Origin of the sequence: Methanobrevibacter sp. UBA412 (assembly GCA_002495685.1) — an archaeon.
Taxonomy (GTDB): Archaea; Methanobacteriota; Methanobacteria; order Methanobacteriales; family Methanobacteriaceae; genus Methanobrevibacter_A; species Methanobrevibacter_A acididurans.
In genome coordinates this window covers 1-43,836 of record DAGJ01000017.1, presented here as the reverse complement: position 1 = coordinate 43,836, position 43,836 = coordinate 1, and the positions used below count along the sequence as shown (strand labels likewise).

The following is a 43,836-nucleotide window of genomic DNA, read 5'->3' as shown; positions in this document are numbered from 1 at the left end:
AATGAAAACAAAAACCGGATTAATCAACAGATTCACACTAAAACTAGAATCCTGGAACATAAAAAATAAAAAACAAAATCATCAACTAAATTTTTGACAGAGCCTCAAACTTTAAAAAAATTATTTAATAAAGTAAAAATAAATAATATATCATTATATTAAAATATTAAGGGGTAAAAAATGAAAAAATTAGTACTGCTCAATGAGGATAATACTAAGATAGGTGAAATCAAAGTTAATCCAAACATTAAGGTAAAGAAGAAACCTTTAACAAAATTAGAAAAATTACCTTTCCAACCATTATTAGATAATAACATTTTAGGGGGGAGGAGTTTTAACACCATATAATGATGATTACATAATACGGAACTTAAGTAAAATAATACCTTTAGTAACTACAGCAGAAGATAACATTAATGGACAATTATACTTCGAAACACTATTTCTAAAACCTTATGATGACTTTAAAAACATCTTTGATAGAGTTTACAATACCGGAAAAACAGAAAAAGTAAATTTAATGTATTATGATGATGATAAATTACTTATAACATTTATAGATACAATATTCAAATATCAGAATAGTATAATTATTAGTATTAATTACGAAAATGAATTCGAAACACTATTTCAAAATGAAAATAATTTATTAAATAATTCTAATAAAGCAATGGCATTTATTATAGATAATCAGATATATAAATGCAACCAAAGCTTTGCTGATTTATTTCAAACTCCTAAAGAAAAATTAATAAATTCCCCATACCCTAAAGATAAAGTAATACTTCAATCAACTAAACCAGATAAATTCATGGAATTAACAAATAAAATCAAAAATAGGGAAAAGTATAATTTTACTGATGAAGTAAAAATTTTACAAAAAGATGGAGAAAGATGGGCTATATTGAATATAATTCCAAAAACAATACATAACCAATTAGGATTACATTTTACATTCATTGATATTACAAACTTAAAAGAAAAAGAATTAAAGGCAATAAAACTTCAAGATGATTTAGAATTTATACAAGAAAATATTTTAATAGCTATAGGAAGTTGTGAAGAAAATAAAATTACTTGGACATCTGAAATATATAAAATATTAGATATACCTCCAAATAAATTCCCTAAAAACACATTTTTAATAAAACAATTTTTAATACCTAAAGACAAAATATTATGGGAATCTTACTTAAATTCTGAAGAAATAACAAGTTTCAAGGACACATTACAAGTAATCACCTATAAAAATAATAAAAAATATTTATCTATAAATGCTAAAACAAAATTTGATAATAATGGTAAAATAAAAAGCAAAACTGCATTTATTCAAGACATAACTGAAATGGTAATTTATCAAAAGAGATTAGAAAAAACCACTACTGAATTATCACAAACATTAGAAGAAAAAGACATACTTGTGAAAGAAGTGCATCATAGAGTTAAAAATAATTTACAAATAATTTTAAGTTTAATGAACCTCGAAAATGCATTTAATAAAAATGATCCTGAAAGTGTAATTGAATCAACTAGAAACAGAATAAATTTTATGGCAAATTTACATGAAATAATTTATAAATCAGCAGATTTAGAAACTGTTAATATTGCAGATTATTTACCTGATATTGGTGAAAGTTTAATTAACTTATATTCTAACCCAATAGAATTTAATACAAGTTTAGAAGATGCTAAAATAAATTTAGATATAGCAATACCTTTAGGATTAATATTAACTGAATTTATAAATAACACTATAAAGTATGCATTTCCTAATGGAGAAAAAGGAACTTTCTATTTAAAATTCCATAAAATAAATAATATGGGTATAGTATCATTTATTGATGATGGAGTAGGATTACCTGAAGATTTTGATTTAAATAATTTAGATAGTTTAGGCTTTACAGTTATTAAAACTTTAACAAAACAAATTAATGGAAAATTAGAAGAAATTAAAAATGTAAAAGGAACATGCTTTGAAATTAAATTCCCAATAAAAAAAAATGAAAAAATAAAAAAATTAAGATTTAATACTATTTAACATATCCGCAATATCATTTAAGTCATTTCCACCAATTAAAATGAAAGCATTATTAGAATGATATGTTCCCATATAATTATATCCTAGTTTACTTGAAACTGCATAAATAGTACAATTTGCATTTAAAGATTTATTAGTTAATTTAGTGTAACTACCTAAATTAGTAGTAACTTCTTTAATATTATTTGAAGTTTCAGGATTAGAAGCATTCAAATATGAAACCATAACATTTTTATTAGTATCTGTGTAAGTTTGTAAATTAGTGTTATTAGAAACATTTACTTGGGTTAAATTAATATCTGAAGGAATTTCCATTGTACAAGAACCTAAACTAATATTATTAGTGTCATTATTATTAGTTACGAATAAATAAACACCAGATACAAGAATTAATAATACAACGATTACAATTACCGCAGTTCTAATAATTTTTTTAGTTAATAATCTCTCATCTTTAGATTCTTTAATTTTAGTTTGTATTTCATATATTGGTTTACCACATTCCGTACAAATACTTGCTCCTTCCTTATTTTCAGCACCACAGTGAGGGCATTTCAATTTTATTCCTCCGAAATTATTATAATTATAATTTAAATTTGTATTTTAAAAAAATGAAAATAAAATATTAAATAGGGTGATCATAAACCTCTGCTTCAGTTGGTTGGCTATCATGTGTATTTTGATATAATAAACCTGTTTTAGTTCCATAAGTTTTATAAGAACCATCACTATAATACACACGGTTATAATCATTTCCATTTATATTAACAGTACCTTGACTAGAAATACCAGAACTAGAAGAACTAGAAGATCCACTATTACTTGAAGAACTACTAGTATCAGAAGAACTAGAGCTAGTAGTATTTTGAATAGTTTTTACTTGTATACTATTAACCATTTCTACTAATTCATCAAGATTATCAGAAGCAACAACTATATAAATTCCAGTAGGATTATAAAGAGCTACATAGCCGAAATCTCCACCAGTACTAATTTTATGAATAGTACAATTATTTACTTTAAGTTTATCATTATTCACAGTAGGATAACTTTCAAAACTGGCTTTTATACCTGCAGCTCCAGCTGCATTAGATAAGGAATCTGTATAAATAAATGTAGTCATTAAATGATTAGTACTATCAACAAAAGAACTTAAACCTGCAGTTGAAGAATTATTAATAAAATTTGCATCATCTGGCACATCCATAGTATAAGCACCAAAATCCATAGTCTTCATATTATTCTGACTAAAAGCAAAATAAGCACCTGCCGCGATTAAAATAACTGCTAAAATAATGATTAAACCGGTAATTATATATTTTTTATTAACATTTCCTAAATTATCAGAACTATTAATTTTCTTAATATTACTATTTAAACTAGCACCACATTTTCTGCAAAATTTCGCACTATCTTCATTTTCTTCTCCACAATTCGAACAATAAATTGTCATTTTTCTTTTTTCCCCTCCATCATGAAAAAAATTAAAAACCTTTTTTATTTATAAACAAAAAATCATTTATAACAATATACAATTATTAAATTTAAAAAAAGTATTATTTAAAATTTTATAAATAAAAATTAATAAGAATAAAAATTTAAAAAATTCAGCTTTGATTAAATACTAAAAATGCTAATATGAACATAATTAAACAAGCTAAAACAACAATTAACGCAGCAATAATAAATTTTTTAGAATCACTTACCCCTTTATTATCATTAGTTTTTATATTATTTTTACTTAAATCAGCACCACACTCATGACAAAATTTCGCATTATCCCGATTATCTTCTCCACATTCTGGGCAATAAACAGTCATAAATTCTCCTCTTACTAATTAATTATTAAAAATTTAAAAAAATCATCATTTAATAGGGAATACTAATTTAAAACCAGCACCCTCACAATCTTCTTTAAATAGCTCACCATTAATTTGAACTGTAAGATTATTAATAATAGTTAAACCTAAAGAAGGACTATTATAAATATTTAAATCTTCAGGTAATCCAATTCCATTATCTTTAAACTTTAAAATAACTTCATCATCAACAACTTTAATGCTTAAAAATATATTTTTTTCATTTTGATTAGTAGATGGAAATGCATATTTAACAGAATTTGTTACAAATTCATTAATTATTAAACTTAAAGGAGTTATATAATCAATTGAAAACTCTATGTCATTATTAATATCATAATGAATAATAATTTCATTTTCCAGTTCATATAAATTCAATATACTATGACAATAATCTTTAAAGAAATCTTCAACATTAACATGTGATAAATTTTCAGATTCATAAGTTTTTTGATGGATTAAAGCCATAGCTTCAATACGACTCTTAGTAGAATCTAAAATTGATTTTAAATCATTTTTATTATATCTTTCATCTAAACTAATCAAACTTAAAATTATTTGTAAATTATTTTTAACTCTATGATGAATTTCCTTTAAAAGCACTGTTTTATCATGATCTGCACATTCAAGTCGTCGTTCACGTAAAACTGTTTCAGTTTCATCTAACATGTATGAAACAGATGAAGCAGGAATTCCATCATCATCCCAAGAAATAATTTTATTAAAAATTAATAAATGTTTAATTTTATCATTTTTTAATTTAACTGTACAATGAAAATCGGATTCTAAAACCTGATTCTCGCACAATTTATTTAAATATACATTAAAATTTATCTTATCTTCTGGTGTTAAAAATTTTAAAACATTATTTATATTACTATGAATTTCAAATGGTTCTGTTTCAAGGATATTAAAAAATTCATCTGTGACAAAAAACCCTTTTTGAGAATCATAACTTAAAAGAGCAAATTTTTCATGAGATTCAACTAATTTCAAAGCTTTTTCCACAGTCAAAGATTTATCATAAATATTTTTATTTTTAGTATAATCAAAAATTTTAAATAATGCTGCATTTTGATGATTATACTGTATTGGAGCACCTGTAATATTATACCAATGAGTTTCTCCCTTGGAATCATTAAATTCCATTAATTGTAATGTTTGAAAAATTTTATTTATTAATAATTGACTAGTTCTTTCATTAAAAGATTCCATTGAATAATCTAAAGGGTGAAGATGAACATTTTCAAAATCATAATCTTTTTTTGAAAAATCAACTTGTGAAATTTCTATCATTTCTAAAAATTTAGCATTAACTTTAACAAATTTATCATCTTGATAAATAGCTAAACCATAAGGTGAATTTTCAAATATACTCTTAGTTTCACTAAGTTGATTTAAAACTAAATCAGTATCATCTTTAATTAAAAGAAAAGCAAGATCTCCAGAAATTATTATATTACAATCATAATGTTTAAATAAAAGATTATCATCTGGATATTCATTTATTTGAAAGTGTATGGATGTTTTTTTCTTAAAAGCTTCTTGTAATAAATTTAAAATACGAATATTAACATAAACCGGAAATACTTCAGAAAAGAGACAACCCTTAATTTCTTCATCATTCTTTATTTTACAATGATTTTTAATTAATTTGCTTAAATGTTGAACAATGAAATCTTCACCATCTTTATAAGGGATGAAAATATTTACATCATAATCTACTAATTGTAAAACATCTTCATAAATGAAATCTGGAACTTTTTTAACAAGGTTTGAAGGGGTGTAAAAATCTGTGAATTTTTCAATTTTTTGTTTTGTGATATAATTTTTATCACCACCTAAAACTTCAAACATCATATTTTTAGTACCCTCATAATATTATATTATTCTATAATAATTCTATATGTCCCTCATTATTAGTTGCTTCTTCTTTACCAATCATGTAATCAATAACATCAGTTATACGTTTACTAGTTTTTTTACTAGTTGATTTAAAACCGAAATTATTTGCTACTTTTTTAACTAATTTCTTGGTTTCTACAGATTGCTGAAGTTTAAGAACTAATAAGACATTTTCTTTAATTTCTGCATCACTTATAAAGTTAATATTAGGTTTTACTCTTTTTCTAACTAATACAATCTTACTTCCATTATAGAATAAGAAATCGCCTTCACGTTTAATGAATCCTTCATCTTCAGAATATTTTAATGCTAAATTAATAGCATCTTTAAATTTGGTTCCTGCTCTTTTAAGGTTACAAGATTCACGTAAACGTAAAATTAATGTATCAATATGTATTGGACTTTCTTGTTTAATAATATCATCAATGTCTATTGAAACATCTTTAATTGGTCTTTCATATAAATCTGCAGGTTTAGTGATTTTAATATTATTTGCTTCTTCATATGAAACAACATAATCTTCCATATTAGTTACTTTTCTTGAAATCTTTCTATCATCATAAGATTTAAGAACATTATTTAATTGTTTTTCTTTTTTAGTAATATCATCGTTTATATTACTAATAATTGTATCTAAATTATCATCAACAGGTGTTTTATAATCCGCTTGCTCTTCATCATTTTCAGCATGTGCAGGTGTTATAGAGTTATCTTCTTCTTCCATACGGTCTATAACATAAACATCCTCAATTTCCGTTGGGTTTTCAATTTCTTTTAATGATGCATCTATATATTTAAGTTCATTTTTCATTTCATTTAAGGATTGAGTTAAAGCTTTTAATGAATACTTATCTTTAGGTTTATCATCCACAAAATCTTCACGATATACTGTATTTTTACGTAGAGGATTATTTAAATCAGTAGCAGGATCATAATAACCATCATTTTCATAATCATCATAAAAATCAGAATCTTCAACTTCTTTTAAATCTTCTTCACTATGTTCTGGAGTGATTACATCATCCCAACTATTTTTATCTTCTTTTGTTGGAGTGACTTTATGGATAGACTCATCCCCGTGAATTGAACCTTTAGCTATTTCTTCAATATTTTCTTCTTCATCGGGAGTAATTACATCAATATTTGAAATGTCCGCTTCGTCAGGATTAACTGTAATTACATCAGGAGAGTTTAATGAATTTATAACCTCTTGATTAATTTCTTCATCAATTTCAGGAATATTCACTTTCTTTCTGAATTTTACTTTTGATTTAGAAGGCTTTTCCACATCTTCAATAGTATTGTGAAATTTAACATTTGAATTATCTTTATTAGATTCATCTTCGTTTAAAGAACTTTCTTCATGAGAATCTTGATTTGTTGATATATTTTCATCAATTGATTCTTCAACATTTATATTTTCATCTCTTTTAGATCCACCAGTTAATTTTTCATTAATATTATTGGTTAATTTAGATATGAAAGAATGTTTTTGTTTTTCATCAGTTATACTATCACCGACTCCATTATCTTTTATAATTTCATCAGAAACTTGATTTTTATTTTTAAATTTTAATTTTTTATTAGTCTCAAATTTTTCTTCAGTGCTTTTATTATCGGATATATTATTAATGTTTATATCTTTAGATATATTATTGTTTATATGATTTTGTGAAATATTTGAATTTTTATCTTCAAATTCTGGTTTTGAAATGTTATTATTAGTTGTTTGATTTAATTTATTATCAGTTATTACTGGAGTAGATTCTTCTTCATATAATAGGTCATTTATTATTGGAGTGTTTTTTTCTGAATCTGGAATATTTTTATTTACCTCTGATTTAGACTTTTTATCATCAGTTTCTTGTGTTTGATTAATATTTGCAGATTCTGAAGTTTCATTAACCCTATTTTCTCCTTCATCTAATATAATATTACTCTCAGATTCTTCAATAGATGAATTAATAACAATGTTTTCATCAGTTTCTTTATCATTTGATTCATCATCATTTTGATCTGCCGGAGTATATGTTGTAACTGGAACAATTTTCATAGCTTCATAATCATTTAACTCACTAAGAATTTCATTTTTAACAGTCTCTTTCTGATTAAACTCAACAGCTTCTAATAATCTTTTACGTGATAAATCTCTATTACGATACCAATCTGTACTCCATAAATGATAAATATTCCAACCTAATCCTTCTAACAGTTGATCACGTAAACGATCACGATCGGTAGCAACTTTACTAGAAGCATATATTTTACCATCAGTTTCTATACCTAAAATATAACGACCCGGATTATTCGCATCAACAACAGCTAAATCAACTCTAAATCCTGCACATCCAACTTGTTTATCAACAGTATAACCATTTTCAACAAGGAAATTATAAACAGCATCTTCAAATGGTTCCCTAATTTCATTATTTCCTTTTCTAGGACCATAATTAAGATTTTCAGCATATTCTAAAAAGTCTTTTAAAGCCTTAACACCAAAAGGAGGATTAGCTGCTAAATGCATATTCTGTGCCTTAAAATTACTAAAAACAACACATTTTTCCCTAGCTCTAGTAATTAAAACATTAAGTCTACGTTCTCCCCCTTCCTGATTTAAAGGACCAAAATTAAGACTCATTTTACCATCTTTATCAAACCCATAACCTACACTAATTAGGATAACATCTCGTTCATCCCCTTGTATAGTTTCTAAATTCTTAACAAAGAAACGTTCATCACGATTTTCATTAAATAAAGGCTCCAATTCTGGATGGTATTTACGTTGAATTTCTAATTCTTCTATAATAGCATTTCTTTGAGATACACTAAAAGTACCTACTCCTAAAGATTTAGTATCTCCATATTTTTGGAAATGTTTAAATATTTCTTCAACAACAAGTTTAGCTTCCCCAAAGTTATTACTAGAATTACCTCTATCATAATAAGTAGAACTATCATAATGGAATTTTAATCCAAGCTCAGAATCATTATGACTAGGTGAAGGATATACTAATAAATTATTATCATAAAATTCTTCATTACTAACAGCAATTAAAGATTCATGTCTACTTCGGTAATGCCATTTTAACATTTTTACAGGGAATGATAATTTACATAAATGAAGAATACTTTCCATATCTAAAGCAGTAGCAACTTCTTCTTCACTATCTGCATCAGTCATCTGATCAAAAAAGCTTGTAGGAGGTAATTGTTGAGTATCACCCATAACAACAGCAGTATCCGCACGCATAAATGCGCCTAAAGCATCTTCAGGTTTTACTTGACTGGCTTCATCAAAAATAACAACATCAAATTCTAATTTTTCATTAGTAGGATCTAAATACTGAGCAATACTTAAAGGACTCATCATAAAACATGGCTTAATCTTTTTAATAGTGCCCCCTGCTTTTTCAAGTAATGTTCTAACAGGCAAATGTCCACTTTTACGTGTAAATTCACCAGCTAATACTTGAGATTCTTCATCATCAGCAGCTCCAAAAATTTGAGGGATTTTATTATTTAACTTATTATATATTCGTTTACGATTTAATTTAATCATTTCACGATCTAAATCCCTAAATTCACTAATACGATTTTCATGTAATTCCCCAATAAATGTAGATAAAGTAGGATTTTCACTGAAAACAATATTTAGTAGACTATCTGCAAAATTACCTAAAACCAATGGTTTAACATCATACTTACCTATTTTACGTTTTTCAATGGTATCTACGAAAATTTTAGCATTAGTTTGTTTACATTTATTTTTAATACTTAAATATTGACTCCACAAATGTAAACTAGATAATTGACCTTTCCATTCACTTAATTGATTACTCCATTCACTAAATAACACATCTGCTTTATCTTTTTTAAATAATAGTTGACTTCTAGGATTTAATTTATCTTCTAAACGATTTAAACTTTTAACAAATACATCTCCAGCAGCAAGATAACTTTGAACATTTTCAAATGCATTAAGTTCATACAAATCATTTTTTAAAATCTCAATTGTTTTTTCTGAAAAAGTACCATTTGCAAGCAAATCATTAAATTCACGCATCCACTTTTCAACTACATAATAATTATTAAAAGGTTCCTTGACATCCCATAATTTACCAAAATATCGTTTACCCGCTTCTTCATAACTATCAATAACTCTTTTAGCATTAAAATATTTTTTAAGACGAGTTAAATCACGTAAAGCAATTTTATCTGAAGGAACTTCTCCCTTATAAATATTTTTTAACTGACTTTTAAAAGTATTACCACCAAAGAAATGGAATTTTTTCTGATTAGATTTTTCAATTTCAGAAATAAGAGAATCCAAATCAATAAGTAAAACATTATCATTAAATTTTTCCATAATTCTAACAGTATCCTGATAATCTTTTACATGTTGAATTAACTCTGAAGCTTTACGCGGAGAAGAAATCCATTCAAAATTACCAATAATATCAGGATCAATTAATTCAGTATTACGAGTATCTAAAACTTTTAAAGCTTCAATACTATATTTATACTCATTTAAACTGTTAGGAACCTTAATACCATAAATATCATTAACACTACTAGCTTCTACCATAAAATTATCAAGACTATCTAAAGTATCATCTATTAAAAATTCAATTTCACGTAAATCTTGAGGAAGTAAACTTTTAGGATTAGTTAAATTCCATGGATTATCTTTAGTTATAGTACTACGTAATTCAGCTAAACTTTCTAATAAAGTTATGATTTCATCTAAGTCTTTCATAGTCAAATTTTCACTATTAGAAAATCTAACTAAAGGCAATAAACGACCTTTTTTACTATAATAATCATCTGCAGATTCTTTAATACCATATAATTGAAAAGGACTTAATTTAACTTCATATAATGGTTGATGGATAATATCAGCATATTCATCTAATTGAGAACGTAACTTCTCTAATTTTCGAATTGTTCTATCAATATCCAAATTAGATTTTGAATGAACATTAACACTTCTCTCAAGATCCTTTAACATTTTTTTACGACGAGCTTTATGAGAATGTAATTCTAAAACAAATTTACCTAAACCTACATTCTCCATACGATTTTTAACAACTTCTAAAGCTGCCATTTTTTCACTAACAAAAAGAACTGTTTTATCTTCCGCTAATAATTCCGCAATAAGATTCACAATAGTTTGAGATTTACCTGTACCTGGAGGACCTTCCACAACTAGATTATGTCCAGCTTTAACATTTTCAATAGCTGCAATTTGAGAAGAATCTGCATCCAAAACATTATACATATCTTTATAATTTAATTTAGAATCAACATCTTCTTCAGTAAAAGTATCCTCATAAACATTTTGACTAGGATCAAAAATTGATTCTATTAATGAATACCTATCTCTAATTTCACTATTTTTAAATGCATCAGGATCTAAATCTTCATACATTAAAAATTTAGTGAAACTGAAAAAACCTAATGCAACATTGTCTAAAATTTCCCAATTTTTCTGACTACGTACAGCATCTTTTACTTTGCGAAGGTAATGTTCAACCCCTTCAACATAATTTGTTTGTTTAAACTCCGGTAATTCAATACCATCCTCTAACAATTTAGCTTTTAAAGAAATATTAGTTTTAATTTCTTCCCCTGTCCAATCTATTGTGAAACTTTTCCCTATTTTTTTACGTTCCATTTCTACAGGTATGAGAATTAAAGGTGCTAAATTATTTTGTTTAGGTTTATGACCATCTTGCCATTTAAGAAAACCTACTGCAATATAAAGGATATTATAACCTTGTTCTTGCAACATAGTTTTAGCTTGTTGATTAATATAAAAAAGTCTTTTCTGCAATTCTGAAGGAGACAAATCTGCTTTTAATGTTCTATCCCCATCTTTGAAAATACTTAAATCTAATGAGGGATGTTCCCAAATATTTCGTAAACGTGACTTATCTTCTTCTTTCTTATTTGGTGAAAAAGTCATTGTATAATCTTGCAACACTAATGTTTGATAAATATTAGTTGGTGATTGATTAGTAATTGTTAATGTTTTAGATCTAGGTTTAAAATTTAATAATTGGTTACGTAATGTTAAATCTAATAAGTTTTTCCTTAGATTATAAAATTCTTTTGCAATTTTTTTTGAAGAATATGCCATGTTTACACCAAATATAAAAGTAATATACTATTTATCAAACTTAATATATTAAAATTTATATTTAATTTTAATAATTAATAAATTTAATCTTTTAATAATTTCAATTAAGTATTATAATTAAATTAGAAAGTATTTATAAATGATTAAAATGTTTTTATAAAATTTTCACGACAATAATTTAATTTAACAACAGAAAATTAAATAAACAATACAATTTAATGTAAAGATTTAAATAAAAAGTTTTACAAAATAATATAATAAACTATTACTAACGAACTAATTCAAAAAGGAAGTATTAAATATCTATGATAAATGATGCAGAAAGAAATAGTATTAAAAAATATTTTAAGGATAATTTAAACATAGATAATTTAGAATTTGAGATAATAAAAAATAATAAATTCATCAATTTGTATAGTGATGAAATTAATTTAAATGATGTACAACCAAGTATTGATGATTTAAGATTCATTGAAAAAACATTAAATGCTGAATTTCAAGGAATAAAAAATACTTCAGGCAAATTCTATTTTAATTTCAAATTTAAACAATAACTATTTTTCTATTTTTTCAAATTGTATATAATAAACGGAAGATTGTAATTAAAATCTTTAAAAAAAATATTATCCTTTTCTATTCTTTAAAACTAAAAATTTAATTTTAAAAATAATAATTTTATTTAAATCTAATTTTAAAAATTTTTTAAAAAAAAGTTTTATAGAATAAAATAATTGTTTTATTCTATAAATTATTTAATGCAGCTACAATAAGTTCAATTGTTTTCTCAACATCATCCATACTAGCTACACTAACAGGAGTATGAATATAACGTGTAGGTACACTTAAAACACCAGTTGGAATTCCTTCACGAGCTAAATGAATAGCAGTACCATCAGTAGTTCCCCCATCACTAACTTCTAATTGATAATCAATACATTCTTTATCACCTGCACCAATAAGCATATCACGAATAACTTTAGGTGTCATAATACCTCTACCAGAAGCATCAATTAAAACAATAGCAGGACCTTTACCCATTTTACAAGGAGCTTCTTCTGGTTTAATACCTGGATGATCTCCAGATAAAGTAGTGTCAAGTGCAAATGCATAATCTGGATTTAATTTAAAAGCTGCAACTTTAGCTCCTTTTAAACCAACTTCTTCTTGAACAGTTCCTACACCATAAACTGTTGCTTTAGTATCAACACGTTTAAGGACTTCCATCATAACATAACATCCTAAACGGTTATCTAAAGCTTTACCCATAACACAATTATTTGGGAATTCTTCAAACCAACTATTAAATGTTATAGGATCACCTATTGAAACCATTTTTAAAGCTTCTTTTTTATCTTTAGCTCCAATATCAATAAACATATCATCATATTTAACTACTTTGTTACGTTCAGAAGGTTTAGTAACATGAGGAGGTTTAGAACCAATTACACCTAAATGTTCACCATCATTAGAATGGATAGTTACAGTTTGATTCATTAACATTTGATCATTAATTCCACCAATAGTAGCAAAACGAATAAAACCATCATCATCAATAAATTTAACCATTAAACCAATTTCATCCATATGAGATGCTAACATTACAGTAGGAGCACTTTTTTTACCTTTTTTAGTGCAGATAACATTACCCATATCATCAGTTTCAATTTTATCAACGGAACCTTTTAATTCACGTCTAATGATATTTTCTATATTAGTTTCAAAACCAGAAATACCTGGAGTTGTACTTAATTCTTTAACTAAATCAATATTAGATTTCAAAATAATATCCTCCTAAAATTCTTTCTTATAATATTATAAAATATTTATTTATTAAGTTTTCTATTTTTTAAAGCTTTAAAACCTACAGGTACAGTTGAATATTTAGTACCACTTGCAGCTACAACATCTTGAATACGACCTGTAACAAAACTCTTAGGTTTCCATGCTTGATCTTCATCTTGACCCACTAAGAAAACTTCATCTACTAATTTATTCTCCAATAGATAAACTAGAATACTTGTAACTGCTCCTCCATCTTGACCTTCAATAGCTTCTGCAGTAACACTCATTATATCTATATAATTACCTAATGGTTTTTCATCCATATCTAATGGAACTACAGTATCACTTAAATAGGTTCTAGGGCAGGCATAATAACATGCATGACAATCTTCACGACATTTACCATATTTTTGTGGTTTCCTATCATTAATTTCTACAATGTCTTCAGGACAAACATATTCACATGCACCACAGAGAACACATCCACCAACACTTATAACATCAGCTTCTAAATTATTAAATTGGCATAAATCAGCTTCTTTTTCAAATTCTTCATCATCAATTACTCGTTGACTTAAAACTTGTCGACCTACACTTTCACGTTCTTCAACAATCTTTGAATTATCTTTAATTTTCTTATTAGATAATCGTGTTAATAGTTTTAATCCTTTTTCTTCTAATGGTTTAGATTTAAGGTAACCATTTTCAATACAATCATCTATGATTTTTTTACCAGTTTCATTTCGAACAATAACTGTACTCCATCCGTCTTCAGAGCCTACGGAACCTACACTTATATCAGAATTGTTTGCTGTGAAATCTGTGCAAATATTACAATTTTTTCTAGTGAATGGTCTTGTTTTTATGATTGGTGTGGAAAATTCATCACCATATATGAGTTTAGCTTTAAATTGACCTTTATCTATACGAAATTCTTTCACTTCATTCATATCTATATCATTTTCTGCTAAAAATTCTTTTAAGTATGCATATGAAAAGTTTTCTGTACAAAATAAGCCTATTTTTACAGTGATTGGTGATCCACCAGTTTTATCAGAGTATTTATTTATTTTTGTTGCAGCTATTGCTTGACATGGTGTTCCAACCATTGCTATTTTTTCTTCAGGCATAGTAATTGTCACCTCTAAATTATTTTTAATTTTTTTAAATTTTTTTGATAAATATTTTATTTTTTAACCATTTTATAAAAAAAGATTCATTATAATATTATATTAAATTTTTTATATAATAAAGTTTATGAAGATTTTAATAATTGTCATAGACAGTTTTATATTCTTTTAAATGGTTTATATTTACAAGTTCTAAAGGATTATTCTCTTCTATGCCATAAAATTCATACCCATCTGCGAATATTTTACGCAATATTGGGTTTAGGTTATCATTCTCTGTTTTTAAGTATTTAATTAATTCTAACCTATTTGCTGCAAATGGCATTCCTAATCCTTCAGGTGAATTTAATTTACCTTTTTCCCTACGTCTTAATATAGAAATAGTATGTTTAGGGTCTTTAGATTGAAGAATATGATTTATAATGTTGTTATATGTTTTTGTTGTAACTGTAGGTTGGTCACCAGTTGTACATAAAACAATTTCAGAATTAGTATTTTTTAGACCATTAAGTAATGATACTGATAAACCCACATCATGTGGTTTGTTTTCTATAATTTTTAATCTATCATCATCAATATCATTAATTGATTTTAGTATTTCATCACTATAATATCCAACTACTAAAATTATTTGGTCTACTTTACAGGATAATATATGGTTTAATGTTTCACTTATTACATTTGTTAATGTTCCATCATGTTTTTTTAGAGGAAGTGTTAACTTATTTTTTAAAGGAACATTAGATGATAACTGATCTGCTCTCATACGAGAATTTTTACCCGCAGCAGTAACAATAACTGAAACATTTACCATAACTATTAAAATCCTATAATTAAAATTTTATTTAAATAATTTTTTAATTTAATCTCCTGAAGTTTCAACAGAAATACTAGTTGTATTAGTATCATTAACAGTTACATTATTTGGAATAAGTTCTTGAGCTGAACAACAAATTTTCATATCAGTTCCATCCCCTTCAGTCCACATTGTAATTTTAACTGGATAATCTAAAGGATTTGTAACTTTAATACCAGTCGCTGGATTATAACCAAATAATACAGCATCTTCATCAGAAGCCATACCTACAGGCAAAGGAGCTCCAATTGACATAACAGTAGAACGTAATGTTCTAGCTGGAGGACATACTCCATGTGTAGCTGTACCAGATTCAGCATCAGGTTCAACAACTGAACTAAAACTAACATCAGAACGTCCAGAACCTTGAGAATTAGAAGGAATTATAGTATTATTCCAAGCTTTAACAAACTGTTTAGCATTTAATGCACGATTAGCATCATTATATTGAGGGTGACTACCAAGATAAGTGTAAGAATTAGTTACTTCATGATAAGTACTATTCGGAGTAGTATAAATCATTACAGTATCTCCACCACCATGAACATTTGAATAATTATATGCTGCAGGTATTTTTTTAACTTCTTCAGGAGTCATGAAAGCTCTTCCATCACTTAAATCCCCAACACCATACTCAAGATTATATTTAGCTCCAACTTTAGCATAACTATACCAAGATTTAATTTGATCAACACTACTAAAATCATGAGGTAAAGTATCATTACTCATATCATTTTCATTAACATGCTTAACTGTTTCACCAGTTAAATTATTAACAATATCCACACCATTATCAGTTTTTACAGCTTGAGTATAAGGCTCATTATATCCCCATACAAAATCATCAGGAGAATGAACAACAATAGAATTATTTTCAATAGCAACATACCCTGGACCATCAAAATCTGATACACTACCAGTATCAGTAACATTACCTTTAACTACATCTTCTGTAGGCATCGGAACAGTTCCTGAAGCAAAAGAATAAGCCGCTCCTAATAAATCTAAATTAATAATTCGATCAGTTAAATATTGGATATTAATAGCTACTGGATATCTATTAATATTATTCTCATCAATTATTGTATCTCCACTATAAACAGTAGATCCATTTTCAACTTTTAATAAATTACTAACATCACCAGTACTTAAAGAGTTTGTATGAGCAAAACTAAATGGTGTTAATATTAGACAGATAAGTAAAAGTCCTAAACATATCTTAAATGCATTCTTTTTCCAAAGTCTTTTTAAACTAATTTTATTCACTTCCTTATATTTTAATAATTATTTTAAATTAAAATGAATTATTTATTGATTCAATTATTTCCTCTAAACGTATTTGTATTTGTATTATTGCATCCTGACCATTTCCACCAATAAAGATAGCATCTTCAAAACTAAATTCCGCTACTAATGCTACAATTTCATCTAAATTATTTGCAATTTCAATTCTTCCATTATAATTTAAAGACTGTAATCTCATTTTAGCAAAATCTATTGTATCTTCTAATCCAGGGAATAATACTATAACTTCAGGATTATGATTAACTACTTCATTTAATATATCTAAACGATCCTCTTCATTAACTCTTGGTGTTCCAATAAATATAGCGTGAAAATCTTTTTCTTCCAATATACTATGTATTGCACTACTATTGTCAGATTTACCAATAAATATATCACAATCATTTAAATGTAATACTTTTAATCTTCCTTCTACAGGTTGAAAATTTTCCAAAGTATCTTTTATGATTGGTTCATCTATTCCTAATTTTCTAGATATTGCTGAAGCTAACCCAGCATCTAATTTATTGAAGTTACCAAATAATTGTAAAGGATATTCAGTTTCTTTAAAATAGTTAGTTTCACGAGCTGAAGATTCAAATTCATCTTTAAAATCTTGATATTTACTAATAAATACTTCTTTTCCTTTAAAAAAATTTTTAACAGTATTTTTATAATTTTCAATACTTTTATGCACATTCATATGGTCATTACCAATATTGGTTAAACCAACAATATCAAAGTCAAAACAGTAATTACAAAAATCTAATGTCATGTCACATACTTCTATTAACATCACATCATAATCCCCTTTTTCCGCCTCGAGAATTAAATCGTAATAACCTTCAAATCCACCACCACCATTTCCACCTATTAATACATTATATCCTGCTTTTTCAAGGATTTTACGTATCATAGTTACAGTTGTGGTTTTACCATTTGTTCCAGTTATTCCTATAGTGAATATTTCTCTATGTTTAGTCAATACATCACATAAGAGTTTTCCTTGTTTTTGATATTTGTTTGCTAGTTCTGTACCGAACATGCTTGGACTAATTGCTACAGCATCACAATTATCTATTTCTTCTTGATTAATAAATCCTAAATCTATCATCGCATTTTCTATTATAAAACTTAAACGTTTTTCTTTAGATAATAGGTTAATATCCGCAACAGGTAAGTTCATATTTTCTAAATTTAACTTTGTTGATAAATCAGATGCATAAACATTCCAATTATTACGTAATAATGATTCAAAGGCTTTTTTTCCTTCTACTCCTAAACCAATTACTGCAGCTCTCAAATTAATCCCTTTAATAATAATTTTATAATCTTTAATTCCTAATATTATGATACTAATATATTCTAAAAAAAAATCTATTTTAATTCTATATTTAAATTATTAATAACTTTATAAAATTAAATATTAATTTAGATTAATTTAAAATTAAATAGAATATTAAATATCACTACATAATTATATAAATTAAAATATATAAATTTAATCTCTATAAATATAGAAAATAATTTTCTAAATCTTATTTAGGATTAAAATATCAAAGGAAAAAAAATTTAAGGTAGTAAAAAAAATATGAAAACTAAAAAAGAAAAAGAAATATTTAAAAACACGTTTAAAATGAATGAAACTATATTTTTAATCAAAGAAATCCAAGAAGAACACCAAAACTACCTTAAAGAAGAAATAAATAAATATGAAATTAGTTATGAACAATTAAAATTATTACTTGCAATTAAAAATAATCCTAAAGTTAATCAAAAAGATTTATCTGAAATTTATAATATAAATGAATCAAGCATAACTAGATCAATAAGAAAATTAGAAAAAAACAAATACATAAACCGTATACCTAATCATGAGAATCAGAGAAAAAAAGATTTAATATTAACCCAAAAATCAGAAGAAACCTTAAATAGTCTAATTAAACATGAAAATAATTGGACAAATATATTAAAAAATATTTTAAACTCCAATGAAGAAAAACAATTAAATACATTATTGAAAAAATTTAATGAAGATAAAACAAAACAAATTAATAAACCAAAAATAAAAACTGAAAAAATTTTGAAAAAACCAGTAGAAAAAATATTTGGACAAGAATATAAAATAATAAAAAATTAAAAAAAGGAAGAGAATACTATTGAAAAACTTTTAATCTTTCTTTTTATCTTCCTCACTCTTTTGAAGTTTAGCTATTATATCCTCAGGATTAGAATCCTCATCAGAAATCAAATTTTGAATTTCTTTAAAAGCATCCTCTTTAGCTTTTTTAGATGATAATTCTTTATCATCAACTGTAATAAATTCTTTTTTAATGGATGATTCATCAATTTTTACATCATCTTTAACAGGACCAATAGATCCCTTAATTGGTTCTTTAATTAAAAGTTCAGAACCATCAATAGGATTTATAAGAACTTTACCTTCAGGTTTAATTTCATCCTCAGAAACATCATCATTCTCAACATCAGAACTAATAATAGTTCCCTTAGATTCGGGATAAACAACTTCTCCTTTAGGTTTAGGATGAATAACTTTACCTATAGGTTTTTTAACATTAACATTTTTATCTTGAGAATAATTAATACCTTGTTTTCTTAAGTTTTGAGTTTGTTTTATAGCAGAATCTTGTTTTTCAGCACTTTCTTTTAAATTCTTTTGACGTAAAACTTCTTTTTCCTTTAATATAGACATTTGATTTAACTCATCATTTGGATCAATATCACTGTTTAAAGCTCCTACATATTTAGTTTGTTTATAAACTAAACCAATAGCGCGACTAGCAAATAAAATTGTGTAAGGGAAAATAACTAAACATGCCACTAATAAGCCAACATAAGGAATAAGACCTAAAAGAATACGTATACAACCAAACATTATTAAATATAAAGATATAACAATGAACCAAGTAATATAAGTACCCCATCCAATAGTTTTCATAGTTTTAAGAACAGCACGGAAATTAAGAGCTTCTTTTAAACTTTCAGTATCAACCATTCTAGATAAACTCATTACAAAGAAAAATGAAAAAATTAAACCTAAAATGAATAGGATAATAAATGTCATAATGTAAGATGATTGAGTAATACCATTAATAAATCCACTAAATAAATCCCCAGTAGGGAAACCTAATACTGTAAAGTAAGGATTTGAAGCTTGAAGTAATTGAATTATAGCACTCTTACTACCAGAAGAAATTAACATTACATAGAAAAGAACAAATGGAATAATTGTATAAACAATCCCAAGAACTAAATATTTCAAACCATCAACAATATTTTCTACAAAAGAAAAACTAGGGATATCTTTCTTATGTCTAATAGCAGAAGCAATCACACTACAAATATAACCAAAAATAACAATTTCCAAAATTAAAACAATAAACATTACTAAAAGACTAATAGGTCTAATACTTGCAAATGTTTCAACATAACGCATAATAAATAAAAAAATACCTAAAATTAGATACTTTTTCCAATCTCTCAATGGATAATCTAAACTATCCACCAGTATATCTAAAACTCCCATAATATCCACTTCCAAATAAAATTTAACTTTAAATTAAACTTCCATATAAATCAATCCAATAGATCTAGCTAAAAACATTATCATATAAGGAACTATTAATAAAACAACAATTAATCCCCCAAAAAATAAAAATCTAAACAAATAAAAGCTTATAAAAATTAATAATAATGAAATTATTAAAACCAATACAAACCACATTAAATAAAACTTTGTTCCGATTCCATCAATTGTGTTAACAATAGTACCTAAATCAACTCCCTTAATAATATTATCCATACTTGCAAATCTAGCTAATCCAATATAAAATAATGAAAGAGCAAACAACATAACAATAAAACTAACAACTGCAGTTATTCCTAACCTAGAAATTGTATTAGCAATTAATTCATCAGGTAAAAGATTTGTATTAACTAATACAATAGTATTCTTCATTATAAAAGAACCTATTTGTAAAATATGATCCAATAATCCAGTAACAAATGCAACAAGGACTATTATTACAATAGGAATTAAGCAATACAAAAAGCTTAATAATACAAATCCCACACCATTTTGAAAATCTTTAACACAATTAAAATTAGGTGCATTATTATACCCATGAACTGTATGAGCTATCATACTAACATGAAACCCAACAATTAAAAAGGATAAAATAAAACCAACAATCAATGTTATAAGACTCAATATTAAATTACCATTACCATTTAACTCAGGAGATATAGCTATTAATGTTATTACTAAATTCAAAACACTTAAAACTAACATCTTTTTCCAATTAAATAATGGATAAGTTAATGCATCTTTAATAATATTAAAAGATTTATTTATTTTTATCACCAAATAATCTTAATCTATTAGATAATCTTAATTGTATAATTAATATTTGATTAAAATAAGTATATAAACTTTACTAATAATGAAATTAGATACCTAAAAAGATTACAAATCAAAAAAATAGCTTTAATATAAAAACTAATAAAAATTAATCCAAAAAAATAGTTTAAAAAAGGATAATTCTTAATCCTTTTATTAATTGTTATAATTATTTAAATATCTAAATATTTTCTTTGCTCATAATTGAATACTTGAACCCGATAATCATCCCACTCTGCATATTTAGCATCTAAAAATTTATTACCAATTTGAGGACCAAGAGCATTCATTAACAATTCTGAATTTTCAAGACTATGATAAGCTTCCCATAAACTAGCAGGTAAAGGATTAATACCATTAGATTCTAATTCTTCTTCAGATAACTCGAAAAGATTATAATTAACTGGTTCTCCAGGTTCTATCTTATTTTTAATTCCATCCATACCTGCAGCTAACATAGCAGTGAATGCAAGATAAGGGTTACAAGTTGGATCAGGTGAACGATATTCAATACGTGTAGATTCCCCAAATGCTGCAGGAACACGAATTAAAGCAGATCGATTTTTTAATCCATAACTAATATGTACTGGAGCTTCATAACCTGGAACAAGACGTTTATAACTGTTAACTGTAGGGTTAGTAATAGCAGTAAGAGGGAACGCATGTTTTAATAATCCTCCAATAAAGTATAATCCTTTGTCACTTAAACCATATTCTGCATCAGGATCAGCAAAAACATTTTTACCATTTTTAAATAAACTTTGATGACAATGCATACCAGAGCCTTCTACTCCATTGAAAGGTTTTGGCATGAATGTTACACTATATTTTTGATTATTAAATTCTGCAATATTATTAACTATTGCTTTTATAGCTTGTTTATAAGTTATTACTGCATCAGCTGTTATTAAAGCATCATCAAATTTGAATGAAATTTCATTTTGACCTGGACCGACTTCATGATGATTTGCTTCAATTTTAAAATTTAATTCTTCAAGGTTTAAAGACAATTCACGACGGAAATCAACACCTTTATCTGCAGGATCAACATCAAAATTACTTGCATTATCTGAAGGAATAGGATAACCTAAATTATCTTCATCAAGAATATAAAATTCGGGTTCAGGACCAATATTATAAGTATATCCTTTTTTATCTAAATCCTTTAAAGCATTTTTAAGTAAACTTCTAGGATCTCCAGGATAAGGATCACCATCAGAGGTGCAAATATCACAAATAAATCTACATGTAGCAGATTCTTCCGGTCTCCAACTGAGTGGACTGTATGTATTTATATCAGGTTTTAATAATAAATCACTACTAGATATATCTGCAAATCCTTCTATACTAGATCCATCAAATAATAAACCATCATGGAATAATGATTCCATTTCTTCTGGTTTAGATGGTAATGCTATACTTTTTGGTACTCCATGGATATCTACAAATTGTAATCGTACAAATTTGATATAATCATTTTGCATACGTTCTATCATTTCATCTATTTTTTCAGTCATAACTAAATCCTTCATTATATATTTTTTTTAATTTAATTTTATTAATGCTTCTGTAATTTTTTCAATATTTTTAGTGCTTAAACCGACGGTTACTTCATCATCCGCTAATTTTGCATATTTTCTACTTCCATTACATCCAAGTGTTATGTTTGCATTTCCTGTAGATGCTGGTTTTGAAACTGCATCTGCACATATACTTTGGATTCCTGCAAAGTCTGCTTTGACACGATCATCTAATTCATATATAATTGCTTGGGATATTTTCATTGCTTGAACTGGTTTTGCAAAGATCACTACAACATCAGGTGCAAATGTTGCTGTTTCTAAAGGCGCATATAACAAACCATAATTTCTAACTTTCATTGTTGGTAAAGCATTTAATGTGGCTTTAGCAGATTCAGTGTCTTTAAATCTTCCAAGATTTACATAAAATTCTCCACTTGCAATTTTTGGAGGTAAGTCTTCTAAACCTAATGCAGCTGATCCTCCTTTACATTTTTCTTCATCTTTGCTTGCATAGAAAGTTTTTCCTTTAGAAGCTAATTTAACCATTTCACAGTGACGGAGAGGTTCTTCAATTTTTTCAATATCATTTGGAACTTCTTCAGGTTTTAATACAAATTTTATTGCAACTGGTTCTGAATCTAAATTTAAAATATTTTTAAAGTTTTGTGCTATTTTTGTATTTTCTTTTTTATCATATTCCACCATATGTGATTGTCCCCTGAATCTAGTTTTTTTATACTTTAAATTGTTTTATTTATATATTTTAAGAAGTATTTAATATTTATTGTTTATAAGAGTAAATAAAAAAATCATTAATAAATGTTCATTTTAACAAACAATATTATAACAATTAAAGATTTTATATTAATAATTTTTATAAAATTTTAATTTAATTAGTTAATAGTGGTGGAAAACACATTCCATTAAAAATTATTATTAAGTATTAAAAAATTTTTTTTAAATATTTTATTCTAAAAAAGCTAAAAAATTATGAAAAAAATATCAAATTTAAAAAAATATAAAAGTTCAAAAATACACGAATTGATTAAAATTTTATAATAATATTCATAAAATCATAATAATAAAAAGAAAAAAAATATATAAACATTAAAAAATATAATAATTAATATAAAATTAAAAACAGTACAAAGAGGATATAAATAAAAACAAAAGAGGCTGAATAAAAATGGAATTCACGATAATAACTGTAGAAACAGACATAAAACTGATAGAAACTCTCCTTAAAGGAGTTCAACCTAAAACAGTGATTTTCATCACACCCCATAAAAATGATGAAAAAGTAAAGGAAACATCCAATTTTATTGCAAATACCTTCGGAAGACAAATACAAATCAAAAAAACATTTATTGACAAAAATGATATTATTGAAAATAGTAAAACCATCACAGAAATAGTTGATAAAGAACACTCCTTAGGCAAGGAGGTAATAATGCACATAACCGAACACAGTGAATATAGTTTCTGCTTATCCTATGGTGCATATTCAAGATTTAAAATTGTTAAAAGAATTGTAGCAATAAATAGAAAAGGCGGAATAGTTGATTTACCCGTATTAAGATATCATTTAACCAAAAATAAAATAAAGATACTTGAACAGTTAACAAATGAAAATAAAACATTACAAACACTTTCAAATGAATTAAATTTATCTGAAGGAATGATATACCACCATATAAGAGAATTAAGAAATTTAAACTTAATTCAAAAAAATAAATTAAAAATTACAACAGCAGGTAAATTAGCAATATTGTAAAAAAATAATGAAAACATTTAATATACTTAAGTAACTTAACTAGTATAAGTATTAAAATATAAATATAAAATAATATGTTATTTATAATATAATTTAGGTAGATAAGAATGGTAAAAACTAAAATCATTTCATGGAACACAAATGGATTACGAACACGATTCAAAAACGGAGAATTAGAACCAATATATGCAGAAGAACCTGACATAATCTTATTCCAAGAAACAAGAGCACAATACAATCAATTAAATAAAAAATTAACAGAAAATAATGAATATACTATTAACTGCATACCTGGAGAAACTAACAGATCTGCCGGTTTAGCTATTTTCAGTAAATCTCAACCTAAAACTATTAAAAAATTCATTAACAAACCTAAAGATGTTACAAAAGGAAGATTTGCAAACATTAAATATCCAAATTTTACTATCATCCAAGTATACGGACCAACAGGTGCTGGAAACAAAGACAAAATGGATGAAAAAGTATCATTCTTTAAAGAGATCTTAACACTTGCAAAAAAATTAGAAAATGAAAATGTAATCATTATTGGCGATTTCAATATGGCACATAATGAAATAGACACAGCTAATACCAATAAAAAACCAGGATTTACAGATGAAGAACGTGAATTTTTCAATAAATTAGAATCCTACAATTACATCGACACTTACCGTAACTCTAACCCTGAAAAAACAGTATATACAAATTGGAAATCAGATAAAGCACGAGAAGAAAATAATGGTAGTAGATTTGATTACGCATATGTAAGTAAATCTTTAAAAGAAAAAGTGGATAAAAGTGAAATTTTAACTAATATCACTTCAACTAAAAATTCCCCTATAGTTTTAGAATTAGATTTATAAAAAAAATTTTTTTATTAATGGGAAAATTTTAAAAAAAATATCCCTAAATCTCTCTTTTTTAATTATTTATTGTTCATTACTTCTAATAATCTCATTTAAACTTATATCAGAATTAATGAATCTTTCATCATTTATTTCATTTTTAATATGAATAGCTCTTTTAGGACAATTATGAATACAAGACATACACCATTCACAGTAGTGAAAAAAATTTGGAATAGTATTTTCTAATTTTATATTTCCAACAGGGCAAACCTTAACACAAATTCCACAACCATTACATGAATCTAAGTCAATAGTATAATCTTCATCAATTTGATCCATGTGTAATTCATTTAAATTATATTCTGGAAGGTTATGATAATCTTTAATAGGTTCATCTATATTGAATTCTAGTTTATTATGAATATCCTCTTTAATCTTCGTGATTTCAGGTTCTAAAAGTTGATTGTTTTTTACTTTTTTTTCATAAATCATATCATAGCATGGGAGAAAATTATCAACCATAACAATCTTATTTAAATAATAATGAGTGAACCCTTTTTCTTTAAACAAATTTTCAATAATTGTCATTGCAGCCACAATACCTCCACCACCATTATTTAATATTAAAAATACATAATCTGCTTTTATATTAGCTTGTCGAATATATTTTTCCACTAAACGAGGTAAGGTATAATAGTAACATGGTACTACAAACCCAACTACATCATCTTCAATATTATAAGTTTTATCTTTTATTAATTGGGGAATACTAAACAATTCTCCACCAATTTGCTTTGCTAAATATAAACTATTCCCTGTTCCAGTAAAATATAAAGTTTTCATTGAAAAAAATCTCCTATTATATTAATTTTGGTTATTGCTCTGAATTAATTCTGAAAGTTTAACATTAGGATTTCTAAAATGTTCTGAATTTTTTTCTCGTTTATCATGAATAGCACCTTTTGGACAATTTTGAATACAAGCTAAACAATAAGCACAATTATCATTGAAAAATGGAATATTATCCTTTAATTCAATATTACCTTTAGGACAAATATTATAACATACTTTACATTGATTACATGATTCATAATCAAAATATAAATTAACTGCAAATCGTAAAAATACTTTATAAATTATCTTATAAACCAATTCCATGACTTTATCTCTAACTTTATTAATAGAAGGTTGATAATTTTTTCTAAGAAATATATCTTCTTTAATCTTATTGACTTCTAAAGCTATTGATTTATTATCATGCAACTCTTTTTGCTCTTTAATATCATATGAAGGTATAAAATTATCCACCATTAAAACATAATTAGAATAATTAATTCTTAATCCTTTTTTATTTAATACTTGTGTAACATCAGATAAAGAGTTAAAATGTGAGGATCCATAAGTCATTATTACAAATAAATAATCACAATTAATTTCAACTTGTGTTAAATATTCTTTTACAAGGTTAGGCATTGTCATACAATAAACCGGACAAATAATACCAACCAGGTCATCCACAATTTTATATTGATTATTTTTAATTAATTGTGGAATGCTTAATAGTTCTCCCCCAATTTTTTTACTTACATATAAACTATTTCCAGTCCCACTAAAATATAAAATTTTCATAGTATACTATAAGCTCTTTTATTCTTAAAAAATTTATTTAAAAAAAAGTTATTTGAAACAATAAAAAGAAAAAATATTTAAGGTATTGTCATTTCCTCAAGTTTATGTTTATCACAAAAAGTTTTAAAATCACATGCATTACAAGTTCTCTCATCTGCATCTGCTTTCCAAGATTGTTTAATATTTTTACCCGCTAATTCACAGATAGTACTATTTTCAATATCCTCCACTACTTCATCAAATTTTTCTAAAGCGAAATTAATAGATTTATCTTTAATAGGAATGATTCTAACACATCTATCCATCATAAACTTTTCAGACAGTTTTGGATATTTTTTACTTACATCCCATTGTTTAATTAAATTTTCATCCCTACTATGACCTGATACATCGGATAAATTATTTTTTAAATCTTCTTGAATAAGTTGTAAATCTTCATTAGAAGGTGCTAACTCATTTAAATAAAATATAATACCTGCAGCTACAGGTTTACTACCTTCTTGCATGCTTCTTAACCATGCATATGTTTGTATTTGCCAATTATGACGAAGCCAATTTTTGCTATTTAAAGGTGGTCTTTTCATTCCTTTATAATCTATAATAATTTCATATTTATCTGATGAAATTTTCTTTATATTATTTTGAAAATCTTCATCTTTAAATAAATATTCTAATATTATGTTTTTTTGTTTATACTCATCTAAGCTTTTTTGAGGTTTAATATTCTCCTCTATCTTTATACTGCTTAAAACATCAATAACCCCATTAATACTATAATAATTACTCCTACTGTACCCATCTTTATAATTAGGCATAGTCCTCATACCTTTAAGTAATATTTCAGCATTATCTATTAAGGGAAATAAATATGGTCCTAATTTATTTATTGCAGTTTCTGCACGAAAACTATATAATAATTTATGAGGATGTTGATTAGTACTACATTGAGCTTGATTATTATTAGGATGAGTAAAATGACAGTAATATTTTTCAGGGGGATATAAACCTCTAACTTGTAATCTTTTATCAATTAATTCCTCTAATGGCCTAATATCTTTTTTCCAATCCCATGGGAAACTTTTATGAGCATCATTATATTTTAAGTATGCTTCTTCCATTATCCCATGAATAAATTCACCAAACCATAATTGTACTGGTTTACTTGGAGGTAAAGTTGCCTTGTTTTGATAACGATATTGTAGGTTACATGTTAAAAAACTTAGCAAATCTCCTGTTAAATTATATTCCGGCATTATAAATGCTTGACTTCTTGATGATAACTTCATAAGTTAGTTCCCTCCATTAAATATCTTTATATTAAATATATTTCATTAAAACCAATGTATTCTTCATCTCGACTCCATCCTAAGGCAACATTTGGAATTGTTTTATGTGTACTTTTTGTCATGTACCCATTAATATTAGGATACAAACCAATAAGAATTAAAACATCTTCTGCACGAGAAAAAGCTACAAAATATAATCTTGTTAAATCATCAAAATTACGATCAACAACATTACGTTTAGATTCACCTATTGTACTAAAAGATCTGATTTTATCTTCTAAACTTTCATTTTTAGGTTGTTTTTTGGGAAATCTGAATTGACTAGTGCTTGCTTGATTTTTATTAAATCTAGATCCCACATCAACAATAACAAGTGGAAATTCTAATCCTTTTGATTGATGAATACTCATTATATTCAAACGATTTTCAGGTAATGTATATAATAAAGATTCATCAATACTTACCCCACCCATAGATATAGGTATAAAAATATTCCAAATTGCTTCATTAATACTTTTACTTTCAATTTCACCTTTAGCATCAAATATAATATGTGCATTATATTCATTGAAAAATCCTGTTTGAGTTATTGTTTTTGTTATAGCTTCTAAATAAACTAAACCTTCAACATCATCCTGTAAATCTGGTACCCAAGTAATTAATTTATATGCAAGATCTATCAAACTAGCCCTATCAGGCCAATTATCTAATTTAAATGGTATTCTTGCTTGCCAATGTGTTAAAAAATCATTTAAAGAAATAGGCTTATTTGGTTCAGGTGATTGATCAACATATTCTAGTGCAGCTTTCCTCCATTCTCGCATATTATGATTTGCTATAGTAGGAATTTTATGAATACTTTTTTGGACTTTGCCTGCAGGATCAATACATTCCAACATTAAACCACAGAAAATTTTTACACAGGGAATTCCCTGTAAATCTTGCCCTCTTGGATTATAAACTTCAATTGGATTTTTTAATTTTTCTAAGCGTTTTTTTAAATAGTAAGGGAAAAGATAACCATTACTATTTTTTTCTTTTGGAGAGTAAGTTAAAAGAGCAATATCTGAAGGAGAACCATTTTTAGGATCTAACTGTAATTTAATAGACTCTTTATCTTTTGCTAAATCCATACTTAATTTACGACTATTTAATGCAATATCTGCATCATCACTACTAATTCTTTCAGAATTTTTAGAGGTTAAAACCCTTTTAACTGGTAATTCTACTTCTTTTCCTTCTACTAAGTTTTTAATTAATTTACTTAAATCAGCTGCTAATTGCTCCCCATTATTTCTAAACATTCCTAAAACTGGGATATTTTTCATATCTTCTCTTGCAAATTTAATTTGGGGTTTTTCTTTTACTCTTGCTTCTTGATAATGTGAATCTAATTCCACAAAATCATTACATAAATTAACAATATCTTTACTACTACGATAATTATTTTTTAAATTTATTTCAATAATTTCAGTATTTAATGATTTAGCTGCTCTTTTTTTATAATCTGTGAACAAATCAACAGTTGCGCCCCTAAAACGATACAAAGATTGATCATCATCCCCAACTACTGTAATATTTCCATTATTTTTTATAGCATGATTACCTATTTTAAAATAAATTTTTTCCTGAAGCAAGTTTGTGTCTTGATATTCATCAACTAATAAAATCTTAACATTATTTAAAAAAATATTTAATTTATTATTTTTCAAGCGTTTTAAAAATCGATATTCTAACATTACAAAGTCTAACATGTTACGATTTTCTAATTCATTAACATAATTTCGTATACAGTTTAAAGCAACCTTTGAACCTTCTGAATTAACATCATGCTGTATTTTATCCCAATCAATCAAATCATAATATAATCTATCTTTAATACTTAAGAGAATTTCACTCATTTTAGAAGGATTTGTTAAAACATCTCTCCCTAGAAGACTAGCTAGATACTTTTGTAAATCTTTATTTTTATAACGTTCATTTTTAAATAAACCTACATTTAACATAACACTTCGAGTGATGAAATCTTCAATGACTACCGGCTGTTTTGTTCCAGGATCCCTATGGATTCTCATTAATTCTTCAGCAATACTATCTAATGTACCTGTTAATATTTGATTTAAGTCTAATCTAACTAATTTACGTAAAATATCATCATCAGCAATTAACATTTTATTTATGATAACATCTTTTATTGTTTGTCCCCAACTAAGAATACGAGAACTTAATTCATTAGCTGCTTTTTTAGTAAATGTTGTTGCAAGAATCTCTTCAGGTTTAACATCATCAACAAAAATGTATTTTAAAATTTTAAGAACAATAACTGTTGTTTTCCCACTACCCGGACCTGCAACTAAAAATAAAGAATCATTTAAATTAGAACTTATTGCCTTATTTTGTTCAATATTTGAATTAATATCTCTACTTAAATCTTCTACGACAATATTTTTAAATTGACTATAAGTTATCATAAAATTATAATTTCCCCTTTTAACTTAAATGAAATTTTTTTTTAATTGTTTTCATTTATGTATGTTTTTTTATTTAATAATTAATTATTAAGTAATTTAAATTATAAATAAATTTCCTAAGAGCAAAAAAAAAGTAATCATTTTAAAAATAAACAATACATCTATAAACCGAATAAGCATGGAATAATATTAATATAATAAAAAATATAGATATTACATTATTATAAAAGAATTAATATAAGTTTTAAAGTATTAAATAAGAAAATTATTTAGGGTTATTATGAAAAAAACTGCTGTAGATAAATTTAAAGAAGATATTCGTTTCAAAGATAAAATTGCCCATATTGAAACAATACCAGGAAAAAAAGCAGAATACATGAAAGTAGATAATTTAGACCTTAATTTTATTGAATACTTTGAAAGTAAAAATATTAAATTATATAAACATCAAGCAGAAAGTATAAAACACATTCGAAATAGTGAAAATATAATAATAACAACACCTACAGCATCTGGTAAAACTTTAGCTTTTAACATTCCTGTTTTAGAAAAATTATATAATGATAAAAATGCTACAGCTTTATACATATACCCTGCGAAAGCTTTAAGTTATGATCAATTAGATGTTCTTAAAAAACTAGAAAAAGGTTTAAAAATGGATTTTAAACCAGCAACATATGATGGAGATACACCTAAAAGTTCACGATATGGGATTAGACAAAAAGCTAGAATAGTTTTAACCAACCCATACCAATTACACCATATTCTTGCTTGGCACCATCAATGGAAACGTTTTTACAGTAACCTCAAATTTATTGTGATTGATGAATCTCATTATTATAAAGGAATATTTGGATCCAATGTTGCATTTCTTATTAGACGATTAAAAAGAATTTGTAATTTTTATGGAAGTAACCCGCAATTTATTTTAAGTAGTGCAACTCTAGCAAATCCTACAGAATTAGCTGAAAGATTAACTGGTGAAAAATTTACATTAATCAGTGAGGACACTTCACCAAGTGGTGATAAAGATTTTATCTTGTATAATCCTTACAAAAAAAGAAATGGGAAAAAAAATGATGATGCTCCCAGTATTCATCAAGAAACAGAATATATTTTTATTTTTTTATTATTAAAAAATGTTCAAACTTTATGTTTCACTATTTCTCGTAAAATTGCTGAATTAATTGCAATGTGGGCTAAAAATGATATGTTAACATATAAAAAGCAATTGACTAATAAGATTACAGCATATAGAGCAGGATATTTAGCTGAAGATAGAAGAGAAATAGAAGATGGTTTAAAATCTAGAAAATATTTAGGAGTAACATGCACTAATGCTTTAGAATTAGGAATAAATATTGGTTCATTAGATGCAGTTGTTATAAGTGGTTATCCTGGAACAATGATTAGCGTATGGCAACAAGGCGGACGTGCTGGTAGAGGAACAAATAAATCATTGGTCATATTAGTTGCATTTGAAAATCAATTAGATCAATATTTTATGAAAAACCCTGAATTTTTCTTTGATAAACCTCATGAAAATGTAGTTATAGATTTAAATAACCCTATGTTAATTAAATCTCATTTAATATGTGCAGCAAATGAATTACCATTTGATTTTAAAGAATCAGAAGAATATTTTAATGCAACAAAATCAATATTAAATGATTTAGTTAAAGAAAAAGAAATTACAGTTACTAATGGTTTATATACTTACCCTTATGATGATAGTCCAAGTTTTACTTGTTCACTTAATCAATTAAGTAATGATTCTTTTAAAGTTATGAATAATAATAAACTTTTAGAAGTAATGGAACGTTCTCAAATGTATAGAGAAGCACATCCCGGTGCAGTTTTAATAAATAAGGGTGAAACTTACATTGTAGATAATGTGAATCTTAAAAGTCATTATGTGAATGTAATAAAACATAAAGTTAATTATCATACTAGTGTTTTAAAAAGTGTGAATATTAATATTATAAGTAAAATTAAAAGAGAAGAATTTGGAGACTTAACAGTGCATTATGGTGAATTAGAAGTATCCGAAGATTATCATAGATACAAGAAAATTCAATTCAGCAAAACTGTAGGTTCTTATATTTTAGATTTACCCCCATTAAATTTTAGAACTAAAGGGTTATGGTTCACCATACCAGAAAGTATAAAAAATAAATTAGAAGATACATTTGATGATGAAGAAGTGTTTGCTGGAGGTTTACATGGAACAGAACATGCTTTAATTGGATTATTCCCTTTACATGTTATGTGTGATCGATTTGATATTGGAGGATTAAGTACTAATTATCATAAAGATACACAAGAAGCTACAATCTTCATATATGATGCTTATGAAGGCGGAATTGGGATTACTAAAAAAGCAATAGAAGTATTTAAAGATTTAGTTAAGAGTACAAAAGATTTATTAGATAATTGTGAATGTGAAGAAGGTTGTCCTTCTTGTATTTATTCACCTAAATGTGGAAATGATAACAAACCGTTGCATAAAAAAGCTACAAAAACAATCCTTAATTATATGTATCATGAAATGGGACAAAAAACTAAATCACATTTAAAAAAGACTAAAAAACAAACATCAGCAGATAAGAATGATTACAAATCAAAACTAGAAAAAATAAATTCAGATAAATCAAAGTATAATGAAGCATTAAACTTTTATAAAAGTAATAATTTAACTTATGCAAAAGAAATTTGTAATGATATATTGAATGAAGATAAAACAAACTCTAATGCTTTATATCTTATAGGTGCCATATTAAATAAACAAGATGATAAATATGGGGCTGTAAATTTTCTTAAAAAAGCTATAAAAAGCAACCCATCACATATGGAAGCTAATGAATTATTATTAAATATAACAAAATAGTTTGTAATTGCTAAAAATTGTTTTAAACTTATATTAAAATAGTAAATAAAAATAAACCTGTTCAAAAATCAAATATAAAATTATATATAAATTAAAAGTAATAACTAAACAAGATACATATAATAATAATTTAAGAGGCTATTAAAATGAAAAATGTAGTCATACACGATCCTGAAAATAATACTTTAAGTAAGAAGTATATTAAGCCTACAAATTTCATTCCAAACATGAAAGAAACAAAAAGGGAGAAAAAGGATTTAAGTGATTTAATAAATTTATTCAATTTCATGAATTATGATTTAGATATATTAGAATATGACGAAAAACTTGATGAATTTATCATACTTTACCCAACAAGTTTAAGTAAATTTTATGAAATATTTTCAGAAAATCCTAAGGATACAGATAATATATTTGAAAACTTAACAAATAAAGAAATAAGTCATATATTTGAAGATATGGAAGAAACTTATTATTATAAAATTATTTATCAAACATTAAAAGGAAAAAATTTTAATATTTATCTAAAAATTTTCGAAAATCAAAATTTATTAAATATTATTAATCAAAAGTTAACAAGATTTAAAGATTATGTTTTAATATTAACCCCAAAAAATGAAATCCAATCCAAAAATACTAAAAAAAATGAAAGTCAAACAAATAAGTTAATTAAAGAAGAAAATCAAGTAGCTTATGTTTACTGGGACAGCAAAAATAAATATATGTGGACAGAACAAATTTTTAATATTTTAGAAATAGATTCTAAAAGCTTGAATCCTGAAGAGAACATAATAGCTAAACACTTAAATGAAGAAGAACATAAAAAATTAGAACAAAAAGAAATAGAAGCATACCTAACTTTTTCAGATTTTAATTTAATAACTTATGTGAAAACTAAATCAGGACTTAAAAGAATTTATTATTATGGTAAATTTTTCACAAGTAATGTTGAAGGTGTTGAATCATTTATAGGTTTTGTTCAGGATTTAAGTAAATATGATCCCAAAATCATAGATTCTTACTTTGAAGATGAGCATTTAAAAGATAACAACCAAATTAAAAATAATTTACAACTTATTTTAAGTTTAATGCAATTAGATACAAGATATAATTTTAATAATTCAGAAGAAATCATAAACAGTACAAATGCAAGAATTAGAGCTATGAGTTATATTCATGAACAAATTTATCAATCCCCAGATTTAATTCATATAAATTTAAAAAAATATTTAAAAAAACTATTAACCAGTTTAATAAGTGTATATGATTGTGACAATATAACATTCACAGTAGATTTAATTGAAGATGAAATAAATTCAAAATATGCAAACCCTATTGGTTTAATAATTAATGAATTAGTATTTAATTCCTTGAAACATGCTTATCCTGATAATGTAAAAGGAAATATTAATATTAATACTGAAATGAAAGATAATATTTTTATATTAACATACACAGATGATGGAATAGGATTACCTGAAGAAATAAATATCAATGAACCTCATACTTTAGGATTTATAATTATAAAAAATTTAATTGAACAAATAGATGGAACAATTACTGAAAAAAAATGTGAAGGTACAGGATTTGAAATAAAATTTAAAATAAAAAAATAATTTTAAAAAGGAGAAATGAATATAAATGGTAAGCAATGAAGAAAAAAAAGAAATACGGGAAAATATTATAAGTAAAACTAATAAATTACTTGAAGAAAACAATGAACCTTACAGAATGGATGAAGTAAGTATTCTAAATACAAAGGATAGTGTTGGTTTTATAGGAAGTATACGTATACATGATCCTGAAAAATTAAAAGTTATTAAAAAAGGTTTTACTAAAATTATTAAATCTTATGGTGATGCTACAATTAAAGAACGTCATGTAGTGCCATGCTGCGAATTACCTTATGATTATTTAAGTTTTAATATGAAAAAGTCTAAAGACTAAAAATTTAACTCTTTTTTAAATTTTTTTGATTAATATGGTAAGTCGTAGAAAAGAACACGAAGCATATTTAAATAAAGTATTATCTAATTCATTGACTAGTGAAAATCCCTCAAAAGAAACAATGCAAAAGGGGAAAAAAAGTAGTTCAAGTTTTTATAATGATTTAAAAAATGGATTACTTAAAAAATATGAAAATACTAAATTTGAAGATTTTCCAAATACTAATATCTGTGAGAATCAATATGGTGAAACATTAAAAATTGTTTCTAAAGAAAAAACTGATTTTAATCTTGAAAGTAATTCTGATTCAGTTACTTGTGATTTAAAAATTATTAAAGGTATTGGTCAAAGTACTGAAGAAAAACTTAAAAAATCTGGTTATAATAATATTCAATCATTATTAAATCATGCTAAATATTCTAGTAAAGCTGAAAATGTTTTAAGCAATATTGAAACTGATAATTTTAAAGATAAGATTAATTATATTAAAGAAAATAGTTCTAACAAAAATAATCTTTTAAAATGTGCCTGTGATATCCCACGAGAAAATTTTAAATTCATGGATATTGAAACTTTAGGATTAAGTAATGTTCAAATAATATTAATTGGTATGGCTGAAATAAATAAAAAAGAGATAATTACTACCCAATACTTATTACGTGATAAAAATGAGGAACCTGCATTAATTTATGAATTTTTAAATCAGTTAAATGAAGATGATGTTTTTGTAACTTTTAATGGTAAAAGTTTTGATGTCCCATTTATATTAAATAGAGCTAATTATTATAGAATAAATTTCCCTGATGAATTGATTAATTATGATTTAATGTATTATGCACGGAACTTTTGGAAAGATACATTACCTGATTGTAAATTACAAACAATAGAAAAAGAAATATTTAATATTGAAAGAATTAATGATGTTCCCGGTAATTTTATACCTAATTACTGGGAAACATTCCATGAAAATAATAATATTGGTCCTTTAATCCCTATTATTGAACATAACAATTTAGATGTAGTTAATTTAGCTAAATTTCTGAATTATATGTATAATAAAACCTGTTCCTTATGATTGGTTTTTAAATTCCTCTACTTGACGTAAGAATGTTGCTACACCCATACGTTTCATTGTACCTGCTAAACGTTCTTTTTGAGGCTTTTTACCATTTTTAGAATAGATTTCTTGAACTGCTTCTAAGGTTTCAAAGAGTTCTTCTTCAGATTCTACAAACATTTGAGAACCTTGAACCATTTCTCTTCCACCTTTTCCTCCAATATATAAAGAATATCCTTCGTATAAAACATCTTTTGCATCATTTGGACATGCATTAAAACATTTTCCGCAACCTATACAAATATCAGGATTGGTTATTGCAATGTCTCCACGTATTTCTAATGCATCTACTTTACATACATCTTGACATCTTCCACAACCTGTACATTTTTCTTCAATTGTAATTGGGTATTTCACACCATTTATACCAAAATCAGTGACTTGTGGACGTACACATTTATTAGGACATCCAGATACTGCAATTTTAAATTTGTATGTGAATGGTTTTTCTGCATATTTATCTTCACATTTTTCAGCTAAATCAATAGTGTCAATTAATCCTAACATACAATGTTGGTTTCCAGGACATGCCAATGTAGAACGTACTAAAGGCCCTTCTCCCCCATTGATTAATCCGATTTTACGTAATTCTAATAGAAGAGGTTCTGAATATTTTGGTTCTATTTCGTGAATCTCAAATTCTCCCCTATTTGTGAGTTTAACTTTCCCACCATATTTTTTTGTAATTTCAGCAACTTTAATAACAACATCAGCATCATAAAATCCTGCAGGGTTTGATCTGAATCTTACAAAGTTAAAACCATTTTGTGCTTGACCTATTCCACCATAATCCCCATTATAGTAATATGAATTGTATTGATTTTCTTTTTCTCTTCTAGCAACCTCTTTTTTAAACCTTTTCTCTTTAAATTCTCTCATTTTCTGGATATTTTTTACTTTGACTTCTTCTTGTAAATCAATATAATTTGCAATATCTCTTCCAGTTTCTGTTCTTACTATAATTGTTGTGTTTCCTTCAGGTGATCCTTTTTCACCAAAACTTATATCTGCTAATTGTGCATCAAAATCTCGACACATTAAACATCCAGGGGATAATGACATGTCACTTAGCTTAATTTTAGTGTCTTTATCTTTTGTTGATACAATAAAGTTCGGACCATCAACATTGAATTTAATAACATCTTTAATATCAATATTTTTGTTTTCTAATACTCTTGATAAATCTTTATAGTCAAATTTTCCTGTACAGAACAATCCTAGTACATATTTTATTTCAGGTAATTCTGCAGGTTTTCCATTTTTACCTCTTTCTGGACTATGTTTAGCTAAGTATTGATAATGTTGAATTTTTCTTAAACCTGCAACTTGACAAGGTAATGCTACAACTGCTACACGTTTTAATCCCATTTCACCTGCTTCACGAATGGCAGATAAAGAAGATATAGTATATTTACTTTTTCTAGCATCAGCTAACCCTTCATAACCTGTAACTATTAAACTTAATGGTTTCCAATGGTCATCCCCAACGACTATTGCCCCATCAATTTTATTATCTTCTATTAATTTTTGTAAAAAAGTAGTTACTACTCCTCCAGATTGCCCTTTAATATTTCCATTACCATAGTAATTTTCTTCAAAGAAATTTTCACGTATTGAAATTTGGTATGCTCCTGAATTTGTTCTTGGACATACTTCTTGGCACATACCATTACCTTCACGTAAACATTGTTCTTTTAATTCTGGTTGATTTGTGAAATCAATTAAATTATTTGGACATACTATACTGCAGGTTCCGCACTTAGCACATAAGTCTTCATCTACTATTTTATTTAATTGCCATTTATAATTTGGTGTTGCTGGTTCTTTTAAGAATTCTTCAACAATGCCAATATTATCTATAATTTCTTTTATGAATTCTTCATTAAAATCTTCATCACGTTCTTGGGCTAATGCATTTGCACGATCCCAAATTCTCATTTTTAATTCAGTAATAAAAGAATCATTATTTAAATCATATTTTTCATTTATTAATTGATCTATATATTTATTGATTTTTTTATCCATATCAATAGTTAACATGTTTTTATAATCCTCTTTTAACTTAATATATTTAATAAAAAAAAATAATTAAAAATTCTTTATAATTCACATACTTCTGGATTTAAATCTGGATTTAATGTTGATTTAATTGTATCAACAATACAATTTGCATTCCATCCTACTAAACCACTTGCTACTTCTTCAAGGTTTAATGGTACTTCTTCCATCCCATAAGGTCTTACAAGTATCATTGGTATTTTATGTTTTAATGCAGATTTTACAATACTATCTATTTTTTCTTTATTAGCTGTGTATATTCCGGCTAATAAAATTATCACATCAATATCTTCAAAAAAATGTGCTGGTACTTGTTCAAAGTCATCTGCACCTATACTGGTTTCTTTCCATAAGAAATCAGTTTTTGAGTATAGTTTTTCTGTGAATTGACCATACTCATTTTCTTTATCTTCACCACGTGTTATAAATATTTTATATATTTTATTGTCTTGTTCATCTTCAAACATTTTTATTAAATCCCCATTAAATTATTTTATAATGTAAATTTTTGATTGATTAATAAAGAATTTAATCTTTAAATTATTCTTCTGAAGTTTTAACTTCACTAATACCATTTTCTTTAGTTACAGATATAATATTATCTGCAGCAGTTTCTAATTCTGAATCATGAGTAACAATTAACATTTGAGGTAAAACACTCATTTCGCGAATAATATCTATCAATTCATGTCTTCTGTAACTGTCTAAGTGTATTGTTGGTTCATCAAGTAATATAGTTTCAATATTACCATGGCTCATAGATTGAGTAATACCTAGTCTTAATGCGAGAGCAATAGCTATTTTTTCTCCACCACTAACCATTTCAAGGTTAGATTCTCCTTCAGGACCAAATACTTTAATATTAAAATCTTCATCTATCATCAAATCACTATAATTAAAGTTAAATTGTTCGAAGAATTCTTTGGTATATTTTTGGATTAATGGTCTAGAACGTTCTCTTAAATCTTTTTGAACACCATCTTTACCATAAACACCTCTAATTTCAGTTAATAAATTCATGAATGATTCGTAATCTGCAAGTTCATTTTCTAATTCTTGGTTTTTACGAATTTTACGTGTTAAGTTTTCTATAGCTGGAATAATTTCGGTTACTTGACCTTTGATTTCTCCTATTTCACGTGTTACTTCTTGAATTTCTTTATTTAAACGTTCATATATGAATACTATATTTTCATATTTATCTTTATCATAATGAGAGGATTGAATATCTTCTTCTAATTTATTAATTTTTTTATTAATAATTTTGATATCTGATTTTTTATTTTCTAATTTATTATTGACTGATTTTTTTAAATGAATAGTACCTTTAAGTTCATTATAACGTCTATCCTTTTCAGTTAATTCATCAATTTTATTATTTAATTCATCTTCCTGAATTTTAGCACTTAAAAAACTATCTTGGGATATATCATCTTTTATGCGTTGAACTTGTAAATCAGTTTTCCCTGTAATTTTATAAAGTTCATCTTTAGCTTCATGTTCTTTACCTAAAGATTTAAGAGCACCTTGAGATTCAATATATTTATCATGATGTTGTTTTTTAGATTCACGATTTTCAGTTTCTTCTTTAATTTGCTTTTCAACTTCAGATAAACTATCTAAAGTATCTTGTTTTAAAGTTAATCTATCCGTTAATTCAACAATTTTATTTGTATTTTTATCTATACTTTCAACAATGTGTTTATTAGAATAAATTTGTTTCTCAATTTCTAATAATTCTTCATGTTTACTTATTAAAGATTTATTTTTAATTTCAAATTCGTTTATTTGAGCATTTAACTCTTCCATTTTAACTTTATTATCTTTAATAGTTTTTTTATAACCTTCCTGCAAATCTGATTTCTTTTCAGGAGTTATATCTGATTGACAAATAGGACATTTATCTCCAACTTTAGCTAAATCTTTTAATGGTAACTCACTACTTTTTATACCTTCACCTAAAACTACAATGTCTTTTTTATAATTTATAGCTAATTTTTCATTGTTCTTAACTTCATTTGAAATATTAACATTTAATGTATCAACAAAATGTTTTAATTTATTAAAATCTTTATAATCATCAAATGATTCATTAACATCTAAAAATGGAGAAATAATATTTTCTGCCCGTTTGAAGAATTTATCAGAAGTTATTTTATTATTTTCTAATTCAGTTTCAACTGATTTCTTTTCAGATTCTAATTGTTCAAAAACACTGATTTCTGATTGAATTTTAGATTTATTAGATTCTAAAGCTTTAATTTTACCTTCTAATTCAAGATAAGTATCATAATCCATTTTTTCTTCATCTAAAATCTTTTTATGAGATTCAATATCTTCTAAAATTTTCTCATATTTCTTTTGATCAGATTTTAATGATTGAATTTTATTGACTGCATCTTTAAAATCAAGATATATAGGTAATTTTTGAGAGTACTTTTCAAGTCTTTTCATTTCATTTTCATTATGAACAATTTCATCAGCTTGGTTTTGTAATTCTTTTTTATCCTCAACCATCTTTTTAGCATTATTTATTTCATTATTCAAGTTGGTTTGTAATGCTTCAAAAATACCTTTTTCTGTTTCCATTTGTCCTTTAGTAATGGCTTTTTGATCATGATCTTTATTAAGATTATTTAATTTTTCTTCAGCATTATTTCCTTTTTTACTTAAATTATCAAGTTCTTGTTTTTTAGTTTTTAATTCATAATTAAGTTCAGATTCACTTGAAAGTTTTCCTTTAATTTCTGAAATTTTCTTATCATATTCATTTAAGATAGGTAATAAATTTTTCCAAGCTGTTTCTAATTCTTCAAGTTTTAGAAGTTTACCAATTAATTCTTTTCTTTGTGCAGGTGTTTTTCCAACTAATTCTGCAATTTCACCTTGTCTTACATAAATTGCATTTAAGAATAAATCTCCATCCATTTCTAATAAAGATTGAATTTCTTTATTGACTTCTGCATCTCCACCAACAATTTTTTGGAATCTGTCTCCAATTTTTTCATATAAACCTGCATTTGAAGTAGTTTTAGTTCTTGTTCTTCTTATTTCATATTCTTTTCCATTAGCAATAAAATCTAATGTTACACTCATTTTTTCATTACTTTTATGAACATTATTTATTTTAATTAATTCATTAATTTTTTTCGCAGTATATTGTTTAAAGAGTGCAAAACTTATTGCTTCAAATATGGTTGATTTTCCTGCCCCATTTTCACCTACTATTAAACTTATACCAGGTTTGAAGTTTATTGTTGTGTTTTCATGTGATTTGAAGTTTTTAAGTTGTAATTTTTTAAAAATCATACTTAATCATCCTCCGTTTTAAATACACCAATTGTTTCCATTTCTTTTTTAATATCTTCTTCGGATACTTTTAAACCATTATCTCCAAAGTATTCATTGAAGAAATTTTCCGCTATTTTTTCGGATTCAGGTAGTTTATTTTTGGATAAATTATCAAATAAATCTACAGCTAAATGATTTACATCTTCATTTTCTAATTCTGACATTTTTTTGATTATTAATTGACGAGGTTCTAATGTCTTTTCATTTTGTATTATTTCTAGTTCTTCTTTAATTTTATCCGGATAGAAATGAGGTCTTATATAAGATGTGTATTCATCTAATACTTTGTGTACTGTGTCAAATGCTTCTTGTGTACTAAAGTTACCTTCTTCAACTGTGATATCCAAAAGGGGTTTAGTTTTTAATTTTATTATATTATTTTTTAATTCTTGAAGTTCAGCTAATAATTTATTGTAAGATACAGTTTTTTTGATAAATTCTCTTGGTAAATCTATTTTGATTCTTTCTGTTTCTGGGATGTCTCCGGACATGTCCACTAATACAAATCCTTTACCATTTTTTTGATAATCTTTTAATTCATTTGTTTTCCATATTTCAGTTGATCCGGGGTATACTAATTTACCATTTCCGTATGGTTCGTTTATATAATTATGGATATGTCCCATAGCATAGTAATTGAAATTTGTTGGTAATTCTCCTGTTTCAAGTTCATAATCAAATGGAAGGTATTTATCTATTCCTTGGTGAAGAATTATTATGCTTTTTTTATATTCTTCTGCTTTTTTACTTGCTTCTTGTATTTTTTTCATTAATAAAGGTTTCATAGATTTTGGTAAGTATGGTACTCCTGTTATACATATATCATCTTCTAAGTAAGATGGTCTTTTTGCACTTAATGGTCGAAATCCTAATTTTCTAAAAAGTGCTTGAGGAGGTATGAATCCTTTTCTTAGTACAGTATCATGATTACCTGTTATTCCATATATAGGTATATTTGCTTTCCGTAGTTTTAGTAATCCTTCTTGGAATGTTAGTAATGCTTTTGGTGATGGTCTATTTGTTTCAAATAGGTCTCCACTATGAATTACGAAGTCCACTCTTTCTTCTATTATATTGTCTACTACACTGTTGAAGGTGTAATAAAAGTCGTCTTCACGTTCTTGTAGGCCATATTGTCTATAACCTAAATGTGTATCTGATAAGTGAGCAAATTTCATTTGTTTTCTCCCTTTGTATTTTTTTTTGATAAATTTTTATTAATTTTAATTATTATGTTTTTTTTTGTTTTTATTCATTAATAATATTTTAGTTTTATTTAATAGTTTTATTTTGGTTTTAGTTTGACTTATTTAGTTAATTTTAAGTTTTCTATGTGTTTTTATTTTTTTGTAAGTTAAATATTTTAATTTTGTGTATTTTTTTAATTTTTTTAAAAATTTTAATAAAAATGTTTAGTTTTATTAAAAACAAACTTTATTGGCCAAAATAGAAATTATGATTTTTTTATTAAATTGGATAAAAAAAAGCTTAATTTTATAAATTTTATAATTTTTTGGCTCTGTAGAAATCCT

General features: G+C 25.7%; 32 protein-coding genes. 10 read left to right on the top strand and 22 right to left on the bottom strand.

Features of this window, described 5'->3' with window-relative positions:
* The first annotated feature begins 180 nt into the window (after positions 1–180).
* Both BP997_RS04975 and BP997_RS04970 read left to right on the top strand, forming a co-directional pair.
* The gene (locus BP997_RS04975; RefSeq protein WP_413828294.1) at positions 181–348 is read left to right on the top strand and encodes a hypothetical protein; all 168 of its coding nucleotides are present in this window, start codon (positions 181–183) and stop codon (positions 346–348) included.
* A gap of 172 nt (positions 349–520) precedes the next feature.
* The gene (locus tag BP997_RS04970; protein WP_413828971.1) at positions 521–2,038 is read left to right on the top strand and encodes a PAS domain-containing sensor histidine kinase; all 1,518 of its coding nucleotides are present in this window, start codon (positions 521–523) and stop codon (positions 2,036–2,038) included.
* Here the strand turns inward: BP997_RS04970 and BP997_RS04965 are convergent.
* The 5 genes from BP997_RS04965 to BP997_RS04945 form a co-directional block, all read right to left on the bottom strand.
* Positions 2,018–2,596: a zinc ribbon domain-containing protein gene (locus BP997_RS04965; RefSeq protein WP_413828969.1), complete on the bottom strand. Its 579-nt coding sequence runs from the start codon at positions 2,594–2,596 to the stop codon at positions 2,018–2,020. The two genes, BP997_RS04970 and BP997_RS04965, sit on opposite strands and share 21 nt — an antisense overlap.
* Before the next feature lie 67 nt (positions 2,597–2,663).
* Positions 2,664–3,491, bottom strand: a complete 828-nt coding sequence (locus tag BP997_RS04960) for a zinc ribbon domain-containing protein (protein WP_413828296.1) — start codon at positions 3,489–3,491, stop codon at positions 2,664–2,666.
* Positions 3,492–3,645: 154 nt separating this feature from the next.
* Positions 3,646–3,858: a zinc-ribbon domain-containing protein gene (locus BP997_RS04955; RefSeq protein WP_413825325.1), complete on the bottom strand. Its 213-nt coding sequence runs from the start codon at positions 3,856–3,858 to the stop codon at positions 3,646–3,648.
* Between the two features lie 45 nt (positions 3,859–3,903).
* Positions 3,904–5,757 (bottom strand): PAS domain-containing sensor histidine kinase, encoded by a 1,854-nt coding sequence (locus BP997_RS04950; protein ID WP_413828967.1) that lies wholly within the window; start codon positions 5,755–5,757, stop codon positions 3,904–3,906.
* Between the two features lie 31 nt (positions 5,758–5,788).
* Positions 5,789–11,941 (bottom strand): DUF3320 domain-containing protein, encoded by a 6,153-nt coding sequence (locus tag BP997_RS04945; protein ID WP_413828965.1) that lies wholly within the window; start codon positions 11,939–11,941, stop codon positions 5,789–5,791.
* A 305-nt stretch (positions 11,942–12,246) separates the two neighbouring features.
* Here BP997_RS04945 and BP997_RS04940 point away from each other — a divergent pair, with 305 nt between their 5' ends.
* Positions 12,247–12,495, top strand: a complete 249-nt coding sequence (locus BP997_RS04940; protein ID WP_413825333.1) for a hypothetical protein — start codon at positions 12,247–12,249, stop codon at positions 12,493–12,495.
* 187 nt (positions 12,496–12,682) lie between these two features.
* On the opposite strand, the gene BP997_RS04935 is transcribed toward BP997_RS04940, so the two are convergent.
* The 5 genes from BP997_RS04935 to BP997_RS04915 form a co-directional block, all read right to left on the bottom strand.
* On the bottom strand, positions 12,683–13,720 hold the full coding sequence (locus tag BP997_RS04935; protein WP_413828963.1) for a M42 family metallopeptidase: 1,038 nt from the start codon (positions 13,718–13,720) through the stop codon (positions 12,683–12,685).
* Between the two features lie 44 nt (positions 13,721–13,764).
* Positions 13,765–14,853, bottom strand: coding sequence for a Coenzyme F420 hydrogenase/dehydrogenase, beta subunit C-terminal domain (locus BP997_RS04930; RefSeq protein WP_413828961.1), 1,089 nt, complete (start codon positions 14,851–14,853; stop codon positions 13,765–13,767).
* Between the two features lie 136 nt (positions 14,854–14,989).
* On the bottom strand, positions 14,990–15,667 hold the full coding sequence (locus BP997_RS04925; protein ID WP_413828959.1) for a nucleotidyltransferase family protein: 678 nt from the start codon (positions 15,665–15,667) through the stop codon (positions 14,990–14,992).
* A 48-nt stretch (positions 15,668–15,715) separates the two neighbouring features.
* Positions 15,716–16,975, bottom strand: coding sequence for a hypothetical protein (locus tag BP997_RS04920; RefSeq protein WP_413828957.1), 1,260 nt, complete (start codon positions 16,973–16,975; stop codon positions 15,716–15,718).
* Positions 16,976–17,003: 28 nt separating this feature from the next.
* Positions 17,004–18,296 carry a Mur ligase family protein gene (locus BP997_RS04915; RefSeq protein ID WP_413828400.1) on the bottom strand — a complete coding sequence of 431 codons (1,293 nt, stop codon included), beginning with the start codon at positions 18,294–18,296 and terminating at the stop codon, positions 17,004–17,006.
* 288 nt (positions 18,297–18,584) lie between these two features.
* On the opposite strand from BP997_RS04915, the gene BP997_RS04910 reads away from it, so the two are divergent.
* Entirely contained in the window at positions 18,585–19,133 is a 549-nt protein-coding gene (locus BP997_RS04910; RefSeq protein WP_413828399.1) for a MarR family winged helix-turn-helix transcriptional regulator, read from the top strand.
* A gap of 30 nt (positions 19,134–19,163) precedes the next feature.
* Here BP997_RS04910 and BP997_RS04905 read toward each other — a convergent pair whose 3' ends face one another.
* The 4 genes from BP997_RS04905 to BP997_RS04890 all read right to left on the bottom strand — a co-directional run bounded on the left by BP997_RS04905 (position 19,164) and on the right by BP997_RS04890 (position 23,641).
* A complete protein-coding gene (locus tag BP997_RS04905) occupies positions 19,164–20,540 on the bottom strand; it encodes a DUF4013 domain-containing protein (protein WP_413828955.1) in 1,377 nt (458 codons plus the stop codon).
* 33 nt (positions 20,541–20,573) lie between these two features.
* A complete protein-coding gene (locus tag BP997_RS04900) occupies positions 20,574–21,377 on the bottom strand; it encodes a DUF4013 domain-containing protein (protein WP_413828973.1) in 804 nt (267 codons plus the stop codon).
* Between the two features lie 209 nt (positions 21,378–21,586).
* Positions 21,587–22,930, bottom strand: a complete 1,344-nt coding sequence (locus BP997_RS04895) for a glutamine synthetase family protein (protein WP_413828335.1) — start codon at positions 22,928–22,930, stop codon at positions 21,587–21,589.
* 27 nt (positions 22,931–22,957) lie between these two features.
* Complete coding sequence (locus BP997_RS04890) at positions 22,958–23,641, bottom strand: DUF169 domain-containing protein (RefSeq protein ID WP_413828334.1); 684 nt, start codon at positions 23,639–23,641, stop codon at positions 22,958–22,960.
* Between the two features lie 481 nt (positions 23,642–24,122).
* Between BP997_RS04890 and BP997_RS04885 the strand changes: the two genes are divergently transcribed.
* A complete protein-coding gene (locus BP997_RS04885; protein ID WP_413828333.1) occupies positions 24,123–24,710 on the top strand; it encodes an ArsR family transcriptional regulator in 588 nt (195 codons plus the stop codon).
* A gap of 107 nt (positions 24,711–24,817) precedes the next feature.
* Entirely contained in the window at positions 24,818–25,573 is a 756-nt protein-coding gene (locus tag BP997_RS04880; RefSeq protein ID WP_409197557.1) for an exodeoxyribonuclease III, read from the top strand.
* A gap of 66 nt (positions 25,574–25,639) precedes the next feature.
* On the opposite strand, the gene BP997_RS04875 is transcribed toward BP997_RS04880, so the two are convergent.
* The 4 genes from BP997_RS04875 to BP997_RS04860 form a co-directional block, all read right to left on the bottom strand.
* Entirely contained in the window at positions 25,640–26,401 is a 762-nt protein-coding gene (locus BP997_RS04875) for an EFR1 family ferrodoxin (RefSeq protein WP_409197558.1), read from the bottom strand.
* A gap of 21 nt (positions 26,402–26,422) precedes the next feature.
* Positions 26,423–27,187, bottom strand: coding sequence for an EFR1 family ferrodoxin (locus BP997_RS04870; protein WP_409197559.1), 765 nt, complete (start codon positions 27,185–27,187; stop codon positions 26,423–26,425).
* A gap of 77 nt (positions 27,188–27,264) precedes the next feature.
* A complete protein-coding gene (locus BP997_RS04865) occupies positions 27,265–28,473 on the bottom strand; it encodes a PD-(D/E)XK nuclease family protein (RefSeq protein WP_409197560.1) in 1,209 nt (402 codons plus the stop codon).
* A gap of 26 nt (positions 28,474–28,499) precedes the next feature.
* Entirely contained in the window at positions 28,500–30,944 is a 2,445-nt protein-coding gene (locus BP997_RS04860) for a UvrD-helicase domain-containing protein (protein WP_413828953.1), read from the bottom strand.
* Positions 30,945–31,224: 280 nt separating this feature from the next.
* Between BP997_RS04860 and BP997_RS04855 the strand changes: the two genes are divergently transcribed.
* The 4 genes from BP997_RS04855 (at position 31,225) to BP997_RS04840 (ending at position 36,853) form a co-directional block, all read left to right on the top strand.
* On the top strand, positions 31,225–33,831 hold the full coding sequence (locus BP997_RS04855; protein ID WP_409197562.1) for a DEAD/DEAH box helicase: 2,607 nt from the start codon (positions 31,225–31,227) through the stop codon (positions 33,829–33,831).
* Positions 33,832–33,977: 146 nt separating this feature from the next.
* Positions 33,978–35,447, top strand: coding sequence for a sensor histidine kinase (locus tag BP997_RS04850; RefSeq protein ID WP_413828951.1), 1,470 nt, complete (start codon positions 33,978–33,980; stop codon positions 35,445–35,447).
* Between the two features lie 25 nt (positions 35,448–35,472).
* Complete coding sequence (locus BP997_RS04845; protein ID WP_413828414.1) at positions 35,473–35,778, top strand: hypothetical protein; 306 nt, start codon at positions 35,473–35,475, stop codon at positions 35,776–35,778.
* Between the two features lie 34 nt (positions 35,779–35,812).
* On the top strand, positions 35,813–36,853 hold the full coding sequence (locus BP997_RS04840) for a ribonuclease H-like domain-containing protein (protein ID WP_413828949.1): 1,041 nt from the start codon (positions 35,813–35,815) through the stop codon (positions 36,851–36,853).
* On the opposite strand, the gene BP997_RS04835 is transcribed toward BP997_RS04840, so the two are convergent.
* The 4 genes from BP997_RS04835 to BP997_RS04820 all read right to left on the bottom strand — a co-directional run bounded on the left by BP997_RS04835 (position 36,848) and on the right by BP997_RS04820 (position 43,482).
* Positions 36,848–38,935 carry a Coenzyme F420 hydrogenase/dehydrogenase, beta subunit C-terminal domain gene (locus BP997_RS04835; RefSeq protein ID WP_413828415.1) on the bottom strand — a complete coding sequence of 696 codons (2,088 nt, stop codon included), beginning with the start codon at positions 38,933–38,935 and terminating at the stop codon, positions 36,848–36,850. The genes BP997_RS04840 and BP997_RS04835 overlap by 6 nt on opposite strands.
* A 59-nt stretch (positions 38,936–38,994) precedes the next feature.
* Complete coding sequence (locus BP997_RS04830) at positions 38,995–39,420, bottom strand: nuclease (RefSeq protein WP_409197568.1); 426 nt, start codon at positions 39,418–39,420, stop codon at positions 38,995–38,997.
* 73 nt (positions 39,421–39,493) lie between these two features.
* Positions 39,494–42,262 (bottom strand): AAA family ATPase, encoded by a 2,769-nt coding sequence (locus BP997_RS04825; protein ID WP_413828947.1) that lies wholly within the window; start codon positions 42,260–42,262, stop codon positions 39,494–39,496.
* A 2-nt stretch (positions 42,263–42,264) separates the two neighbouring features.
* Positions 42,265–43,482: a metallophosphoesterase family protein gene (locus tag BP997_RS04820; protein WP_413824032.1), complete on the bottom strand. Its 1,218-nt coding sequence runs from the start codon at positions 43,480–43,482 to the stop codon at positions 42,265–42,267.
* Positions 43,483–43,836 lie beyond the last annotated feature (354 nt).

Coding starts and splice junctions, on each gene's coding strand:
- BP997_RS04975 (WP_413828294.1), top strand. CDS start 181: ATGAAAAAATTAGTACTGCTCAATGAGGATAATACTAAGATAGGTGAA.
- BP997_RS04970 (WP_413828971.1), top strand. CDS start 521: ATGTATTATGATGATGATAAATTACTTATAACATTTATAGATACAATA.
- BP997_RS04960 (WP_413828296.1), bottom strand. CDS start 3,491: ATGACAATTTATTGTTCGAATTGTGGAGAAGAAAATGAAGATAGTGCG.
- BP997_RS04955 (WP_413825325.1), bottom strand. CDS start 3,858: ATGACTGTTTATTGCCCAGAATGTGGAGAAGATAATCGGGATAATGCG.
- BP997_RS04950 (WP_413828967.1), bottom strand. CDS start 5,757: ATGATGTTTGAAGTTTTAGGTGGTGATAAAAATTATATCACAAAACAA.
- BP997_RS04945 (WP_413828965.1), bottom strand. CDS start 11,941: ATGGCATATTCTTCAAAAAAAATTGCAAAAGAATTTTATAATCTAAGG.
- BP997_RS04940 (WP_413825333.1), top strand. CDS start 12,247: ATGATAAATGATGCAGAAAGAAATAGTATTAAAAAATATTTTAAGGAT.
- BP997_RS04930 (WP_413828961.1), bottom strand. CDS start 14,853: ATGCCTGAAGAAAAAATAGCAATGGTTGGAACACCATGTCAAGCAATA.
- BP997_RS04925 (WP_413828959.1), bottom strand. CDS start 15,667: ATGGTAAATGTTTCAGTTATTGTTACTGCTGCGGGTAAAAATTCTCGT.
- BP997_RS04910 (WP_413828399.1), top strand. CDS start 18,585: ATGAAAACTAAAAAAGAAAAAGAAATATTTAAAAACACGTTTAAAATG.
- BP997_RS04905 (WP_413828955.1), bottom strand. CDS start 20,540: ATGGGAGTTTTAGATATACTGGTGGATAGTTTAGATTATCCATTGAGA.
- BP997_RS04895 (WP_413828335.1), bottom strand. CDS start 22,930: ATGACTGAAAAAATAGATGAAATGATAGAACGTATGCAAAATGATTAT.
- BP997_RS04890 (WP_413828334.1), bottom strand. CDS start 23,641: ATGGTGGAATATGATAAAAAAGAAAATACAAAAATAGCACAAAACTTT.
- BP997_RS04885 (WP_413828333.1), top strand. CDS start 24,123: ATGGAATTCACGATAATAACTGTAGAAACAGACATAAAACTGATAGAA.
- BP997_RS04880 (WP_409197557.1), top strand. CDS start 24,818: ATGGTAAAAACTAAAATCATTTCATGGAACACAAATGGATTACGAACA.
- BP997_RS04875 (WP_409197558.1), bottom strand. CDS start 26,401: ATGAAAACTTTATATTTTACTGGAACAGGGAATAGTTTATATTTAGCA.
- BP997_RS04870 (WP_409197559.1), bottom strand. CDS start 27,187: ATGAAAATTTTATATTTTAGTGGGACTGGAAATAGTTTATATGTAAGT.
- BP997_RS04865 (WP_409197560.1), bottom strand. CDS start 28,473: ATGAAGTTATCATCAAGAAGTCAAGCATTTATAATGCCGGAATATAAT.
- BP997_RS04860 (WP_413828953.1), bottom strand. CDS start 30,944: ATGATAACTTATAGTCAATTTAAAAATATTGTCGTAGAAGATTTAAGT.
- BP997_RS04855 (WP_409197562.1), top strand. CDS start 31,225: ATGAAAAAAACTGCTGTAGATAAATTTAAAGAAGATATTCGTTTCAAA.
- BP997_RS04850 (WP_413828951.1), top strand. CDS start 33,978: ATGAAAAATGTAGTCATACACGATCCTGAAAATAATACTTTAAGTAAG.
- BP997_RS04845 (WP_413828414.1), top strand. CDS start 35,473: ATGGTAAGCAATGAAGAAAAAAAAGAAATACGGGAAAATATTATAAGT.
- BP997_RS04840 (WP_413828949.1), top strand. CDS start 35,813: ATGGTAAGTCGTAGAAAAGAACACGAAGCATATTTAAATAAAGTATTA.
- BP997_RS04835 (WP_413828415.1), bottom strand. CDS start 38,935: ATGTTAACTATTGATATGGATAAAAAAATCAATAAATATATAGATCAA.
- BP997_RS04830 (WP_409197568.1), bottom strand. CDS start 39,420: ATGTTTGAAGATGAACAAGACAATAAAATATATAAAATATTTATAACA.
- BP997_RS04825 (WP_413828947.1), bottom strand. CDS start 42,262: ATGATTTTTAAAAAATTACAACTTAAAAACTTCAAATCACATGAAAAC.
- BP997_RS04820 (WP_413824032.1), bottom strand. CDS start 43,482: ATGAAATTTGCTCACTTATCAGATACACATTTAGGTTATAGACAATAT.